This window comes from Xenorhabdus poinarii G6, assembly GCF_000968175.1.
Lineage (GTDB): Bacteria > Pseudomonadota > Gammaproteobacteria > Enterobacterales > Enterobacteriaceae > Xenorhabdus > Xenorhabdus poinarii.
Map to the genome: position 1 here is coordinate 2,825,335 of NZ_FO704551.1, position 57,671 is coordinate 2,883,005.

53 protein-coding genes and 3 pseudogenes (2 of these 56 only partly in view) are annotated in these 57,671 nt (G+C 47.5%); 10 read left to right on the plus strand and 46 right to left on the minus strand.

What is annotated here, in order from left to right; all coding sequences use genetic code 11:
* From XPG1_RS13130 to XPG1_RS13160, 7 genes and pseudogenes are all read right to left on the minus strand, one after another.
* On the minus strand, nt 1–206 hold the beginning of the coding sequence (locus XPG1_RS13130) for a TIGR03747 family integrating conjugative element membrane protein (protein WP_045959449.1). It extends 553 nt beyond the left edge of the window; 206 of the gene's 759 nt are visible here — the first part of the coding sequence; the start codon lies at nt 204–206; its stop codon lies off the left edge, out of view.
* Between the two features lie 8 nt (nt 207–214).
* Nucleotides 215–2,265: pseudogene (gene traD / locus XPG1_RS13135) on the minus strand (type IV conjugative transfer system coupling protein TraD).
* A complete protein-coding gene (locus XPG1_RS13140) occupies nt 2,262–2,801 on the minus strand; it encodes an integrating conjugative element protein (RefSeq protein WP_045959244.1) in 540 nt (179 codons plus the stop codon). Before XPG1_RS13140 ends, traD begins: the two are co-directional and overlap by 4 nt.
* Nucleotides 2,780–3,478: a TIGR03759 family integrating conjugative element protein gene (locus XPG1_RS13145; RefSeq protein WP_045959450.1), complete on the minus strand. Its 699-nt coding sequence runs from the start codon at nt 3,476–3,478 to the stop codon at nt 2,780–2,782. Before XPG1_RS13145 ends, XPG1_RS13140 begins: the two co-directional genes overlap by 22 nt.
* Entirely contained in the window at nt 3,475–4,014 is a 540-nt protein-coding gene (gene pilL2, locus XPG1_RS13150; protein ID WP_045959451.1) for a PFGI-1 class ICE element type IV pilus protein PilL2, read from the minus strand. Before pilL2 ends, XPG1_RS13145 begins: the two co-directional genes overlap by 4 nt.
* A gap of 112 nt (nt 4,015–4,126) precedes the next feature.
* Nucleotides 4,127–4,411, minus strand: coding sequence for a helix-turn-helix domain-containing protein (locus XPG1_RS13155; RefSeq protein ID WP_012989731.1), 285 nt, complete (start codon nt 4,409–4,411; stop codon nt 4,127–4,129).
* A 281-nt stretch (nt 4,412–4,692) separates the two neighbouring features.
* Nucleotides 4,693–5,562, minus strand: coding sequence for an aminoglycoside 6-adenylyltransferase (locus XPG1_RS13160; RefSeq protein ID WP_045959452.1), 870 nt, complete (start codon nt 5,560–5,562; stop codon nt 4,693–4,695).
* A gap of 327 nt (nt 5,563–5,889) precedes the next feature.
* On the opposite strand from XPG1_RS13160, the gene XPG1_RS13165 reads away from it, so the two are divergent.
* Nucleotides 5,890–6,981: an AAA family ATPase gene (locus XPG1_RS13165; RefSeq protein WP_045959453.1), complete on the plus strand. Its 1,092-nt coding sequence runs from the start codon at nt 5,890–5,892 to the stop codon at nt 6,979–6,981.
* Nucleotides 6,978–7,631: a DUF4276 family protein gene (locus XPG1_RS13170; RefSeq protein WP_045959454.1), complete on the plus strand. Its 654-nt coding sequence runs from the start codon at nt 6,978–6,980 to the stop codon at nt 7,629–7,631. The genes XPG1_RS13165 and XPG1_RS13170 overlap by 4 nt, the downstream gene beginning before the upstream one ends.
* 68 nt (nt 7,632–7,699) lie before the next feature.
* Here the strand turns inward: XPG1_RS13170 and ssb are convergent, their stop codons facing one another.
* From ssb to XPG1_RS13240, 13 genes and pseudogenes are all read right to left on the minus strand, one after another.
* Entirely contained in the window at nt 7,700–8,212 is a 513-nt protein-coding gene (gene ssb / locus XPG1_RS13175; RefSeq protein ID WP_045959455.1) for a single-stranded DNA-binding protein, read from the minus strand.
* Between the two features lie 14 nt (nt 8,213–8,226).
* Nucleotides 8,227–8,436, minus strand: coding sequence for a hypothetical protein (locus tag XPG1_RS13180; RefSeq protein WP_045959456.1), 210 nt, complete (start codon nt 8,434–8,436; stop codon nt 8,227–8,229).
* A gap of 77 nt (nt 8,437–8,513) precedes the next feature.
* Nucleotides 8,514–8,978, minus strand: coding sequence for an STY4534 family ICE replication protein (locus XPG1_RS13185; RefSeq protein WP_041979770.1), 465 nt, complete (start codon nt 8,976–8,978; stop codon nt 8,514–8,516).
* Nucleotides 8,971–9,237, minus strand: a complete 267-nt coding sequence (locus XPG1_RS18545) for a hypothetical protein (RefSeq protein WP_157879501.1) — start codon at nt 9,235–9,237, stop codon at nt 8,971–8,973. Before XPG1_RS18545 ends, XPG1_RS13185 begins: the two co-directional genes overlap by 8 nt.
* Nucleotides 9,238–9,252: 15 nt before the next feature.
* Nucleotides 9,253–11,231: pseudogene (locus XPG1_RS13195) on the minus strand (DNA topoisomerase III).
* A 1-nt stretch (nt 11,232) separates the two neighbouring features.
* Nucleotides 11,233–11,958, minus strand: a complete 726-nt coding sequence (locus tag XPG1_RS13200; RefSeq protein WP_045959458.1) for a PFL_4669 family integrating conjugative element protein — start codon at nt 11,956–11,958, stop codon at nt 11,233–11,235.
* Between the two features lie 463 nt (nt 11,959–12,421).
* On the minus strand, nt 12,422–13,642 hold the full coding sequence (locus XPG1_RS13210) for an STY4528 family pathogenicity island replication protein (protein ID WP_084717318.1): 1,221 nt from the start codon (nt 13,640–13,642) through the stop codon (nt 12,422–12,424).
* Between the two features lie 109 nt (nt 13,643–13,751).
* Nucleotides 13,752–14,009: a ParE family toxin-like protein gene (locus tag XPG1_RS13215; RefSeq protein ID WP_045959460.1), complete on the minus strand. Its 258-nt coding sequence runs from the start codon at nt 14,007–14,009 to the stop codon at nt 13,752–13,754.
* A 62-nt stretch (nt 14,010–14,071) separates the two neighbouring features.
* Complete coding sequence (locus XPG1_RS13220) at nt 14,072–14,611, minus strand: DUF2857 domain-containing protein (RefSeq protein ID WP_045959461.1); 540 nt, start codon at nt 14,609–14,611, stop codon at nt 14,072–14,074.
* Between the two features lie 80 nt (nt 14,612–14,691).
* Entirely contained in the window at nt 14,692–16,290 is a 1,599-nt protein-coding gene (locus XPG1_RS13225; protein ID WP_045959462.1) for a ParB family protein, read from the minus strand.
* A gap of 3 nt (nt 16,291–16,293) precedes the next feature.
* The gene (gene dnaB-PI, locus XPG1_RS13230) at nt 16,294–17,661 is read right to left on the minus strand and encodes an SPI-7-type island replicative DNA helicase (RefSeq protein ID WP_045959463.1); all 1,368 of its coding nucleotides are present in this window, start codon (nt 17,659–17,661) and stop codon (nt 16,294–16,296) included.
* Nucleotides 17,645–18,034, minus strand: coding sequence for a hypothetical protein (locus XPG1_RS13235; protein WP_045959464.1), 390 nt, complete (start codon nt 18,032–18,034; stop codon nt 17,645–17,647). The genes dnaB-PI and XPG1_RS13235 overlap by 17 nt, the downstream gene beginning before the upstream one ends.
* The gene (locus XPG1_RS13240) at nt 18,031–18,918 is read right to left on the minus strand and encodes a ParA family protein (protein WP_045959465.1); all 888 of its coding nucleotides are present in this window, start codon (nt 18,916–18,918) and stop codon (nt 18,031–18,033) included. The genes XPG1_RS13235 and XPG1_RS13240 overlap by 4 nt, the downstream gene beginning before the upstream one ends.
* 243 nt (nt 18,919–19,161) lie before the next feature.
* Between XPG1_RS13240 and XPG1_RS19305 the strand changes: the two genes are divergently transcribed.
* From XPG1_RS19305 to XPG1_RS19315, 3 genes are all read left to right on the plus strand, one after another.
* On the plus strand, nt 19,162–19,374 hold the full coding sequence (locus XPG1_RS19305) for a hypothetical protein (RefSeq protein ID WP_045959466.1): 213 nt from the start codon (nt 19,162–19,164) through the stop codon (nt 19,372–19,374).
* 139 nt (nt 19,375–19,513) lie between these two features.
* A complete protein-coding gene (locus XPG1_RS19310; protein ID WP_157879502.1) occupies nt 19,514–19,807 on the plus strand; it encodes a site-specific integrase in 294 nt (97 codons plus the stop codon).
* Nucleotides 19,804–19,953, plus strand: coding sequence for a site-specific integrase (locus tag XPG1_RS19315; protein WP_157879503.1), 150 nt, complete (start codon nt 19,804–19,806; stop codon nt 19,951–19,953). The genes XPG1_RS19310 and XPG1_RS19315 overlap by 4 nt, the downstream gene beginning before the upstream one ends.
* Nucleotides 19,954–20,039: 86 nt before the next feature.
* Here XPG1_RS19315 and XPG1_RS13255 read toward each other — a convergent pair whose 3' ends face one another.
* Nucleotides 20,040–21,281: an MFS transporter gene (locus XPG1_RS13255; protein ID WP_045959467.1), complete on the minus strand. Its 1,242-nt coding sequence runs from the start codon at nt 21,279–21,281 to the stop codon at nt 20,040–20,042.
* Nucleotides 21,282–21,614: 333 nt separating this feature from the next.
* On the opposite strand from XPG1_RS13255, the gene XPG1_RS13265 reads away from it, so the two are divergent.
* The gene (locus tag XPG1_RS13265; protein WP_045959469.1) at nt 21,615–22,202 is read left to right on the plus strand and encodes a TetR/AcrR family transcriptional regulator; all 588 of its coding nucleotides are present in this window, start codon (nt 21,615–21,617) and stop codon (nt 22,200–22,202) included.
* Nucleotides 22,203–22,301: 99 nt separating this feature from the next.
* Here XPG1_RS13265 and XPG1_RS17745 read toward each other — a convergent pair.
* Nucleotides 22,302–22,665 (minus strand): annotated as a pseudogene (locus XPG1_RS17745) (IS1 family transposase).
* An 88-nt stretch (nt 22,666–22,753) separates the two neighbouring features.
* The gene (locus tag XPG1_RS13270) at nt 22,754–23,917 is read right to left on the minus strand and encodes an MFS transporter (RefSeq protein ID WP_045959470.1); all 1,164 of its coding nucleotides are present in this window, start codon (nt 23,915–23,917) and stop codon (nt 22,754–22,756) included.
* Nucleotides 23,918–24,162: 245 nt separating this feature from the next.
* On the opposite strand from XPG1_RS13270, the gene XPG1_RS13275 reads away from it, so the two are divergent.
* Nucleotides 24,163–25,065: a LysR family transcriptional regulator gene (locus XPG1_RS13275; protein ID WP_045959471.1), complete on the plus strand. Its 903-nt coding sequence runs from the start codon at nt 24,163–24,165 to the stop codon at nt 25,063–25,065.
* A 251-nt stretch (nt 25,066–25,316) separates the two neighbouring features.
* On the opposite strand, the gene tilS is transcribed toward XPG1_RS13275, so the two are convergent.
* From tilS to rpsB, 19 genes are all read right to left on the minus strand, one after another.
* Complete coding sequence (tilS, locus tag XPG1_RS13280; RefSeq protein WP_045959472.1) at nt 25,317–26,663, minus strand: tRNA lysidine(34) synthetase TilS; 1,347 nt, start codon at nt 26,661–26,663, stop codon at nt 25,317–25,319.
* A 32-nt stretch (nt 26,664–26,695) separates the two neighbouring features.
* Nucleotides 26,696–27,613: a DMT family transporter gene (locus XPG1_RS13285; protein ID WP_045959473.1), complete on the minus strand. Its 918-nt coding sequence runs from the start codon at nt 27,611–27,613 to the stop codon at nt 26,696–26,698.
* 250 nt (nt 27,614–27,863) lie between these two features.
* On the minus strand, nt 27,864–28,823 hold the full coding sequence (gene accA / locus XPG1_RS13290; RefSeq protein WP_045959474.1) for an acetyl-CoA carboxylase carboxyl transferase subunit alpha: 960 nt from the start codon (nt 28,821–28,823) through the stop codon (nt 27,864–27,866).
* A 12-nt stretch (nt 28,824–28,835) separates the two neighbouring features.
* Complete coding sequence (gene dnaE / locus XPG1_RS13295) at nt 28,836–32,318, minus strand: DNA polymerase III subunit alpha (RefSeq protein WP_045959475.1); 3,483 nt, start codon at nt 32,316–32,318, stop codon at nt 28,836–28,838.
* A gap of 28 nt (nt 32,319–32,346) precedes the next feature.
* Nucleotides 32,347–32,940: a ribonuclease HII gene (gene rnhB / locus XPG1_RS13300; RefSeq protein WP_173425904.1), complete on the minus strand. Its 594-nt coding sequence runs from the start codon at nt 32,938–32,940 to the stop codon at nt 32,347–32,349.
* Entirely contained in the window at nt 32,937–34,121 is a 1,185-nt protein-coding gene (gene lpxB / locus XPG1_RS13305) for a lipid-A-disaccharide synthase (protein ID WP_045959477.1), read from the minus strand. The genes rnhB and lpxB overlap by 4 nt, the downstream gene beginning before the upstream one ends.
* A gap of 4 nt (nt 34,122–34,125) precedes the next feature.
* Entirely contained in the window at nt 34,126–34,923 is a 798-nt protein-coding gene (gene lpxA, locus XPG1_RS13310) for an acyl-ACP--UDP-N-acetylglucosamine O-acyltransferase (protein WP_045959478.1), read from the minus strand.
* 3 nt (nt 34,924–34,926) lie between these two features.
* Complete coding sequence (gene fabZ, locus XPG1_RS13315; protein ID WP_045959479.1) at nt 34,927–35,379, minus strand: 3-hydroxyacyl-ACP dehydratase FabZ; 453 nt, start codon at nt 35,377–35,379, stop codon at nt 34,927–34,929.
* Between the two features lie 166 nt (nt 35,380–35,545).
* On the minus strand, nt 35,546–36,574 hold the full coding sequence (gene lpxD, locus XPG1_RS13320; protein WP_045959480.1) for a UDP-3-O-(3-hydroxymyristoyl)glucosamine N-acyltransferase: 1,029 nt from the start codon (nt 36,572–36,574) through the stop codon (nt 35,546–35,548).
* 4 nt (nt 36,575–36,578) lie between these two features.
* A complete protein-coding gene (gene skp, locus XPG1_RS13325; RefSeq protein ID WP_045959481.1) occupies nt 36,579–37,076 on the minus strand; it encodes a molecular chaperone Skp in 498 nt (165 codons plus the stop codon).
* A gap of 151 nt (nt 37,077–37,227) precedes the next feature.
* Nucleotides 37,228–39,609 (minus strand): outer membrane protein assembly factor BamA, encoded by a 2,382-nt coding sequence (gene bamA, locus XPG1_RS13330; protein ID WP_045960764.1) that lies wholly within the window; start codon nt 39,607–39,609, stop codon nt 37,228–37,230.
* Nucleotides 39,610–39,643: 34 nt separating this feature from the next.
* On the minus strand, nt 39,644–40,996 hold the full coding sequence (gene rseP / locus XPG1_RS13335; protein WP_045959482.1) for a sigma E protease regulator RseP: 1,353 nt from the start codon (nt 40,994–40,996) through the stop codon (nt 39,644–39,646).
* Between the two features lie 9 nt (nt 40,997–41,005).
* On the minus strand, nt 41,006–41,869 hold the full coding sequence (gene cdsA, locus XPG1_RS13340) for a phosphatidate cytidylyltransferase (RefSeq protein WP_045959483.1): 864 nt from the start codon (nt 41,867–41,869) through the stop codon (nt 41,006–41,008).
* Between the two features lie 9 nt (nt 41,870–41,878).
* A complete protein-coding gene (uppS, locus tag XPG1_RS13345) occupies nt 41,879–42,574 on the minus strand; it encodes a polyprenyl diphosphate synthase (RefSeq protein WP_231853097.1) in 696 nt (231 codons plus the stop codon).
* A 324-nt stretch (nt 42,575–42,898) separates the two neighbouring features.
* Entirely contained in the window at nt 42,899–44,095 is a 1,197-nt protein-coding gene (ispC, locus tag XPG1_RS13350) for a 1-deoxy-D-xylulose-5-phosphate reductoisomerase (RefSeq protein ID WP_045959485.1), read from the minus strand.
* A gap of 184 nt (nt 44,096–44,279) precedes the next feature.
* On the minus strand, nt 44,280–44,837 hold the full coding sequence (gene frr / locus XPG1_RS13355; RefSeq protein WP_045959486.1) for a ribosome recycling factor: 558 nt from the start codon (nt 44,835–44,837) through the stop codon (nt 44,280–44,282).
* A gap of 172 nt (nt 44,838–45,009) precedes the next feature.
* Complete coding sequence (gene pyrH, locus XPG1_RS13360; protein WP_045959487.1) at nt 45,010–45,738, minus strand: UMP kinase; 729 nt, start codon at nt 45,736–45,738, stop codon at nt 45,010–45,012.
* Nucleotides 45,739–45,882: 144 nt separating this feature from the next.
* The gene (gene tsf / locus XPG1_RS13365) at nt 45,883–46,740 is read right to left on the minus strand and encodes a translation elongation factor Ts (RefSeq protein WP_045959488.1); all 858 of its coding nucleotides are present in this window, start codon (nt 46,738–46,740) and stop codon (nt 45,883–45,885) included.
* Between the two features lie 167 nt (nt 46,741–46,907).
* Nucleotides 46,908–47,633: a 30S ribosomal protein S2 gene (rpsB, locus tag XPG1_RS13370; RefSeq protein ID WP_045959489.1), complete on the minus strand. Its 726-nt coding sequence runs from the start codon at nt 47,631–47,633 to the stop codon at nt 46,908–46,910.
* Nucleotides 47,634–48,082: 449 nt separating this feature from the next.
* On the opposite strand from rpsB, the gene map reads away from it, so the two are divergent.
* The 3 genes from map to dapD all read left to right on the plus strand — a co-directional run bounded on the left by map (nt 48,083) and on the right by dapD (nt 52,569).
* The gene (gene map / locus XPG1_RS13375) at nt 48,083–48,880 is read left to right on the plus strand and encodes a type I methionyl aminopeptidase (RefSeq protein WP_045959490.1); all 798 of its coding nucleotides are present in this window, start codon (nt 48,083–48,085) and stop codon (nt 48,878–48,880) included.
* A 172-nt stretch (nt 48,881–49,052) separates the two neighbouring features.
* Nucleotides 49,053–51,707: a bifunctional uridylyltransferase/uridylyl-removing protein GlnD gene (glnD, locus tag XPG1_RS13380; protein ID WP_045959491.1), complete on the plus strand. Its 2,655-nt coding sequence runs from the start codon at nt 49,053–49,055 to the stop codon at nt 51,705–51,707.
* 37 nt (nt 51,708–51,744) lie between these two features.
* Complete coding sequence (gene dapD / locus XPG1_RS13385; protein WP_045959492.1) at nt 51,745–52,569, plus strand: 2,3,4,5-tetrahydropyridine-2,6-dicarboxylate N-succinyltransferase; 825 nt, start codon at nt 51,745–51,747, stop codon at nt 52,567–52,569.
* 97 nt (nt 52,570–52,666) lie between these two features.
* On the opposite strand, the gene XPG1_RS13390 is transcribed toward dapD, so the two are convergent.
* From XPG1_RS13390 to serB, 4 genes are all read right to left on the minus strand, one after another.
* Entirely contained in the window at nt 52,667–53,395 is a 729-nt protein-coding gene (locus tag XPG1_RS13390) for an ATP-binding cassette domain-containing protein (protein ID WP_045959493.1), read from the minus strand.
* 677 nt (nt 53,396–54,072) lie between these two features.
* Nucleotides 54,073–55,299 carry a multifunctional transcriptional regulator/nicotinamide-nucleotide adenylyltransferase/ribosylnicotinamide kinase NadR gene (nadR, locus tag XPG1_RS13395; RefSeq protein WP_045959494.1) on the minus strand — a complete coding sequence of 409 codons (1,227 nt, stop codon included), beginning with the start codon at nt 55,297–55,299 and terminating at the stop codon, nt 54,073–54,075.
* A 665-nt stretch (nt 55,300–55,964) separates the two neighbouring features.
* Entirely contained in the window at nt 55,965–57,347 is a 1,383-nt protein-coding gene (radA, locus tag XPG1_RS13400; RefSeq protein WP_045959495.1) for a DNA repair protein RadA, read from the minus strand.
* A 25-nt stretch (nt 57,348–57,372) separates the two neighbouring features.
* Nucleotides 57,373–57,671, minus strand: the end of a protein-coding gene (gene serB / locus XPG1_RS13405; RefSeq protein ID WP_045959496.1) for a phosphoserine phosphatase. 679 nt of this gene lie beyond the right edge of the window; the window shows 299 of its 978 coding nt (coding positions 680–978); its start codon lies beyond the right edge, outside the window — the gene reads right to left on this strand; its stop codon occupies nt 57,373–57,375.

Below are 57,671 nucleotides of genomic sequence, written 5' to 3' on the forward strand. Positions count from 1 at the left end.
GCTTTCATCATCGTCTGGCTATGAGAAGCCCCCTGTTCCGGCCAGAAAAAAGTCATCCCGAAATATTCCAGCGACAAACTGAATAGCCACGACATCACAATAAACCCAATGAGTTGCCACGGCCATTCCCATAGCACACGATACAGCAGGCCATGCTTGCGCGGCGGTTGGGAAGGTGGGCGGGAGTGATTTTCTGACTGTGCCATATCGGAAACTACCCCTTCTCTTCCCACCAGTTTTCACTGGTGCGGTAGTGCCGACGCATCTGTTCGGCAATGTGCTGCAAACTGGCCGGCATCAGGACATCATCGTCATCCCCCGTAGGCAAAGGCATACGGATTTTCCACAACTGCCCGCCTTCCAGCAGCGCAAACGCCTGCCCTTTCGGCAGGTTAATCATTTCGGCCGGGGTGATTAGCGGTGTTTTGACGGTGCCGACCCGGTCCTGGGTGGACGAGGTAAAATCCTGCCCCTGCTCCACATCGGCAATATCCGAATGCCCGGAGACCAGGGTCTTACTGTAGATTTCCACTTCAGGCAACTGGCTGGTGAGCAGTTCAGCCGTCCGGTTATCCCGTACCCGCAGCATCATCAGGGTATTAAAGTTGCCCATCACCTGTGCAGTTTTAGCCGGGCTGCCGATACGGGCTTCGATATCGGAGGAGGTCTGGGTATACGCCGTCACCTGCATGCCCGCCCCGCCACCTTTGTTGATCAGCGGAATAAATTCATCGCCCATCAGTTCATTGAATTCATCACAATGCAGGTTAATCGCTAGCTTACCGTCATGACGTACCGGTAATCCGGCGTTCATGCCGTATTTGTAAATCTGTCCGGCAACACTGACCAAATCCGCAAACATGCTGTTACCTACCGCCGAAGCCACATCGCTGTCAGACAGTGCATCCAGCCCGATATAAATAATGCCGTTTTTGCGGATCACCTGCTCCCAGTCAAAGATGGGCCGTAGATCCGCCATATTGAGGTAATCCGGCGATAACAGTTCGGCAATTTTGCCTGTCGTCAGTTTTTCCAGCAGCGGCAATAAGGACGCGACAATTTTATCAAAATAGGTACGGTCATAACGCACGGCAGAACGCAGACCATCCAGAATCGGGTCATAGAGTTGCTTGCCTGCGTCAGAACTCAGCGTCATTTCCATGGCCCAGAGCCGGAGGGCATCGGGCTGCCCCTGCATATTGCGCGGAATGTCTTTTTCTTTCAGTTTGCTGAGAGAGTGATTGATTTGCGCCAGCAGATCCGGCTGTCTTTCCTCCATCATTCGGGTGGCATAGCGCTGATATTATTGACGTAGCGGGTGATAAGCTGGTAATCCGGCCGGTGCCCCAGAGCCACCAAAGCACGGGCAACAATATTGACAAACCGCCAGGCAAATTCACGGAACGCGGCGCTGTTGCCTTCCCCGCTGAGCTGCCCCGCCAGACGGGAAGCCACTTCGGATACCCGACCAAACCGTCCGACGGCGTTATAACGGGCTGAAATCCCCGGCCAGCCCAGATGAAAGAGGGACAGTTCATTGCCGCGACCCGCGCGGTGTGCTTCAGCCCAGATCCGTCTTAACAGGTCAGCATCCCCTTTGGGATCAAACACAATCACCACTTCACCGCGCCGGATATCCTGTGTGATAAGCAGTTCAGCCAGCCGGGTTTTCCCCACACGGGTAGTCCCCATCACCAGCGTATGCCCGACCCGCTCGCGCAGATCCATAAACATGTCCGCCTCCTGCGGTTCAATCCCGTGGATAGCCGGATTGCCACCCACAGGCGGCAGCGGGCGTACCGGATTAAATGGCGAGTCTTTGCGTAATAGCGCAGATAATGTCGGCCAACGGTATTCAGTTCGGCGCTCCAGTGCGCGGGCAAACTGATATATCCGGGACGATTGTACGAATCGCTCGACTTCCGGTCGCCGCGTATCCTGCAAACGCTGGGTATGCTTCTGCTGCCAGCGAAATCCCCGGCCCAGAAACAATTGTCGGTGACTGACGGGAATGTGCTTTGTGCTCATCTGGTAACGCGGCAGGCGGCGCAGATTCCGGCGATAGCGGATAACCTGCATGCCCTGCCACAGGCGCAGTATCGCCAGAACGGCAAACCCGCCACCCATGACATAACTGACGGAGGGTGCCAATGCAATGGCCCAGGGTGCCCGGAAACAAACAAATGCCGCAACGGCGGAGACCAGCGCCGTATTCAGCTCGACGGCAGGACGCAGCAGGGCTTCAACCACATAACGGCGGCTCATGGTGACAACTGTTGGGAAAGTTGAGTTTCCGTGATCAACACCGGATAATGTTGCAGTTGCAATCGACGAGCCAGCTCGGTGCCGGAAGCAGGCGATAACAATAAATCCGGTGCCAATGCCCGCAGTGACTGCAAACCCGCCATTTCCCTGACATTGACGACCAGACCCACAGCTTGCAGTTTCGTCAAGGTGGCCGCATTCTGGCTTAACCACCGGCGTGAACCGGGATCATCCCCAATCAGAAACAGTGCCCCAATTCCCGGCAATTGCAGTGGTCTGCTTGACACTTTTCCCGGCATCAGCTCCGGTGTTTTGACAGGCAACATCGCCGCTTCACCTGCCATTTCGGGTGAGGAATTTTGCACCGATGACACAGGCTCATCGCGTTGCTCAGCATTAATGCTTTCATAAAAAGGCGAGGCATCTTTGCCGCCTAAATCTGCAATGATGTTCAATTCAGCATGGCAGGCACTTATCCATAACAGGCTGATAACGGGAAATACACTCAGCCGTTTCATAATGATGTGATCTGCCATCCCTGCTCTCCCTGCCGCAATAAAACCGGCATGATGCCCTGCCCAAACCGGAACCAGTACCCCGCATCATGATTCAATGTGATGTGTCGGTTGCGTACCCGTTCAACGGGGATACGGTGTTTTTTGGCCCATTGCCGTAGTGTGTCATCATTGCCCTTGCTGTCGACCAGATAAATGTCAATCGGTTGTATCAATGCCAGAACTTCTGCTAAACGTGCGTCACACGGCGGGCAATCGTTGATTTTGACAAACAACGCCAGACGCCCCTTTGCCTCACCGGATTTTTCCATATTGACCGGCAACACACTCGGAAATAATCGCTGCCAGGCCGCATCCACTTCACGCTGGAAGCGCAATTCTTTCTCAGTACGGACAAATTCCGCCTTGACCCACTGCTCAGCATAACGGCGGCGTTCGGCATCATTTTCGGCTTCAATACCCAATGCTGTCAGCGGATCGAGTCCCGGCGACTGGATACCTCTTGGCCATTCCATAATATGCTGATAACGCTGGTATTCATCCGTATTCAATCCCCATTGCTCAGCCTGTGTTTTCAGAGACTGCTTTTGGCTTTCTGCCGATGGCGTCTGCTGCGATGTTAAGGGTGACGATGTGGCTGCCCATGTTGGGCTGCTGAGCACTATCCACACTATCAGACCCATTCGATGTAATCTCATGGCTGCTTTCCTTGCCGGGATTGCGGAAGCTGATAACCCGGCCGCAAGTGGTGACAAACTACACGCTGAACCTCATCCACTTCCAGTTGCCAGGCCGGGCCTGCCATAAACTGCAACGCCGTGCGCAGCCGGACAGGGCCTGACTGAGTGTGTACCGACGGCAACGACGGCTGGCGATATAAGAGGTCATTGTTTTTTTCAGGTACACATAAACGGTAACCCGACTGACGTAATACGTAACGCAGGGCATCGGCAACAGTAGGATTCTGAGAAGCAGGAATATGCACCTCAATCAATTGAGAAAGTGGGTCACGCTGTGCTGCTGTTGGGTCGGTACTTACCAGGATATAACGACCGTAACGGACTACTTCCAGCCCTTGTTGATAAATATCGGGTGAGACGGGCTGAATATTGCGCGTGAACTGCGTTGCTGAAATGGCTTTTTCGGAAGCACATTGAGACGGCGGTTTATTTGACGGGGCATTGCAACCCGTCAGGATAGTGACCAATACACCCATTAATACGGTTATTCTCATTCCTGTTATTCCTGCCCGGCAATCAAAGCGCAAAGCGCCAATGTGCAGGAAATAACAGGATTTATTCAATCAACAACTGAAACTGCCTTTTAGGAAATAAAAACGTTATCGCTTATTGCTCTGAAGATTCTGCTGAAACCGTTTTACGCACGGTACGCTCAATCAACTGACCATATTGGTCAAAATAACGGCTCGGCCAGATTTCAGAGGGATGAACGTCGAGGTAATTTGCAATGATCCATTCCCCTTTTGGCCAGGCGCGTGACAGGGTGTTGGCGAGAGTTGAGGAGCTTAGTCCGGCTTCGCGGGAGACGGCGGCGAGTGTTGTACCACGCTTGCGTAATGCACAAATAATTTCGGCTGGGTGCCAGTCTTTCTGAGTGTGAGTCATAGTCATACCTGCTTCCCCTTCTTTTGATTATTGAATGGTGGCGATTCAAGACAGGGATCTCACAACCGGGAGTAACCTTCCGGCGAGGCCGAAGCCTCCCCTGCCTGAACCGCCATAGAAGGTGCGATAGCAGGCACACTGGCAGAAAATTCCTACCAGTGGGTTACTCTTAGCAAGGGTGAGATTCCTTGACTATCGGATTTTGCCGATAGCTTTTTTACTTTAACGAATTACGTTATCTAATTCAATAATCGAATGTGTAAGTTTAATCAGTTAATTAAATATAATCAGAATACCCAGCCCATATATTGAGACAAAACCGTCTGGTTTATTTCAGTGATGCGAGTTTCACACTCTTGTGGATAATCGAGTCCAATGTATTGAGCAACTTCCCGACCAAGGCGTCCATAAAGTTGAGTCATTGCGTTAAATGAGCGCAGAGCATCAGATGCATCAAACCGTCCAAAGGTGCTCTGTAATTCATCCCAGGTTTGTGGGGCTGTCCATTCTCTTACATGCAGGCCATTGTGCCATATATCTATTGCGCTGCTATGCCGGGCAAGTGCATGCCATTCCAGCATACACAACAATAATTCCTTCATTGTATTGTCACGGAGCTTAACCAGCCAAAGCTCGCCACGAGCTAAGTATTTAGGTATATGGAAGGCTTCAAACCAAAATTCTTCAACTGATGCTGTGAACTCGCTCTGTGAGGGAAGCATTCTTACCGGAAATTTGTAGGCTGGGGCCGGAATCCCCTGAGTAACCGATGACTTGTCGAGTAAAATTTTGTACCCACGTCCATAAAGATCATCAAGTATTCCTTCATCAGCCATGTGGCGAACACGCTCAATACCAGCCAGCGTGAAATCAACTTTTACCCCATTGCTATAAATAGCAAGGCGTGTGGCCCATTCCTGATGCTCATCAGGATCAAAACTAAGCACAGTAATTAACTCACCAAACTCATACAACCACCGCCCATCTTGCATCAATAATGCTGGGTTAGATGTAATAATTTCAATATCAATATCTGAAAGATCATCGCTGGAATTATCCTGTCGGGCCAGAGAGCCTGTTTGAATCAGAGCTTGAACATGATCTACACTTTCTGCCCATTTGATAATGCCTTTCAGGCAGTTATCCCGCAATTCCATATTATTTACCTCATTTCACTAAATATATAATTAAAACAACCGGCAAAAACCTGAAACAGCCCATATCATGTTAATCCATCGACAGCATCAGAAACGTTATTAACCAGACGCTAGAAGAGATATGTCAATCAAATATACGTGATTGCATTAAAGTTAAAAATTATTTTCGCAAGGACTATTGATATATAATTTTTTCATTCACTTATTCGCTTATGATTGGCGTCTAAACGCAGCAGAGCAAAAATTTGGCAATCAAAGCAGTACATACACAATTTTTCCCCTAATATAGGGCATATTTGAATCGCATGATGCTGAAAAGGCAAGATTATGAAACCAGTAACCAATAATGACCATTTAAGCCAGATAAAGATATCAGGCTACAAATCTATTGCTGAATGTGATTTACCAATGGGGTGTCTGAATGTCCTTATTGGGGCTAATGGTGCCGGAAAATCTAATTTCATCAGTTTCTTTCGCCTGATTGCCATCGTACTTGATCATCGTCTACAGTCTTTTGTTAGCAAAATGGGCGGCCCTGATACATTGCTACATTTTAGCCGTAAGAAAACTGAATACATGAGTTCTGAGCTTTATTTTGGCTACAATGGCTATCAATTTGAACTGGAACCCACCAATGACAATCGTATGATGTTCCGGCATGAATCACTTTTCGGGGATATCAAAGGTGACTATGATATCGGCTCAGGTCATTTTGAATCTCAGGTCAGTAAACATCATACGGGCATCAACGATGATGCATTACCTGCCATGATCCGTTGGCGGGTGTACCATTTTCATGATACGAGTGATAGCGCCAGAGTTAAACAAACCCACCGTATTAATGACAATGATTATCTGCGGGAAGACGGGGCCAATTTAGCGGCATTTCTGTATAGACTAAAAAAACATCACCCACAGCATTACACGCGCATTATCAAAACCCTTCAGATGGTTGCACCGTTTTTTGGTGATTTTTACCTGCGACCTACGCCGGATAATGCTGACTACATTCAACTCGAATGGACAGAAAAAGAACAGGATATCCCTTTTAAAGCCAGTGAATTATCTGATGGCACTTTGCGCTTTATTTTATTAACCACTGTACTGCTACAACCCGAAGAGTATATGCCCGGCTCAATTATCATTGATGAGCCTGAACTCGGTCTCCATCCATACGCCATTAACGTGTTGGCAAGCTTGATAAAAAATGCCAGTAATCAGCATCAATTGATTATATCTACCCAATCAGTTGAGCTGGTCAACCAATTTGATGTTGACGATTTGATCGTTGTTGACAAGCAACAAGGTGCTTCCACCTTTAAGCGCCTGAATAACGAAATGCTTTCTGAGTGGCTTGAAGACTATAGCCTCGGGGAATTATGGAAGAAAAACTTACTCGGCGGGAGGCCACAGCGATGATCCGCATCAATGTTTTTGTCGAAGGGCAGACTGAAGAAACCTTCGTACGGGATGTATTGGCCCCTTATTTTTTTGCACAACAGATCTATCTGACACCCATACTGGCTCAGACCAGTTCCAGCCAGAAAGGCGGAATCACAAGCTATGGTAAAGTCAAACACCAGATTACCCGCTTATGTCGACAAGATCCCGGTGCATTCGTCACCACACTCATAGACTATTATGGATTACCGACTGATTTCCCCGATTATAACGAACAACGAGATAGTGCTGCCAGCGAACGGGTAGTAAAGCTGGAGCAGGCTTTTGCTGATAATATCGGACAGGTAAATTTTATTCCCCATCTGTTATTACATGAATTTGAAGCTCTTCTATTTTGCCAACCCGAAAAATTTACAGACTGGCTTGATGACCATGCACCTATTGCCGCACTACAGGCTATCAAAGAAGAGTTTGATACTCCTGAAGATATAAATAACAGCCCGCAAACGGCCCCATCGAAGCGTATTTTAGCTCTCATCCCCAATTATCATAAAACCTTACATGGCCCACTGATTGTTGGTGATATTGGCTTAGATACCATTCGTTCTCAATGCCCACACTTTAATCAATGGTTAGACATGTTGGCTGGCTTGGCAGTGCGTAATTAAATTTATCCCGAAAAAATAGAAACAGGCCCTGTTTGAACAGGGCTATGTGTTAATGATGAAAACCCCACTCAAAACGGGATCTCCGAATCCCAGTCGGTTTCATCCTCTTCCGGTAAAACTGAAACCTGTACCAGCTGCGTGTTTTTTCTTTCCTGATTAGCGGGTTTAGGCGGTGGCTGCTTTTGTGCTGGTTTATGCCCTGCTTGTTGAGGCGCCATACTCTTTGAATCATTACGACTTCCCAGCATCTGCATCAAACCATTCACATTCACCACCACTTCTGTTGAGTAGCGATCCTGGCCCTGGTTATCCTGCCATTTTCGCGTTTTAAGCTGACCTTCAATATACACCTTAGCCCCTTTCTGCAAATATTCCTCGGCAATGTCGGCTAACTTGCCGAAGATGACGACCCGGTGCCACTCCGTTTTCTCCCGGACTTCACCGGTTTGTTTATCCCGCCAGTTATCTGAGGTGGCCAGTGAAAGCGTTGCCACGGTACCCCCAGCGGGCAGGTAACGGATCTCCGGATCCTGCCCCAGATATCCCAGTAAAATGACTTTGTTCACACCGCGTGAAGACATCTTGTTTTCTCCTGTTATCGGGGGTGACGTTGTGTCCATTGCCCCTGTTTCAGGGCAAACTCCGCCTGTTCATGTCGGGCAAAATACTCCACGGATTCACGAGAGCAGGGGGTGCCTTCATCTATCGTGCCGATATAAAACCCCGCACGGCGGCGTAAAACGATTAACGGTAATTGTTTATGGCAATATTGCAGGGCCAGAACCCCAATCGGTGCAACATTCATAACGGTATCCTGTTGTCTTTGCTCATAAAGGACTGCCCTGAACGTTCAGGGCAGGTCAGCGGAATAACAAAGGAATATCAGAAAGAGTTCTCTGCATATTCTTTTTGCGTGATGCCGTTCTGAGGCGGCATCGAGTCGGATTGTTCAGCCTGATACACTTTCTCCTGACCGATTTTGATCCAGTCAACCTTAATCAAACGGGCTTTCAGGCTGACGCGCTGTTCACCAGCATGGTCACCGCGTTTCAGGGTAAAGATATCAGTCGAGGGATTGCTTAGCGTGAAGCCCAGCAACACTTTTTTATCCTCATCTACCGCCTTCTGGCAACGGCCGACCAGACTGGTCGCTTCCTTGCCAACCACGGTGATATCAAAACGCACATAAACCGGGTTATCACCCGGTCCGTTCAGGGCATTGATCACACAGCTCAGGAACGTCCCGCTGGCGGTGCTGACGTGGCGGATATTATTCAGATAACCCAGTCCTTTAATATTCAGGTTGAAATAGTCGTTTTTGGTTAAGGCTGTGGTGTTCTCAGACATGCGATGTTCTCCATGTAGGTAAAAATAAGCGATGACGGAGAAAATCCGCTTCCCTGACGGGAATGATTTTTCCCGCCGGGCGCCAGATGACGACGTTTGACGTACTGATAAAGAATAAAAAAACCTTCACTGCCACTGGACTGACAATATCTGCTTTCAAAGGTGGGCAGATGTACCGCAAACAGGCGCTCCCTTTCAGGCTACGGGAGTTTTCGGTGAATAACGGCATGATTGTTAAAGCATCCGCCCGAGCGTTCAATCCCTAATCCTATTTTCAGGCGGGTGAATTTTCCCGGCGGGTTTTTCGCGAACCCATCACCATGCTGGCATTCAGCATCCCTTTGCATACCGGATAGCGGGTGCAGCCCCAGAACGGGGTTGTTTTTCCCGCCCGTTTTTGCATCGGGCCGCCACAGCGCGGGCACACCGGGGTTTTCGGCAGGGTAAACCGGATCGGCTGTGTTTTGCCCTTTTCCACTAAATGCACCAGCCATTGCGCCTGTTTCTGCATAAAGCCATCCAGTGTGGCCCGGCCCCGGGCAATGTCGTCCAGAGACTGTTCCCAGAGTGCCGTCATGCCCGGATGGGTCAGGACATCCGGCAGCCCGGTAATCAGCTCCTGCGCCAGCTGCGTTGCATGCAGGTTTTTCTTTTTTCGCACCAGTAACTGGCGTTGATACCTGCCCGGGTGGCCTCCGTGCCCAGCCCGGCACTTTCCCGCAGCACTTTTTTAAGCTGCGGATCGTGGATAAACGCGGCGGCATTTTTCATGGCGGCAATCAGCGTACCTTCGGTAAAAGGCGCAGGCGGCCGGGTTTGCCGGGGCTGTATTTCTGCACGGAGTACCGGGCAGATTTCCTCTTTTTTCAGTGCAGGCAGCGCGGTATTGTCTTCCTGCTCCTGCGCCTGTTTTTCATCGGCAAACAGTGCCTTCCAGCCCGTGACCACACTGACCCGCCCTTTCGCCTGAAATACCTGCCCGCCGATAGTGAATGTCACCTCGGTCACATCCGTTTCCTGCGCAGGCAGAAACTGCGCCAGATAATACTGGCGGATCAACTGATAGACTTTTAATTCGTCCGCCGTCAGTTTTGTTATATCAAAGGCGTGGCGGGTCGGAATAATGGCATGGTGCGCCGTGATTTGGCTGTCATTCCAGACTCGGGAGAGAGTGCTGGCATCCAGCTGGCTGATAATGGCATTCATTGCAGGATCGGTACGGGTCAGCGCAGTGAACACGGCCGGAATGCCCTCCCGCATTGAAACAGGCAGATAACCGCAATCCGTGCGCGGATAAGTGGTCGCTTTATGAGTTTCATACAACGACTGGGCAATCGTCAGCACCTGACCGGCTCCCATTCCCCACTGACGGGAAGCCACCTGCTGAAGTGTCCCCAAATCAAAACAGAGTGGCGGCGGGGTTTTCTCCCGTTTCTGCGTGAGTTCAGTCACCACAGCATCTTGTGCCTGCTGACAACGCTGAACCACACTCTGCGCGACATCCTCCCGGATACAGCGTTTTTCTTCATCGCCATCGTCGGGCGCAGGCAGCCATTTAGCCCGAAAGCTAATGTCATCTTTTTGCAATGCGGCCATCACCTGCCAGTAGGGTTTTGGCTCAAACCGGGCAATATCGTTGTCGCGATTAACGACCAGTGCCAGTGTCGGCGTCTGTACCCGCCCGATGGACAGCACCTCACCAAATCCCTGTGCCTGAGCTTTCAGGGTATACAGGCGGGTCAGATTGATCCCCATCAGCCAGTCAGCCCGTGCCCGTGCCAGCCCGGCCTGCCAGAGCGGCGCGGTTTTCTCCCCCGGTAATATTGCGGCCAGTGCCTGCCGGATACTGGTTTCATCCAGTGCAGACAGCCACAGCCGCCTGACGGGACCGGTGAAACGGCAGAATTCCAGCAGTTCACGGGCGATCACTTCCCCTTCACGGTCGGCATCGGTGGCGATAATCACTTCGTTGGCCTGTTTCAGTAACTGTCTGATCACCGCAAACTGATCAGCAGTCTCTTTCTTCACTGTCCATTGCCACTGTACAGGCAGTACCGGCAGGGGTTCCATGCGCCACGGCGGGCCGAATTGTTCGCCATAGTGTTCGGGTGCAGCCATTTCCAGCAAATGCCCGATAGCCCAGGTGACAGTAATACTGTCGCCAAAGAGATAGCCCTGCCCGCGCTGCTTCATACCCAGCACCCGGGCGATATCTCTGGCCTGAGAGGGCTTTTCACATAAATACAGTGGTATATCACCCCCTTTCTTCATTCGGAATAACAGTGCGCAGGGGCGGTGAAAAATCAGAACGCAGCCGGCCCGACAGAATATCGGGTTCCGGCTCGCCCAGCCATTTAATGGCTTCAAGACCTGCCGGCGTTTTTTCCTCAATATCTGCGCGGGTCACCTTCAGGGGACGATAAGAGCGCACCAGACCATAAATCTGGCGGATCACCCGGCTGCCGTTATGCAGCAACGCATCCCGCTCTGAACGGGAAATAAAACCGTAATGAAAGGCCTGAAAGGTTTTCATTGCCAGCTGGTCATAGCCGACCAGCAGCCAGACACAGCGGTAACCCAGCGGAGAATGACTGTAGACGCCGATATTCAGCGGTTCGACGGAGGAAACCGCAGATAACGTAACGTGTTCCGGCAAAGCATTCAGCGTCTCCTGCAAGGTGGCAATACGCTGCTGAAGACTGGCCGATGCTGTTGCTAATGACTGTTCCAGTTTAATCAGCCAGCTGTCGGCATACGGGTTATCGGCAGCCGCATCCACACTGATGGTGCCCGCCCGTTTCATCACCTGTGGCATGCCGATAATGTCCGGGTATTGACGACGGCCGGTGATGTCTTCTTTTTTACGTCCTTCCCAGAGGCGGATGGCATAGTGGGTATGGAGTTCAATGGTTAACGCGGATTTCAGTGCACCGGCACGACGGGGTGTTGGCGGTGCGGTTTTTTCGTCAGGTTCAGACATAAAGAGCAACTCCTGTTTAGGCAGTTTATGTCTGTAGAACTATCAAAGGAAAAGCGGGGTTCACTCAACCCATAACCAGTTATGGGAAAAAGGAAAAATAATCCATGTCATTCATTGTCAGAAAAGCGGTTTTCAGGCGGTGTTGACAACAAAGATTTGTTTGTTTTTTGAACTTTGTTGGCACTGCCAACAAAGTCTGTTTTTTATACAACATTGGCCTTAGTGAACCTCCCCAGACCCAATGAGCGACCAATGCCTCTCCCCGGCTATTCATATCAATCTGAAAAGCAGGCACCCGCCTCACTTCCCGAACCCGAGGGTTAGGGTTAAGGTTATTTCCTGATGTCGATGAAGAAAGCGTTAACGTTTTTACTGTTGCACCACATCGTTATTCCGTATCAAGGGATCAATGCTGTGTGTTTTTTAAACTTTGTTGGCACTGCCAACAAAGTCTGTTTTTTAATCAATCTGGATTTTGTTGATACTTCGCCAGCGTCAGTCGCTGACGGATATCTTTCACGACATTGCGCACATGGGCTTGGGAGGAAGGTGAAACCGGGCATTCTGTTTCCCGGATGAACACCACCTGCGTTTTAGCAGAGCCGGGCGTCGCAATAGTCGATTCAGCCTGGGCATACAGTTTTCCCTCCCGTGCCCGTTTCATCATGGTCAGCAGCCAGCCGACTGGATTGCCGATTTTGCCTGCACGCAGCGCTCTGTCCAGACAATCCAAGACAATTTGAGCCTGTTCAGCGGGCAGTGACTGTAATTGACTGGTCAGCATGGTGACATCTTCCGGCTCCAGTTGTCGGCAAAGTCCTTCTGGCAGAAAAATAACGGGCTGGGGATCTACGTATGTTTTTTTATTCACACTCTGTGTGAAAGAACGTACATAACGGTTCGGTTTAGTGAAACTACTACAATCCAATGATTTTACACTGAGTTCGGAAACCGAATTCCGCTTATTGGATGCCTCTTTTGGTCTCAGTTCGGTTTCCGAATCCGGTGCCATTTCCCTGAGTTCGGTGTGCTGTTTTGCTTGTTGAAGTGCCTGCCTCATAACCCTTTGCTGTGGTGTCTGTACCGCATTCAACCGCGCTTCCAGTAAGCAAATATAGCTATGCCGATGACGCATCATTTGATCCTCCTTAATGTCAGTCAGTACCGACCAGGCCGTCTGGCTGATCGTGCGGTTTTTACTGCGACAGGCTTCTGCCACGGTATCCAACCAGTGAGGATCAAGCATTTCGGCATCGCGACAGGTCAGCGGCTCATCATGCTGGGCATAGATATTCCCCCGCACCCGTCCGTGTTCATCCCGAATGCGCTTGCATAAACTCAGCCAACCGGTTATTCGCAACATCAGCAGTACCCGGCTGACGGTTTCACGCGAGGCCTTGCCTTTATAGGGCGAGGCCAGCAGCACCTGCAATTCATCGTAGCTGGGAAAAACCGCCCCTTCATTTTGTTGTGCATACAAACGGATCATCATCCAGCCCGTTTTATCCAGCGGTGACAGGCGATCATCCAACAGCAGGCCGCGGGGATAGGCATCCTGAAGGTTCCCCATAAACAGCAAACCACTGCGCAGCTGCGAAACGTCATCGTCGCTGCGTTGTTTCAGACGCTTTTTCATCTTGGCCATGGTGTGTGCAATTAGGCTGTCTGCTGACAGGTTTATCATGATCCCTTTTCTCCGGCTGGTGTCTTTCACTATCATCAGCAAAAAATAATGTCAGGGCTGCACCCTGTGGCGTTGCACAAGGCGCAGAATGACACGACTTCCGTGACTGTTACGATTTACGAATTTCCTTGTTGTAGCGTTCGTGGTGCATCAGTTCCCACGATTGCCCGCTATCACGGCTTAACAACCGCCAAAACACGCCCACATTGATTTTCAGATACCCGGTGCCTTTTTCCTTCAGCCGGACGTAATTACGCTGACCCCGCCGATAACACAGCACCTGATATTGCGCCTTACGCCGAAAGGACAGCGGTGCCGTCAGCGGCGCATGCAGGCCGGGCATGATTTCCGTTAATTTTCCTGACATCGTTTCCTGTATGATCCGTTTTAGGCCTGTTTTTTCACGGTGCCCGAACCGGGGGCACCTTGTTACTGCCACTCTTTGACGGCATTCCAGACGGAAGTCAGCGAAATATCATGATGCTCCGCCACATCCATCATGATATCCAGTCCCTCGGCACTGTCCGCATCCCTTATCTTTGCCGCCTGCCAGCGCTGCCACAGGTCACTGTTTTCCGCTTCCGTCAGTACCGACACCCGCCCTGACTTCACAGCAATACCGGCAATACGCCGGCGCGCCGCCACTTCCAGACTGGACAGGCCAAAAAAATAGTGCATCAGATCAATCGAACCACTGAGTTCCAGTGCCCGGTCAATGCGCTGCATCCGCTGCTGCTCGATACGCGCCTGATGTAAAATGCGGGCCAGATTGGCGTGATGAATTTGCACACTCAGCACCGATACCGGGCTGTTGCCCAGATAATGTAAATCCTCAATCGTCAGGCTCTGTAACATCAGCATCTCCGAGGGTGCCAGCCCCAGTGCTTCGCAACGGCGGATATAGCCGTTCTTCAAATCCATCACCAACTGCAACAACAGGCTGTTGGTCGCTTGCGATAAATGATTCATACACTTCCTCCATTATCAGGCCAGTCAAAACACAATGAATGAGCAACACACTGAAAAGCAGGCACCCCGGACCGGTATCGCTACATCGCCAACATCTCCGGCACCATTTCACGCTGAAGTTCACGCAGGCGGCGGATAATCCGCAGCAGCCGCAAAAACTTCACGGTCTGACTGTCATCCAGCAAGGGCATTGCCTCCCTTTCGGCAGTCCCGAGCAGAACGGCAGTCAGCGTCAATGCATAACGGTCAGTAGAAATCTCCCCGGTCAGGGAGTGCAATAAACAGGAAAAAGGATGAATATCCTGCCCCTCAATCAGGCAAAATCCCGCCGACCGTTCATCCGATACCGGCAGCAAATCACGGTCACAGCCCATCACTTCGGCCAGTTCAAACGCCAGGCGAAACGCCATATTTTGCAGATGTTCGATATCGTCCTGCATCGGGGAGATGTGCCAGACGGAACTGACCGGCTCCAGCCCGGCCCGGGCAAAATGAAGATTGTCAGCTTCAGATGCAGACAGTTCCGGTTCAGGTGAACTCTCCGGCTGATAAGGCGGGATCACCGGATTGTTTCGGGAAGATGAGGCAGGTGCGATAGCCTTATCAACCGGAGCGCATGTTGTCTTTGATGCCGGTACCACATCCGTGGCGGGTTGAGCAAGGATGCCTGGATTCGATCCCCTGTCTGACGCTCGGTTCTGATCCCCTTGATTCATCTCAGGCGCTGCCGTTTCGGGCTGTTCCGGTACAGGGTCAGGATCAAACGTGGCGGCCTGTTCACCAAAAAGCTGGCGACGGTTATTTTCCTTCGGATCGAGTTCCAGTATCCAGCGGTCATAATTCAGCTGCGGATGCGGCAGAGCCTGCAATAAATCCCCAATCAGTTCATCAAGGAACATCTCCGGTGCCCAGTCTTCCTGTGCATCAAACTTGCGGCAACAGGTTCCAAAGACGTCATCAAAGGTGACGGCAGGTTCCGGGTTTATACTGAAGATATATTGCTGCCAGACAGCCTCGGCATTCTGACGCAGCATCAATAAAGGGCGTATCTGAGGCGTTCCCAGCCCGGACGCCAGCAGATTCGGCATCCACGGATACAGGTATCGCACCGTATCCTCCATCCGGCTGATATGGCTGGCACTGACGGGAAAACCGGCAGCATTCAGCTGCGCAGACAATTCACGCAATGTGATCCTTTTTTGCTTTTGCTCTTCGTAAATGGCTCTGGCCTTGCTGATCCCTAACGCTTTTTCAATAAAACTCAGGTCGCCCCGCAGTTCATTTTCCGCCAGATGGCCAATCACGCACTGCAACCGCCCCGGCCACGGTTTAAACAGACAGTGAATACGGTAAAACCGCTCCTCCCCGGTTTCCTGCCACAGTTCAGACAAAATCTGATAGCGGGTATTACCGCCATCGCTGAAAATATATGCCGCCTCGCCTTGCGGATCGCGGGTGACTTTCGGCACCGTATCCAGCCCACGGGCTTTGATGGAGGCTTTGATATCGTCAAAGCGCGGATTACGGCTAGTGCGGGGGTTATCCGGGTTGGGGCGGAGTTGATCGAGCGTCAGTACCATCGGCATTTCCGACGCTGGGAGCGCTTCATGACCTGTCGCAGCAGCCTGACGCCCTTGCTGTAACAGAGCATGACCTAAATTGTGGTGTTTACCTGTCATCGCTTACCGCCCCTCCCCGCCAGATATATCCTGAAAACGGGTGTACTGACCGTTAAATTGCACACGCACCGTGCCCGTGGGTCCCTGACGCTGTTTACCGATGATGATTTCGGCAATACCTGCATCCGAGGAATCCGGGTGATAAACTTCATCGCGATAGAGGTGCAATATCAGGTCGGCATCCTGCTCCAGCGAGCCGGAATCCCGTAAGTCACCGTTATTGGGACGTTTATCGGGACGATTTTCGACTTGTCGATTAAGCTGGGACAGCGCCAGCACCGGGCAGTCCAGCTCTTTGCCCAACGCTTTCAGGCTGCGGGAAATCTCGGCAATCTCCTGTGTCCGGTTTTCCTGGCCGGGCGCATTCATCAACTGGAGATAATCCACCATAATCAGGGCGGGTTTACCGTATTTGCGGGTATAGCGGCGTGCGCGGGCACGCAGTAACGCGGGCGTCTGATGACTGCAATCATCGATAACCAGCCGCTGATCCCAGCGGGAAAACTGATCCAGGCTCTGGCTGATGCGTCCCCACTGCTCATCATCCAGTATCCCGCTACGCAGAGCACTCAGGGAAACCCCGCCTTCCATGGCGGTGAGACGCAACATCAGTTGTGCCATCGGCATTTCCAGACTGAAAATCTGCACCACCGCATTTTCCTGATGACGCAGGGCACCGAGGCAACAGGCCAGCCCCAGAGCGGTTTTGCCCATTGATGGACGGGCGGCCAGCAAAATGAGATCACCGGCCTGCAAGCCGCACGTTTTTTCATCCAGCAGCTGAAATCCGGTGGGGGTGCCGGTTATTCCGTTACTGCCCTGTATGCGTTCCAGATGGGTGATCAGACTGTCAGCCCCCTGCAACAGGGTCATTTCCTGCTGCTGCCGGGCTGCCCCCTTTTCCGCCAGATTAAACAGCTGGCTTTCCGCCTGCGCAATCAGCGTCTCTGACTGGATAGTCGGCTGAAAGACGTCCGCGCTGAGGGATTTTCCCAGCGCCAGTAACTGACGTAACCGGCTTTTTTCTGCCACAATACGGGCATACTCTTCAATATTGGCAGCACTCGGCGTGTTTTTACACACTTCGGCCACATAGGCAAAACCGCCAGCCTGCTCGATTTGCCCGCGTTGGGTCAGCCTGTCGGTCAGGGTGATCAGGTCAAACGGGCTGTTTTTTTCGCTCAGTTCAGCGATGGCCTGGAACAGTATCCGGTGTGCCGGGAAGTAAAAGTCGTCGGCAACCAGTAACAATACCACCGTATCCCAGCGATCATTTTCCAGCACCAGACCACCCAGTACCCCGACTTCGGCATACGCATAGCTGGGTGCCTCTTCGCTGATGACCTTCAATTGTTCATGCGTCATTCCCATCGGCGGCCTCCTGACTGACCGCATTCAGGGCGGCGATTAAACGTTGTTGCAGATGAGGCGCAGAAACCCAGAACAACACCTCTTTTCCGGTCAGATATTGCGGCTGGCCATTTTCCCAGCCACATTCCAGCAAGGCTAAATCCGGAAATGCCTCAGGGCGCATGGCCTGCCTGCGCAGCTCCGCTTCATGACGGGGATAATAGTGCTCTACTTCATTCGGAGACACATCGAGAATAACGGGTAACAGCAGCTGAAGTTTCGCCTGTGCGGTTTCACGATCCGGCGCATCCACAAAAACAAACCATTCATCATCACTGAACAATAATTCAACCGTCTCATAACGAAAGCAGACGGCACGCCAGATAACATTCATTGCGCCTCTCCCGTCGGTTGCTCAATCAGTACCGCATCGAATTTTTCTGCCCATAAGGGCACTAACTCGCAGGCAAGGCGATGCATGGTGATCGCCGCCGCCGGGCTTTTACGGGGGGTTTTGTATTCCAGCCGATGCACGGGCTGGGCACGGACATGCCCCAGTTTGTAGATATCCAGCAGGTCTATCCGGGTGTCCAGCAGTTGGTAAACCTGCCTGCCGCCCAGTGCGGAAGTGTCATAGCGCTGATTACGGATAATATCGGTCAGTTCACTCAGCGTATCCCGATCAAGGTTCGTTCCTTCTACCCCGTTGACCAGTATCTGAATAGTCGGCAAACGGACACCGTAGTTTTCAAAAGGCCGGAGCCGGATCAGCATCCGCAGGGTGCCACGCAGAAATTCACGGACGTCGGGTAAAATGGGCTTGATAACGCCCAGCACGCCCTGCGTAGCCGCCAGTACAACCAGTTCGCTCATTACGCCGGTCGCCCCTTTGGAATCAATGAAAATAATATCGTACTGACTGAAGAGAGGGTGTTGCAGGACATTGCGCAGGCGTAAACGGCCGTCGGGTGCATGCAGCATCGCGGTTGGCAGGAGTTCATCCGGATCGTTGGAGATCAGGATATCCAGATTGTTGATGGTCGAACGGGAAATGATCTGCTCAGGCTGATTCAGATCCACCGTCTGCATCAGTAATTCATACAGCCCGGCGGGGGCTTCGTAGTCCAGAGGAAAAATACTGCTGGCTGTGGGTTGCGAATAATCCGCATCAATCAGAAGAACACGAAAACCGGCATCAGCAAAAAAGCCGGCCAGATTAGCTGCGTGGGTCGATTTACCTTCGCCCCCTTTGGGGGAAATTATGGGAAGAATTATCATTTTGCGCACCAGAATCGGTACACAAAGTAATAAGAATTACACTATTAACATTTTTTCAACTTAGGAGGGGATTGAAAATCCCCGTGTCGGTGGTTCGATTCCGCCTCCGGCACCACTTCAACTTCCAGTGAAGTCCAGCCCAGTCAAACAATTCGCATCAAATCCAGAAAAATCAACCTTCTTACCTATCTCAACGTCCAGTTTCGTCTGTTGCAACCAAGATGCAGTGAAAGGCATAATTCGGTGCACCTACCCTTCGATTATAAAATGCCCCTGAAAATGAAACTCAACGCACGACAAATCGAAACCGCCAAACCCAAAGAAAGAACCTACAAACTCGCCGATGCCCGCGCTAAACGCGATAAAGCCAAGAAGCGGATGGCACAAAGTCTCGATCCCAAAGCCAAGAAAAAATACGGCATCGCCATCGAAAGTCACACACCTTTGAATACATGATCCGAGAATGGCTCGTCAGTAACAAACGCTGGTGTGACCACCACCGTCAAGACCATTGATAAACAGGGCAAACCCGATTCGCCCAGCGACTGCGCTAGCGTATCACTGCCATCATGCGCTACGCCCTCCAGAATGATATTTGGAGTCTAACCCAGCCAATGATATGACTGGCGCACTTACCACCGCAAAATCCCGTCATCACCCCGCCCTGCCCCATGAATGTTTACCTGATTTCCTGAACCGATTGTCTGCTTATCGCGGGCGCTTGCTGACCAAGATCGCGGTAGAACTGGCACTGCTGAAGTTTGTCTACTCCAGTGTGTTGAGATTCGCTCGCTGGCAGGCAATTGACTTCGAAAACGCCGTCTGGAAAATTTCCACCACAAGGCAACCCATAAAAGAGTTCGCTTTTCTGGACGTGGCAGGAAAATGAAAACCGATCACACTGTCCCGCTAAGCCACCAGGCTGTTTTGCTTATCAACGCGTTGCAGGAACTAAGCAGCAACGGTGAAGTGAAGTTTCTCAACGATCATCATTCCGCAAAAGTGATGAGTGAAAGTACCGTTAACAAGGCCTGACGGGCAATGAGTTACGACACCCAAACCGATGTCTGCGGGCATGGCTTCCGCGCAATGGCACGTGGTGCAACTGAGCGTAGCGAGTTCTATGATTTTTTCAAAGATGATGTCAGTAATGCACAACCAACAACACAAAAGGCAGCCAAAATAAGGATTAGAGCAGCCCCAACTAGCAATGTGGTAAAGCTGGTTATCCCTGTCGCAATCAGTGGACCGATGCTTGCACCAATGAATAAAATGAATCCATTAAGAGCCATCCCTGCACCACGATTGGATGCAGCTATAGAACCAAACTGAGTGATCATCGCTGGAACGGCAATAGCTACACCAGTGACAAAAATCAAACTACTGGCAGCGATGCCAATAAGGGATTGCGATAATATAGCTTCCAGTGCTAGACCTGCCGCTGCGATTACATAGCCAATAACTGCGACAATCGGCATGCTAAATCGCGAAGAAAGTGGTCCAACCAACAACGCTGCAAACATGCCTGGTAAACCAACTAAGCGTAATAAAATGACTTTATCTGGGGCAATGTTTAGCAGCCACAAATGAGAGCCCAAAGCCGTATACATGGCAACAAATGACAGGAGTAGAGTGATATGAGCACATGACAGAAGTAATACTGCGGGTTGTATGATAATTCTACCTAATGCAATAAAACGATGCCCCAAATGCCCATTAACAACAGCACGCTGTGGTTCCTTAATCATTGCTGCGAATAGTGGGATAGCGACGACTAGACATCCTCCCGTTATTATAAATACCCAAGACCAACTCAATTCTAACACTATCCAAGCGGCTAATACCTGCCCAAAGATGCCAGCTATCAGGAATGATGTAGACATCATACCAATAGCAGTAGCGCGGTGTCGCATTGGTACGGTTTCGGTAAGATAGGCTAGTGCTATCGGAGCAAAACTAGATGCGGCTAGACCTTGCAATATGCGCAGTCCTGCCAGCCAGGATAGTGATGTGCTGAAAGAGCATGCAAATGTCGCAATTGATAGGACAAACAATCCGACCAGCATCACTGGGCGACGGCCATATTGATCTGATACGGGTCCCCAAATAAGGAAACCACAAGCATAAGCCAAGCTAAAACTTGTTGCGAGAGCAAACGTGACACTCTCAGTGTTTGCTGAACTGAAATCCCGACCAACATACGTAATCAAAGGAATTGCCAGGTAAAGCTGTGTCAGAACGAACAAAGCGATAGTCGCTAGTAAAAAAATAACACTGCGGTTTGCTGTGTGAGTTTGATCAAATGGTACCGACTTACTTCCTGTATCATTAAGTTTTTCTATGTGACTTATTTGGTTATTCATTAACTACTATCTCCGATACTGGTATTGTTGAACCAAAAATGACGGCATGAGTTTGGCGTGTTATATACATATTCCAGAATTGTTCTGCGACATCTGCTGGTGCGATAGTCTTAAAAATGTCGATTGCAGGATCGTCTAGTGCCACGGATATCGGAACTTTTGACTCGGTGTCCAACCTTACCAAAACGGCTAGCAACCGCATGAGAGATTCCGGGACCGGAACCATAAATTAATATAGTAGGCTTCATCATTAAATTTCCAACCAAAAAGTTGGATTTTATTATAGTATTATTTTAGTGACGACAACAACAAATATATAAGAAAATGTAAACTATGGCTTGGAATACAGAAGGAACAAAGCGTAAAATTTTGGAAGCTGCTGTAGCAGAGTTCGCTAAACTTGGTCCTGATGGGACAACAGTCGAAAAGATAGCTAAGTCAGCAGGAGTAAATAAAGAACGCATTTATAATTATTTTGGTAACAAGCGAGCATTGTTTTCGGCCGTGCTACGTAGAGAATTAGCTAAGGTTGCAAAAGCAGTACCGATTATCTCTTTCGCACTTGAGGATATAGGGGAATATGCTGGTAGAGTTTACGATTATCACTGTGAACATCCTGAACTTAGCCGCCTTATGCGTTGGGAAGGATTAATTTTTGAGGGCGAGGTTCCAGATGAAGAGCTACGACGTGAATATTATGGCTACAAAATTCGAGCAGTCGTTGATGGTCAACAGCAAGGTACCGTTACACGAACTCTAGAACCCGATCATCTGATATTTTTGGTCCTGTCCCTGGCTGGCTGGTGGTCTGCTGTGCCTCAAGTAGCACGTATGCTAACTGGCTCAGATACCCAGTGTGAGCAAGCTAAGCGCAGAATATCCATCGTTGAGGCTGCTCGTCGTTTGGCATCATCACCATAACATATAAAGATAGAATATTTATATATATCAAAGCATTAAAAAATACCTTAACGAAATAATAAACTTTAGAAACTAGGGATATCAGGTCATGATACCAATTTATTGATAGTGATGAATGTTTAAATAATACCCTATGACCCTGTCATGTATTTCTATGGATGTTGAAAAAGACAACGTTTTGCGCGTCAGTCTTGCTAAATGTTGACAAAGATTCAGATTATGTCTCTCTATACAGACCAATCCCCATCACACGCGCTGTCGCCCAGCATCCCATCCCATTCATGGCCATATCGACGATTTGCTTATGTGTACCGGGACGACAAGCGGCATAAGTGAATTCCCGTTACCCGGAATGACGGCAGGACTGGCAAAGATAACGTTGATGACCAGAGCGAGAGCGCCCATTACGGTGGAGCCCTTTAACTGCCCAACAAGATGGGCTGGTCACATCAATCTTTGCCATCTGAATGTTCTCCAAATAGACATCCTATACAGGATTCAATAAATTGATGTCATGACCTGGCGACGTTATCCTGAGTTAGCGGAAACTCTTATTCCGGAACATGGCTGACTTTCATTCCACTGTTTAAGCTACCGAGGATGACTACAGCTAGTGCAATCAGACTCAGCGCTACCCCTACCCATAGCGGGGAGACAAAGCCATAACCTTTTTCCAAAGCCATGCCGCCAAGGTAGGCGCCAAGAGCGTTACCAATATTAAAGGCGGCAATATTGGTACCGGAAGCTACGGTAGGAGCATCGCTGGCGTATTTCATCATACGCAACTGCAGGCCCGGCGCGGTGGCAAGTCCAACAGTCCCCATCAGTAACAACAAAATCACCGTCATTATCTGGCTTTGTGCGGATAGAGCGAAAGCGGCCATCACCAAGGTCAGCATGAGTAAGATGGTACCAAGTGATTTATTCAGCGATTTATCGGCGGCTTTTCCGCCATAAATATTGCCAACGAAGGTGCCAACACCGAACAATACCAGCAGCCAGGGTACCGTCTTTGTGTCAAAGCCAGAAACCTGAGTCAGGGTGAAAGCAATATAAGTAAATCCACCGATCACACCACTAAAGGAAAGTACGCTAAGTAAGGCGGACACCCACACCTGTAGACGTTTGAAGACAGAAAATTCACGCCCCAGATTGGTAAGACGATTAGCAGGAATAACCGGAATCATTGTTCTGATCCCCACCATAGTTATCAGACCGATAACAGACAGTGCCCAGAAAGTAGTGCGCCATCCTAATTCCAGCCCAATGAAAGTTCCCAGCGGTACGCCAACTATATTAGAGACCGTCAGTCCGGCAAACATCAGCGAGATAGCCGCCCCTTTTTTATTGGCTGCAACCATATCGGAGGCTACCACTGCACCGATGCTGAAAAATGCGCCATGACAAAGTGCGGCAACGATACGGCCAAACAGTAAGGATTCGTAGCTGACTGACATCGCAGAAATAAGATTACCAATGATAAACAATGCAGTCAGCAGTAATAACGTCAGGCGTCTTTCCATGCGAATCATAATGGAAGTCAGTAAAATGGCACCGATCGCCACGCTAATTGCATAGCCGGAAACCAAATAACCTGCTACTTGTTCACTGATATTAAACTCCGCAACAATTTGCGGCAACAACCCAACAATACCAAATTCTGTCAGACCGATCCCAAACGCACCAAGCGCTAAGGCAAAAAGACCTGTTGGCATTTTCATCTCCAGTATTCAGATTAGTTCGTTATTATTCAGAAATTGAATAATGACAATGAAATTGATTAGTCATTCTTTCTATAAACAATAAATACGTGGGGTATAAATCTATTCCCATCATGAAAACTGATGGTAGAACCCTTCTGGATCACGCGCTATCTGTCTTCCCTCCCTCATTTCGGTAATGAATGTTAAAGTTCTGTCAGGTATAGTAGAAATGATTTTCGTTGATACAAGGTATTACGATGGATAATCTCAGAAAACTGGACCTGAACCTGTTGCTGACGCTTGATGCATTGCTAAAAGATCCTAATGTGACTCGTACCGCCCGGACGCTTAATCTTTCGCAATCAACCGTTAGCGTACAGCTTGGAAAACTGCGTAAGAGCCTGGACGATCCACTCTTTTTACCTGGCCCACGCGGGATGCGCCCTACCGCCCGAGCCGAGTTGCTCCGCACCTCACTCCGTCAGGCGCTGGCGCTGTTAGACAAAGCTGTCTCTTCCCCTGGTCCCTTTATTCCTGCCGAGTCGACTCATATCTGGAAGATAATTGCAGCAGATTACTGTGAAACCACAGTATTGCTACCGGTGTTGACGAATTTACGCCGTGAAGCTCCCGGTACCCGGCTGGCGGTAATGGAAAACGCCAACTCGCAGATTGCGCAAGCGGTGGGACAGGATAAGATTGATTTGTTCTTTCATATTCGTGAAGAAGCACCGCAGGGTCTACGATGCCGCAAACTATTCAGCGAACAATATGTGCTGGTCAGTCGAATCGGTCATCCATTACTGAAATCTGCACCAACACTCAAGCTTTTTCTCGAGCTGGATTATGTCATGATTTCCCCGGATGGCGGAGGTTTTTGGGGCAGTACCGATAAGGCCCTGTCGGAGATGGGGTTAAGCAGAAAAGTAGTGCTGTCAGTGCAACATTTTATGTTTGCCGTATTTACCATTGCCACCACCGATCTGGTAGGCATGCTGCCACTACGGTTAGTGAAAGACAATCCGCAGCTCCAGTATTTTATGCCACCAGTGGATATTCCGGGTTTTGAAATGAATATGCTTTGGCACGAACATCTGCATCTTGAACCCGCACACAAGTGGCTACGGGATCTGATCATGCAATCGCTGGAAGAACATTAAGGTCAAAGATAGCTTACCTCTATGACTGGATACAAGCTCAGTAAATAAGGCGATTTCTGGGCATCAACCTGACTATGATCCCGTTATAAGCAGGAATAACCTACTTCAGTATGGCTGTATATTCAGGCAACCGGCAGATTTTTCAGCGAATTCTGGCGGAGTCATTCAGCCCGGCGCAGAATGGGGCAATCAGGGTTACAGATTATCCACTAAGCCTGCATTTCGCACCGGGAAGGTTAAGTATAATGGCATTACATATGAAGATTCCCCTTCTGCCACTGAACTGAAATCCCTTCATCATCAGACAAACACTGCCCTTCTTGAGTAATGAAAGTACCCAGTGCCGCAATCAGCTTTTCATTGTAATAGAGCAAAGGTATCCTCTCCCTGAGCCAAGGCGCAACGCCCAATTCTTGCCACAATTTTTTACTGTGGCGAGAATGTTGTCGTCCTACGATACGGATATTGCCCTGAACACCAAAACGAATGGTGACTTGCTCATTATCGTTTGGCATCCTCACCCTGATCCCCCCTTTTTTAGAAGGGGACAATTTTCCTAATCCATCTGGCAGCATCAATACCTGTTGTATATTCCATTCCAGAATAATGCCAGCCAGATTCTGATATTGAGGGACTAACCAAAGTTGCTGCCGATAACGACGAATATCCTCTTGTCCCAACCTAAAACGCGGTTCGGCATCTTGCCTGGCCAGTGCCACTTCTGACCAAATACGTTGAAGCTGTTCCCGCGTCGGCATTTTTATGCCACTCCGGTTAAGCCAGCGTCGCAACAACGCATTTCGTTTTGCTTCAGAGCTGTTCACCAAAGGGGGAATCGATATTGAACCTTCTGTTGTAATCAATACATCCAAAGAGGCTTGTAATAACTCATCCAGCAATTGTTCTTGTTCTGCACACAGACTCGCGCTACGAGAAACAGCGTGGGGAAAATGTGGCCAGCGCTGGTGAAGTAACGGCATGATATTCAAGCGCAGGAAGTTACGGTCATAACGATCATCTTGATTACTGTCATCTTCTACCCATTGCAGCCTTTGAGCCTGAGCATACGCTTCCAATTCCACACGACTGACATTGAGCAATGGACGAATTAATGTTGTCCCCGCAAATGACATGCGGGACGGCATCGCAGATAATCCAGCCGGCCCGCTACCCCGTTTTAAGGCTAATAAAAACGTTTCGGCCTGATCATCAAGATGTTGCGCTGTGATTAAAATTTCATCTTGCTGTAGTTCATGTTGAAAAGCGCGATAACGCGCATGTCGGGCGGCGGCTTCAACCCCATTCTGGCGAATATCAAGCTTAACTTTTTCCGTTCGGAACTCAACCTGCCAGTCAGTACAAACCTGACGACAGTGTTCAACCCATAAATCTGCGTTTGAATTTAAACCGTGATGAATATGAATTGCCCTTAACGCGATTTGCCTATCATGTAACGGAGGAGATTGCGCGCGTAAGCGAACGAGCAGATGTAATAAAACGGTGGAATCCAATCCACCGCTAAATCCGAGCAACACCTTTTGATGCTGACCAAGGTGTTCTGCCAACGTCGTCAGCAGAAAATCATGTGTACTTGCCATTATGGAGCCAAACCTTTCTTCATTCTTGCCAGTCAATCCTCAATCAGCTCATCCATCAATTGACTTTGCTTAGCTGTTTTTTTCCTGGCACTGATGCAAAGCAAGCCAGAAATAATCACCAACCCCAGCCCAATCACATAAGCAGGAACAAAAGCATCACCAAAAAACAGGATAATCCACATCATCGACAAGACGGGGGATAAGAATAAGATTGAGGCAATTTTATGGGAATCGGGGCTACTCATCGCCTTAAACCAAATGATATAAGAGATACCATTCAATATGATACCGTTTAGCAATGTGGGTATCAGTGAATCACCGACCGGTAAGTTGATCCTGCTAAACGCAAACATAAATAAGGCGGAGACCAGTGTCGAGCACATAAATACCCAGAATGTACTGATATAAGGATCAATCGCGAATTGCTTCGATAAGACCGACATTAAGGCAAAGCAAAACGCGCCACTAAAGACCAGTAATAACGCCTGAGGATGTTCCACCGCAATCTCGGTAATATTACCTTTTGTAAAGGTAATCACCACCGCCATAAAACCCATTGCCAGACCAATCATCTGCCTGATAGTCAGTTTTTCTTTGAACAGGAAAAATGACAATCCAATAATCATTAATGGCCAGCTATATTGAATGACTAAAACAGCTACACCATTTTCAATGGAATAACCATAGTAAAGCAGCAAATAGAAGAAACAATCCAGAGCGCCTAAGATCAACACTTTAAACATAACGGGAAAAGGAATAAATAACAGTTTCTTCCAACTTCGACCCATCATAAGCGCAACGACAAATACCGCTAAAACGGATAAAACATTTGACCAGAATAAATATTGGAAGTGATCCATCTCTTTCTGACCAATACGCGATATAGCAGGAATAAAACTCCAGATAAACACACAAGAAAATGCATAAATAATATATTTATATTTGGCCATAGAAAACTCAACTTTTTATTTTTAAAGCCTCGCCCACAAGGCACCCATTCCAACCCAATGTCAGCAGAAATGATAATCCTTAATTCATCAATACCAGGGTGATTTCACACTTATTAACAACAAAACAGGCGGAAATACCAAGGAATTATCACTCCTCAGTATCTTCCACCTGCTATTAGCGATATAAAAATAACGCCGTATTATATGGACGTGATGATCGAGAATAACGTCCTGAATTTACCCGCCGCGCTTAGCAGTAACCGTATTGCATCAAACGCTCATAACGGCGGTCGACTAATTCTTCACTGTCCAGCTCGCTCAACTCAGAAAGATCAGACAACAATTGACTTTTCAATGTCTCGGCCATTTTTTCGTAGTCACGGTGCGCTCCGCCCAGTGGTTCTGAAATCACGGTATCAATCAGGTTTAATTCTTTCAGACGTGGCGCGGTGTTCCCCATCGCTTCTGCCGCTAAGGGGGCTTTTTCAGCGCTTTTCCACAAAATGGACGCACAGCCTTCTGGAGAAATGGTCGCAAAGGTACTGTATTGCAGCATGTTTACTTTATCACCAACACTCAGAGCTAACGCACCACCGGAGCCGCCTTCACCAATCACCGTACAGATGATGGGGACGGAAAGATGCGACATTTCACGCAAGTTACGGGCAATCGCTTCTGCCTGACCACGTTCTTCGGCACCCACCCCAGGATAGGCGCCCGGAGTATCAATGAACGTGATGATTGGCAATTTAAAACGTTCAGCCATTTCCATTAATCTCAACGCCTTGCGATACCCCTCAGGCGATGGCATACCAAAATTACGGCGGATTTTCTCTTTTGTCTCACGCCCTTTCTGGTGACCTATGACCATAACCGGGCGACCATCAATACGCGCCAAGCCGCCGACAATCGCTTTATCATCAGCGTAAGCGCGATCACCCGCCAATTCTTCAAAGTCAGTAAAGATATGTCGAATATAATCCAGTGTATAAGGGCGCAGTGGATGACGTGATAACTGAGAAATTTGCCATGCCCCTAAATCAGCAAAAATCTTGCGAGTCAGCTCCAGGCTTTTTTCCCGCAGACGCTGGACTTCTTCATCCAGATTGATATCTAGCTTTTCATCCTGGCGACTCACTGCGGTGAGCGAATCAATTTTCGCTTCCAGCTCGGCAATCGGCTGCTCAAAATCCAGAAAATTCAGACTCATAACGTTCCTATTCTAGTCAAATTCTAATTCTACCTGCTCATTACCCAGCAGAGTTCGCAAATCTGTCAAAAGGGTGTCTGTTGGCGTTACCCGCCATGTTGCACCAAATCGTAAACGGGCGCGGGCATCGACCCGTTGGTAATAAAGATGAACCGGTATCGTACCTGAACGATGTGGCGCTAATGCATCACGAAGACGGTTCAATAATTGCTCATCAATTTGCCTGTCTGATAATGAGATCGCAAGCCCACGTGCAAATTTTTCACGCGCCTCGCTGATATCCATTAGTTCACGAACGGTCATTTTAAGCCCACCGCTGAAGTCATCAAAGCTGACTTGTCCGGTAGCAATCAAAATTTTGTCCTGTTCTAATAAATGCTGATACCTTTCCAACGCATCAGAAAATAGCATAATCTCCAGGCGTCCTGAACGATCATCCAATGTACTGATACCAATCCGGTTTCCCCGTTTGGTTGTCACTATTTTGGACGCTAACACCAAACCGACCACAGTCGCTACTTGTCCTCGAGGCGTCGGATTGACATCTTTTAGACGCAATCCATTCGTATAACGTTCAATTTCTTTTAAATAGCCTGTGATCGGATGTCCGGTTAAATACAAACCCAGCGTTTCTCGCTCACCATCCAAAACCACTTGATCTGGCCATTTCGGTGTACTGGCATAGGAGCGTTCAACCTGTTCCGGCTCCTCCGTCAACACGCCAAACATATCCGCTTGACCGATCGCTTCGGCTTTAGCATGTTGATCCGCGGCTTTCAATGCATCTTCCAGAGAGGACATCAGCGCTGCACGGTGCGGTCCCAATCGGTCAAAAGCACCGGACATGATCAGTTTTTCCATCACCCGGCGGTTTATTTTTTTGATATCAACGCGTGCGCACAGGTCAAACAGTTCCTTAAAGTGTCCCCCTTTCTGCCGGGCTTCAATTATCGCTTCAATCGGCCCTTCACCGACACCTTTAATCGCCCCGATACCATAAACAATCTCGCCATCATCATTGACATGAAAATGATACAAGCCGCTATTAATATCGGGGGGCAACACTTTAAGCCCCATGCGCCAGCATTCATCCACCAGGCCAACGACTTTTTCCGTATTGTCCATATCCGCCGTCATCACAGCCGCCATAAATTCTGCCGGATAGTGCGCTTTCAGCCATAAGGTCTGATAAGAAACCAGGGCATAAGCGGCGGAGTGCGATTTATTGAAGCCATAACCCGCGAATTTCTCCACTAAATCGAAGATTTTCATCGCGAGTTCGCCATCAACACCCTGTTTTATCGCCCCCTCTTCAAATACGGATCGCTGTTTCGCCATCTCCTCTGGCTTTTTCTTTCCCATTGCCCGGCGGAGCATATCTGCACCACCCAGCGTATACCCCGCCAGAACTTGTGCAATCTGCATCACTTGTTCCTGATACAAGATGATGCCGTAAGTCGGTTCCAACACGGGTTTTAAGGATTCATGCTGCCATTCAACATCCGGGTAGGAAATTTCTTCCCGTCCATGTTTACGGTCAATAAAGTTATCTACCATGCCGGATTGCAGTGGCCCAGGGCGAAATAGTGCCACCAATGCGATCATGTCTTCAAAACAGTCAGGGCGCAGGCGTTTGATCAAATCCTTCATCCCGCGGGATTCAAGCTGGAAGACAGCCGTCGTTTCAGAACGTTGCAGCATATCAAAACTTTTCTGATCATCCAGCGGAATAGCCGCGATATCAATCGGCGCCTGTTTTTTGCTGGCACGACGGGCATTCACCATCTCCAGCGCCCAGTTGATGATGGTCAGGGTTCTCAGACCTAGGAAGTCAAACTTCACCAGCCCCGCATATTCCACATCATTCTTATCAAACTGAGTAACCGGGTTTTGCCCTTCTGGATCACAGTAGATCGGTGCAAAGTCAGTAATTTTGGTTGGCGCGATCACCACCCCACCCGCATGTTTACCCGCGTTACGCGTGACCCCCTCCAGTTTGCGCGCCATATCAATCAGCGCCTTCACTTCTTCGTCTGCTTCGTAAATTTCAGGCAGTTGTGGCTCAGCAACAAACGCTTTTTCCAGCGTCATGCCGGGATCAGGAGGCACCAGTTTTGATATGCGATCAACAAACCCATATGGATGCCCGAGCACACGCCCGACGTCGCGGATAACGGCTTTCGCTGCCATCGTACCAAACGTGATAATCTGCGATACCGCATCTCTTCCGTACATGTCTGCCACGTGATCGATAACCAGATCGCGTTTTTCCATACAGAAATCGACATCAAAGTCGGGCATCGAAACACGTTCAGGGTTAAGGAAACGTTCAAACAGCAGATCGAATTCCAGCGGATCGAGATCCGTGATATTCAACGCGTAAGCCACAAGCGAACCGGCACCCGATCCACGTCCCGGGCCGACAGGAACACCGTTGTCTTTCGACCACTGGATAAACTCCATCACAATCAGGAAGTAGCCAGGGAATCCCATCTGGTTGATAACGTTCAATTCAATATCGAGACGCTCATCATATTCCTGACGTTTTTGTGCCCTAATTTCCGGATCGGGATACAGGAACGCCAGGCGCGCTTCCAACCCTTGCCTGGATTTTTCAATGAGGAAATCTTCCGTACTCATATCGCCTGTCGGAAACTGCGGCAGAAAATATTCACCAAGACGGATCGTGACGTTACAGCGTTTAGCAATTTCTACGCTATTTTGTAGTGCCTCAGGAATGTCTGAAAAAAGCTCGCACATTTCCTGTTCACTGCGTAGATATTGCTGAGGGCTGTAATTTTTAGGGCGTTTAGGATCAACCAGTGTATACCCATCATGGATAGCAACCCGAATCTCATGGGCGTCAAAATCATCGCTTTCCAGAAAACAGACATCATTGGTGGCAACAACGGGCAGATTGTTATCTATGGCCAGTGCTACGGCTGCATGAAGGTAAGTTTCTTCGTCCGGGCGTCCGGTACGAATCAATTCAAGGTAATAACTGTCTGGAAAATGTTCCTGATAAAAATGGAGACATTGCTCCGCCATTGCACGATTGCCACGCAACAGGAATTTGCCCACATCACCCATACGCCCGCCTGACAGCAGGAGCAATCCGGCTTTGTGTTTTACCAGCCATTCCCGTTTAATGGTCGGGCCAACCGCACCATAGCCGTTTTGGTAAGCCTCAGAGATGAGCAAGGTCAGGTTTTGATAGCCTTCGTTATTACGGGCAAGGATCGTCAGATGGGCATATTCATCGCCCAATAATTCATTTTCCACATAAAAATCAGCCCCAATAATGGGCTTGATACCGGCATTATGGGCACTGCCATAGAATTTCACCAATCCACACAAATTGGTAAAATCCGTAATCGCAAAAGCGGGCATACCCAATTTAGCGATTTTTTTTACCAACGAGCCTGTCTTCGCCAGGCCATCGATCATTGAATAATCACTGTGAACACGTAAGTGCACAAAACGTGGTTCTGTCATAATCTGTCCAAATACTTATCCCAGATTTTTATCCAAGACCCAGCGCCCGTTTAACTGGCGCAAAACTTTTACGATGATGCTCAGTAGCGCCCAACGCAGCCAATTTTTCCAGATGCAGGGCGGTAGGATAGCCTTTGTGTTTCGCAAAACCATAGCCAGGGAACTGTTTATCCAGCGCGGCCATTTCTCTGTCACGCGTGACTTTGGCAAGAATAGAGGCTGCACTGATTTCCGCAACCAAACTATCCCCCTTGACCACGGCTTGAGCCGGCATTGCTAACGCCGGACAACGATTTCCATCAATCAGGACATAATCAGGCGTAAGCGCCAATCCTTCGACCGCTCTTTGCATAGCAAGCATGGTGGCGTGGAGAATATTGAATTGATCAATCTCTTCTGGCTCTGCACGACCAAGACTCCAACACAACGCGTTTTCTTTTATTGCTAAGTACAACGCTTCACGACGTTTTTCCGTGAGTTTTTTCGAATCGGTTAACCCCATGATGGGCTTAGCCGGATTCAGGATCACTGCCGCAGTGACGACAGCCCCGACTAATGGACCACGCCCCACTTCATCAACACCGGCAATCAAATTCGCCTGAGGATAAACAAAATCCATTATCTTCTCACTAAGTCCAGAACGGCTTGCGCAGCCTGTTCATCGGCATCACAACGAATGCTTTCGTGCAAATGCAAAAACGTTTGTTTCAACGCATCGACATCTGCGCCACCGAGCAAAAGGGGCAATAATGCCTCTGACAGCGTTGGTGGTGTACATTCGTCCTGTAGTAATTCTTTAACTAACTCTTTGCCTGCTAATAGGTTAGGCAAAGAAACATACGGTGTTTTCACCAATCGTTTAGCCAGCCAGAATGTAAACGGTTTCATTCTATAACCCACGACCATTGGGCATTTGGCCAGCATACACTCCAAAGCGGCTGTACCGGATGCCAGTAAGGTGGCATCACTGGCAATCATGGCTTCACGCGCTTTACCCTCCAATATATGGAGCTGTAAATCTGGTGCAACCTCGTCTTTAATGCGCTGAAACTGTTCACGGCGTTTGGCATTAACCATCGGAACCAAAACGTGCAGGTCAGGCATTTTTTCCCGCAATAATTGAGCGGTTTTTAAGAAATCCGCACTCAGCATCTCGACTTCCGCATGGCGGCTACCCGGCAATATCGCCAGACAGTGAGCGGCCAATGGAATATCCAGACATTTCCGGGCAGCGGCTTTATCCGTTTGCAGAGGTATCGCATCTGCCATCATGTGCCCGATAAACCGACATGGCACGTTAAATCGATCATAGAAGGCTTTTTCAAACGGTAAAAAGGCTAATACCAAATTCGTTGCCCGACCGATTTTAAACACGCGCTTCTGACGCCATGCCCATACCGAGGGGCTGACATAGTGGATCGTTTTAATACCCTGCTGTTTAAGCCGACCCTCTAAAGTAATATTGAAGTCAGGCGCATCAATACCAACAAAGACATCCGGTTTCAAGGCGGTAAAACGTGCTGTTAAGTCTTTGCGTATCTTCAATAAACGGGGTAAACGCCCCAGGACTTCGACGATCCCCATGACAGCCAGCTCTTCCATCTCATACCAGGCTTCACATCCTTCTGCCTGCATAAGAGGGCCAGCAACACCCACAAAACGGGCATGGGGGAATTTTGCTTTCAATGCACGAATCAGCCCGGCGCCAAGGATGTCACCGGATGTCTCTCCGGCGACCAAACCAATTGTCAGCGGACGCTGAGTATCAATAGAAGAAAAGGTAGTCAAAGGGGTATCCTTCATCTACTTAACGAATGATGCCACGGCTGGATTTTGCAGAACTTTCCAGAAAATCACTGAATGCTTTCACATGCGGATTGTTTTCTGCCTGAAGCGCAATTTCGTGTCTGGCGTCTTCCAACGTTTTTCCGCTGCGATAAAGCGTCTTATAGGAATGACGAATAGCATGCAGTGATTCTTTGTCAAATCCGCGGCGCTTCAGACCTTCAATATTCAGTCCAAACGGTGTTGCATGGTTTCCCTGAGCAATAACATAAGGCGGAATATCCTGCGCAACGCCTGAACAGCCACCGACCATAACATGAGCACCAATCTGGCAAAACTGATGCACTGCCGTCATGCCACCAATAATGACGTAATCGCCCAGAATAACATGCCCACCCAATGTACCATTGTTCGCAATGATACAACGATCACCGATGATGCAGTCGTGCGCGATATGGGCGTTGATCATCAGCAAGTTGTCACTGCCAATTTTCGTGATCCCGCCTCCTTGAACCGTGCCTCGGTGGATAGACACACTTTCACGAATACGATTACGATCACCAATTTCAACGCGGGTCGGTTCACCCTGATATTTGAGATCCTGGTTGACCTCACCAATAGAGGAAAATTGATAAATTTGATTATCACGCCCAATTTTGGTGATCCCATTAATCACAATATGGGATTTCAACTCCGTCCCTTCGCCAATCTCAACTTGAGCACCGATATAACAAAATGGGCCAATGCGAACATTGGCACCAATGACGGCCCCCGCTTCAATAATGGAAGAGGGATGGATAATAGCGCTTTGATCAATCATGGGTTAAGCCTCACGACGGCGGGCACACATCATTTCTGCTTCGCAAGCCACTTCTCCATCGACTTTCGCTACGCCTCTAAAACGCGCAACTCCGCGACGTTCTTTAATAAATTCGACTTCCATGATCATTTGATCACCTGGCAGCACCGGACGCTTGAAGCGAGCGCCATCAATCGCGGCAAAGTAATACAATTCACCGGGTTCCAGCGATCCAACACTTTTGAACGCCAGAATACCGGTCGCCTGCGCCATGGCTTCCAGGATCAACACCCCAGGGAAGATAGGCTTACCCGGGAAATGCCCCTGAAAGAATGGTTCATTAAATGATACATTCTTGACTGCGCGTAAAAACTTACCTGCCTCAAAGTCCAAAACACGATCTACCAGCAAAAATGGGTAGCGGTGAGGCAGTAAATCTAAAATCTCTTCAATTTGCAGAGTATGATTATCACTCATCTAAATACTCTTCCTGTCATATAAGAATCATAATATTAACGACACGGCCTGCGTTAACCCCAAAAGCAGAGTTATCAGGCAGGCCGCAAAAATCAAAAGCACAACCAAAAATGCTCGTTAAAAACGTTTAATCAAAAAATGTCTATCCGGGGAGCGAGTATGATGATTACTCGTTTTCACCTGCCAGTTGACGTTCAACTGATTTTAATCGCTTGTTCATTTCATTGATGTTCATAACCAAAGCGGCAGTCTTACGCCAAGCCTTGTTCGGTTGTGATGGAAGACCCGACGAGTATATGCCAGGCTCTGTGATTGAACGTATCACCATGCTCATACCGGTCACAACCGCCTTATCACAGATTTCGATATGCCCATTAATGACACTGGCTCCACCAATCATACAGTAACGGCCAATTTTTAAACTGCCCGCCATAATGACCCCCCCCGCCACTGCGGTGTTGTCTCCGATTGTCACGTTGTGGGCAATCTGGCACTGATTGTCTATGATAACACCATTACCAATAACTGTGTTACCCAACGCACCCCGATCGATGGTTGTGCAAGCACCGATTTCAACCTGATCGCCAATGATGACCGTACCTAACTGTGGGATTTTAACCCAATTGCCACGTTCATTCGCATAACCAAAACCATCAGAACCGATAACCGAGCCTGATTGGATCAAACACGATTTACCCATCTCAACATTATGGTATATCGACACATTGGCCCAAAGACGGGTTCCAGCGCCAATACGCGCATTCTTGCCAATAAAGCAACCCGCCCCCACGATCACATCATCACCAAGCTCTACGCCGGATTCGATAACCACGTTGGCACCAATCGCCACATTTTTGCCCAGAACCACCTCAGCGGAGATCACCGCTGATGGGTGGATATCCTGCGCAGGTTTTGGTGTCGTATCCATAATTTGTGCCATGCGTGCATAAGCAAGATAAGGATCATCAACAACCAAGGCGGCAATCTTGCAGTGAGGCAAGTCGGCTTCACGAAGCACAACGGCCGCAGCCTGACACGCAGAAAGCTTGTCAGTATAACGACTGTCGGATAAAAATGTAATTTGCTCGTTATTTGCTGAATACATCGGGGCAATGCCAGTGATGACAATATCGCCATCACCTTGCAATTGCGCATTCAACTGCTGAGCGAGATCAGCCAATCGAATTGAAACCATCTACTTATTTAACCTGTTTCAGTACTTCTGTCGTAATATCTTTACCCGGTGCTGAATACACCGCTAAATTCGTATCCAGAACCAGGGTATAACCTTCTTTGCCTGCAACGACTTTCACGGCATCCTGAACGCGGCTCACCAGTTTATTGTGTTCTTCCATCCGACGACGACGGTTGTCATTCTCAAAACTCTCTGCCTTCTGAGTAAATTCATCGCGTTTTGCCAATACGTCTTTTTCCAGTTTTTCGCGTTCACTCGCTTTCATGGTTGAACCGTCACGCTGTAATTTCTGGATTTGATTCTTTAGATCAGATTCCATGCGCTGCAATTCGGTTGCACGACCTTTAAACTCGTTATCCAACTGTTTGGCAACAGCCTCACGAGCCGGTAATTTTTGTAAAACTTCGGCGACGTTCACTAAAGCAATGTTATCTGCTGCCTGAACACCGGCAGAAAATGCTAATGCCATACCCAAGCCTGCTGCACACAATATTTTTTTCACTATAAACTCCTTTAACCTACGCTATTTTACACATTGGAAGGCTTAGAGACTCTCCCATTGAGCTATGCACTTTGCCTTTTTGCATTGGGGAACCGCCCTCAATATCGCCCTATCTAATAATAGGGCGAGTTTTACCAAACATGATTAATAATTACCAAACTCCGCCAATACTGAACTGGAATTGCTCCGATCTATCACCTGCGTATTCTTTGATTGGCTTCGCATAAGAGAAACTCAATGGCCCTAAGGGTGACAGCCATTGCAGAGCAACACCGGCCGAAACACGGATATTATTGGGTTTACTGTAATCTGGCACTCCAGCGTAAGCCTTATCCCAGTTGGTATCCCATACCGTCCCTGCATCCACAAACAGAGAAGTTCGCAGAGAGTTCGCATACTTATCATCCAGGAATGGGGTTGGCGTAATCAATTCGAAACTGGCAACCGCTGTCGCGTTCCCCCCAACGGCATCACGGGATGGGCTATTTTTAACTGCTGAGCCATCCTTCTCTAAATATACCGCTTTCGGGCCAATATTATTCGACCGGAAGCCGCGCACACTGCTGGAACCACCCGCATAGAAGTTTTCATAGAATGGCATTTCTTTGCCACCCAAACCACCGCCGTATCCCAAACGGGTACGTCCCATTAAGACCCATGAACGCGCCTCGTTTAACGGGTAGTAACCTGTCGAATTCAACGTGACTTTATAGAACTGGTTATCTGACCCCGGGATCGTGACTTTCGCATCCAGGGATGATTTCAGACCGGATGTCGGGAAGAAACCGCGGTCAAGATTGTTGTAAATCCATCCCAGCGTCATCGAGATATCACTGGAGTCAAATCTCGCTTTGTCATCATAGGTGGTTTTTTTGCCCATTTTGTCCAAATAACGCCACATCGCAACCTGTGGTCGCATATTAGACAGCGAGTTATGGATATACCCCAGTCTCAACGATATGCCGTTATTTTCATTTAATGGGAAACCGAGCGAGCCCTCAGTACCGTATGCTTTATTAGTATAATTCGAAAGATCCGCATCATTGGCCCGGAAGTCATTATAGAACACCCGTCCACCCAAACTGACACCGTCAACCGTGAAATAAGGGTTAGTGATAGATATATCGGTCGATGTTGAATAATCATTCTTACTGGCATTGATCCCCACAGAGTTACCGCTTCCTAGCCAGTTAGACTGCTGCACACCGACCTGGAAACTCATCCCGCTTTCTGTGCCGAAACCAACCCCAAAGTTCATAGAACCCGTATTGCGTTCTTTCACTTTGTAAACTACATCAACCTGATCTGGGCTGCCCGGTACTCGTTCAGTTTCCACATTAACGGTATCAAAATATCCCAATCGATTCAGACGCTCTTTGCCCTGCTCAACCAAATCACTGCCCAACCATGAGCCTTCCATCTGGCGCATTTCACGGCGCAGTACGGCGTCTTTACTCACGTCATTGCCGGAAAAACGGATTTTACGCACATAGAAGCGATTGCCGGCATCCACATTCACCTGCAATTTAACCGTCTTATCGGCATCGTTGATTTCAGGTTGTGTCATAACTCGGGGATAAGCATAACCGTGGCGACCCAGCAGGTTTTTGATCGCGTTTTCCATCTTGGTGACTTCTGCACCATTATACAGTGAACCCGGCTCTATTTTTGTCAACTCAGCGATTTGAGACTGATAACCCGCCAGATTCCCATTTAAGTCAACGCCAACGATTTTATATTGATCGCCTTCGGTGATATTAACAGTAATATAAATGCCTTTTTTATCGGGCGTCAGATTAACCTGAGTTGAAGCAATGTTAAAACGGGCATAGCCTCGATCAAGATAGAAACTGCGCAAGGTTTCAAGGTCACCCGCTAATTTCTGCTTCTGATATTTCTGATCTGCCGTCAAGTTCCACCAGGGAACATCGTCCCTAAGCTGGAAATGGTTAAGCAACTCATTTGTTGAAAAAGCCTTATTACCCACAATATTAATTTGTTGGATTTTGGCAGACATCCCTTCAGTAAAAACAAGCTTCAAATCAACACGGTTGCGGGGCAGTGGCGTGACAACCGCTTTTACTGTCGCGTTATATTTACCAACGCTGTAATAGAAATCTTCCAGCCCTTTTTCAATATTGGACAGCATAGTACGGTCAAGAGCTTCACCAACACGAACACGCGAGGCCTCAAGGTTCTGCTTGAGCATGTCATCTTTCACCGATTTGTTACCGGAGAAAGTAATGCTGGCGATGGTTGGCCGTTCTTTTACTTGAACGACAAGTGAATTGCCATCACGTAAGACACGAACATCTTCAAAGTTTCCAGTTGAGAACAGTGAATGAATCATGCGGCTAATGTCTTCATCACTAACCGTATCACCGACTCGAACGGGCATGTTCAGTAATGCTGCACCAACGGTGACACGTTGAAGACCCTCAAAATGAATGTCCTGAACTACGAATCCGTCTGAACCGTATGCAGTGGCGCTGCCGAACAGCAGCGACGCTATGAGCAACTTTTTCATCGCCATCGTTGTTATGCGTTTTCCTAACCAGTCCCCCACCTTAAAAGCGGGAGAAATCATTGAAAAGTGCAAGCCCCATTAATAACACCAGTAACATAGCACCAATGCGATAACTGAAGTCTTGTACACGCTCGGAGACCGGTCTTCCCTTGATTTTTTCGATAGCAAGGAAAAACAGGTGTCCACCATCTAGAACGGGTAATGGGAACAAATTAATGATCCCAAGATTGACGCTGATGAGCGCCAAAAACATTAAATAATATACCAAGCCAGAGTCAGCCGATACGCCGGCGCCTTTGGCAATAGAAATCGGACCACTCAGGTTGTTAAGTTTTAAATCGCCCACAATCAATTTGCCGATCATTTTGACCGTCAGCTTCATCAATTGCCAAGTCTTGTCTCCTGCCTCATAAACGGCAGAAAAAGGCCCATATTGCTGAATAATTTTGTCGTTATCCGCTAATGGAATGACTTTCAATTCGACGCCAGCAACGCCCTCTTCACGACCATCGGATAACTTTCTGACTTCGGGAGTCAGCGACAGGGAAACCATCCCATCAGCCCTTGCAACGTCCAATTTTAGAGGAATATTCGGATTCTTCCTGACGAAAGAAGAAAAAGTGTGCCATACATCGACATCTTGACCATTGACTTTAACGATCCTATCCCCACTTTGTAAACCCGCTTTTTCCGCGGCTGAAGCAGGATAAACTTTTTCTACTTGCGAATCTGGGCGCGGAACGACAGGCATTATGCCCAAAGACAGTAAAATATCCTGTTTGGACGGATCGAAATTCCAATCATGCAAATCCAGTGTCTTTTGAACACGATGAGACGAATCCGCAGGTAAGACATCAATCGCTACCGATGCCGTACCAACGCGCTCTATCATGGCAAGGCGTACCGCATTCCAATCAGAAGTTTCGATACCATTAACCGCTTTTAGTTCCATGCCAGGCAAAATATTTGCCTGTGCCGCGATAGAATGCGGTTTCACATCCAACACGACTGAGCGCACGGATGGCACACCAATCACAAAGACCAGCCAATAAGCGATGACGGCCAGAATGAAGTTGGCGATTGGCCCTGCACTGATAACGGCTGCCCGCTGGCCAATCGTTTTATTATTGAATGCCATATGACGACGTTCGGGAGGCACTTCCCCTGCCCGCTCGTCGAGCATTTTGACATATCCGCCAAGGGGAATCAGTGCGATAACGTATTCGGTTCCCTGTTTATCTGTGCGACGCCAAAGCACTTTACCAAACCCGATGGAAAAGCGTTCAACGTAGATACCACATCGTCTGGCCACCCAAAAGTGACCAAATTCATGCATTGTGATGAGAATACCCAAAGCAACAATAAATGCAGCCAGATTCCAGAGAATATCCATTACGTACCTTCAGAGAGTAAGTCCAGAGGAGAATAACATCATCAGCCCGGCAAACACCGGAATCGCCGCTGTCAGGCTATCAATCCTATCCATGACACCACCGTGTCCCGGAATTAATTGACTACTGTCTTTGATCCCGGATTCCCGCTTGAACATACTTTCAGTCAAATCACCAAAGACTGAAGCAATCACCACTACCGTAGAAATCAGTAATAAGTGTTCTGGCATTGCAGGGACAGGCGCAAATTTTCCGAACAACCACGAAATCAACGCTGCCGTTAATAATCCACCGACAAGCCCTTCAAGGGTTTTACCGGGTGATACTTTAGGTGCCATCTTATGCTTACCCATTGTGCGGCCAAAAAGATAAGCACCAGAATCCGCCGCCCATACCAACAACATGACGTACAATAACCACCATGCACCATCATAAGGATGATTTTCATAGCCCTGGGCACGTAGTACCATCATTCCACAATAAAATGGCACGATAGTCAGAACCCCAAACAGCAGACGTAAAGCAACCGATGATTTCCAGATGGCAGCAGAGGCAGGGTAAGTCACCACCAATAAAATGGCGGCGATCCACCAAAGCATCCCCGCCCATAATGGATATACAATTTGTGGTTTTTCAATGAGAGAAGAAAAGTCCGACAAAGAGTATTGCAAGGCAAATAAGCCAACGGCACATAATACGGCCAACATAATACGTTTAGTTGGCGTAAAGAGACCGGCAAATTGCCCCCATTCCCATGCGGCAAGTGCTGATACCGCGATAACAACCAGCCCAAACCCAGAAGGGGGAAGAAAAAACAGCGCTACAATAACCAGTGGAATCAATATCAACGTAGTTAAAAGACGGTACTTCAGCAAGTTATCCTCCTATGATCCCACTTCGGCATCGTCTGGTCTTGTTCCGCCAAATCGGCGTTCTCGTTTAGCAAAGGCATGAATTGCACCTTCAAAAACAGTTTCATCAAAATCAGGCCAAAGTATATCGGTAAAATACAATTCTGCATAAGCGATCTGCCATAACAGGAAGTTACTGATACGATGTTCTCCTCCGGTTCTAATAACCAGATCAACGTCGGACTGCTGATTTAAACTGACGAAGTGACCCACTGTCGCTTCGGTAATATCGTCTGGCGTCAACACATTGGCTTTAATTTTTTCAGCAACTTGCTTAACGCTTTGAACCAGATCCCACCGGCCACCATAGTTAGCCGCAATATTCAGTTGCAATCCGGTATTACCCGCTGTCAAAGCCACTGAACGGCAGATACGCTCCTGTAACCGTGAGCTAAAACGACTCATATCACCAATAACAGATAATTTCACATTATGCTTATGCAGGTTTTTAACTTCATTATCGAGCGCGAAAACAAACAACTCCATCAATGAACTGACTTCCTGCTGTGGGCGATTCCAGTTTTCGCTACTAAAAGCATATAGCGTCAGCGATTCAATGTTATGTTTCACTGAAAAACTCACGGCACTGCGTACTGCTTTAATTCCCGCACGGTGGCCAAAAACTCTTAATTTGCCACGTTTTTTGGCCCAACGACCATTACCATCCATAATGATGGCAACATGTCTGGGTAACGTTGGCAATGAGTCACTATCACAGGGAGATATCACTCAAAATAATCCTTAAATAACTAAGCTGATTTTGAATAAATTCAATCAGTTATAAACATAAAAGCCGTGTTACGAGTTAACAATGACCCTGGCTATTTTTGGCACGCTCTGCCTAACAGCCTTTGTTTCTGTGAATCTTTCACACGTTTATCGTGATCCTGATACCGGAAACAGGCAATTGAATTGGCTATTATAGCAACTATCACGTACCCGCGAACTATATCATTTGCCAAAATTCACACATATATTTATTAGAAAAACTTGCTATTTGATAAAGGTGCGTATTATTTCCCTCGCAGAAGCCCTCGTTATCTTGTCGATTGCTAAGACTTCTTCGATACTTTGAGGTTCAGGTAAATTGATTTTTTCCACGACACATCGATTGATGGTCGCGATATCGGTAAAACGAATTCCTCCCTTCAAAAAAGCGTCAACCGTTTCTTCATTGGCTGCATTCAATGCCGTTGTTGCTGCCTGTCCCTGATGGCAAGCTTCAATCGCCAGTTGCAAACAAGGATAACGCTGATAATCCAGCGGCTCAAAAGTGAGCATACTCAGTGTCGTAAAATCCAGAGGCTTCACGCCGGATGGAATACGATGCGGATAAGCCATCGCATAAGCAATGGGTGTACACATATCCTGTGTTCCCAGTTGTGCGATGATGCTACCATCCTGATAACGAACCATTGAGTGGATGACGGATTGGGGATGCAATAGCACTTCCATTTCATCGGTAGACGCATTGAACAGGCAACACGCTTCGATATATTCCAGCCCCTTGTTCATCATCGTGGCAGAATCAACCGAGATTTTACGTCCCATTGACCAAATAGGATGAGCACACGCTTCATCCGGCGTCATATTAGGTAAGTTTGCTAAAGGCGTCTTGCGGAACGGCCCACCTGAACCAGTTAAGATAATGCTGGAGATACCGTGTTCTTTTAAATTGATATTGCCCAGGTTGTGTTGAACTTCCGCCGGCAAACTTTGGAAAATAGCATTATGTTCGCTATCAATTGGCAGCAATTGCGCTTTATATTGCACCACGGCGTTCATAAACAGGCGACCACTGGTTATCAGCGATTCTTTGTTCGCCAGCAGAACTTGTTTGCCTTTACGGATCGCCGCCAACGTCGGCAATAACCCAGCCACACCCACAATGGCCGACATGACTTGATCGACATCATCCAATGCCGCTAAATCACAAATGGCGTCTTTACCAGACAATACTTCAGTTTGGCTTCCCTGCTCCTGCAATAACTGCCCCAACGCTTTTGCCGACGATGCATCTGCCATTGCTGCATATTGTGGCCGGAATTCCAGACATTGCTGTGCCATAACGTCAATATTTTTCCCGGCAACCAGTGCGACGACACTGAATTTTTCCGGGTTATTTCGGACAACAGAAAGGGTACTTTTCCCAATCGAACCCGTTGAGCCAAGAATAGTTAACCGTTTCATTTTAATACTCTAACTATGCTGCTGATATAAAATCGCAATGGAATATTGCGATAGTCAATCACAATAGTTTGAGCGGTACAGATCGCTATGTCCATCGCTTGAGAAAGAAATGTGATACGAAGTGTAATATCAAGGATAAGGACAACGCCGCGAGGATCGCGGCGTTGTCTATATGAAATGGCAATTAGAAATCCATCAACTCAGTTTCTTTATTTGCCAGTGCTTCATCAACTTTCTTAATGAAGCTGTCAGTCAGTTTCTGAATTTCGTCCTGTGAACGACGATCTTCATCTTCACTGATCTCTTTCTCTTTCAGCAAAGCCTTGACCTTATCGTTCGCATCACGACGAATGTTACGGATGGAGACACGTCCCTGCTCTGCTTCGCCACGAACAACCTTAATAAGATCCTTACGGCGCTCTTCCGTCAGTGGTGGCAACGGAACACGAATAATGGTTCCGGCAGAAGAAGGGTTCAACCCCAGATCGGAAGCCATAATGGCTTTTTCGACAGCCGCAGCCATAGAGCGATCAAAGACGGTGATCGCTAAAGTGCGCGCATCTTCTGCAACGACGTTTGCAATCTGACGCAGTGGAGTCGCAGCGCCATAATATTCAACGCTGATGCCATCCAACAGGCTAGGAGAAGCACGGCCAGTGCGAATCTTACTAATTTGGTTTTTCAGTGCTTCGACGCTTTTTTCCATGCGGTCTTGTGCGTCTTTCTTGATTTCATTAATCACGTTACAAACCCTTGGGAGATGGTTATTTTTTAGGCCATCCATACCTCATTCACAAATAAGTGAATCAAATACGCTAAGAAATATATGGCCCGGTGTCATTAAATTTGGCGCATCAGGACGCTGATCATACCGTCAAATGTCATCGGTGTCTCTCAGCCTGCATTGTGAAAAATCAGTCGTGAGAAATCAGCGTACCTTCACTTTCCCCCATCACAACACGACGAAGTGCGCCTGGTTTATTCATATTAAAGACACGAATTGGCAAGTTATGGTCACGAGCCAGCGTAAAGGCCGCCAGATCCATCACTTTCAATTCACGTTCTAACACGTCCTGGTAAGTGAGTTTATTGTAAAGAACGGCTTCAGGATCTTTTGTCGGATCAGCGGAATAAACGCCATCAACTTTAGTTGCTTTTAACACAACATCCGCTTCGATTTCAATGCCACGCAGACAGGCAGCAGAATCTGTTGTAAAGAATGGGTTGCCAGTACCCGCAGAGAAAATAACAACGCGACCGTGACGCAGTAAGCTTATCGCCTCAGCCCAGCTATAGTTATCACATACGCCATTCAATGGAATAGCCGACATCAAACGCGCGTTCACATAGGCGCGATGCAAAGCATCACGCATTGCCAGGCCATTCATCACCGTCGCCAACATGCCCATGTGATCACCGACGACACGGTTCATGCCTGCTTCTGCCAAACCGGCGCCACGAAACAGGTTGCCTCCTCCAATAACGACACCGACCTGAATACCCAGCTCAACCAGTTCTTTGATTTCCTGAGCCATGCGGTCTAAGACGCTGGCGTCGATACCAAAACCTTCTGCGCCTTGCAGGGCTTCTCCACTGAGCTTAAGCAGGATTCTCTGATATACGGGTTTTGCATTGGTTGCCATGGTGTTCAGTCCTAAGCAGATAAGGATATTGGGGGTTTTATTACGGTTTACTCAACAACGACACATCCACGCTATGCAGCCCGGATGTCAAAATTCATCATGAGATAAAACAGAACCGCCAATCGGCGGCCCCGTTTAAGAAAATTAAGACTGCTTACTCATTGCAGCAACTTCTGCTGCGAAATCAGCTTCAACTTTCTCGATACCTTCACCCACTTCGAAACGGATGAAGTTGATTACTTTAGCATTGTTTTCTTTCAACAGATCGCCAACAGATTTGCTTGGATCCATCACAAAGTTTTGACCCGTCAGAGAGATTTCGCCGGTGAATTTGTTCATACGGCCAGAAACCATTTTCTCTGCGATTTCACGAGGCTTACCAGATTGCATTGCGATGTCTAACTGGATCTGGTGCTCACGCTCAACGACGTCAGCAGGCACGTCAGTTGGATTCACGTATTCTGGTTTGCTTGCAGCAACGTGCATTGCGATGTGCTTGATCAGTTCTTCGCTTGCGCCTTCAGCTGCAACCAGGACACCGATACGAGCGCCGTGCAGGTAAGAACCTACGGCTTCGCCTTCCAGGATAGCAACGCGACGAATGTTGATGTTTTCACCAATTTTCGCCACCAGCGTCGTACGCTGTTCTTCGAATTTCGCTTTCAGCGCGTCGATGTCAGCGTTCTTGTCTGCCATCACAGCCGTGATAACTTCTTTACCAAACGCCAGGAAGCCAGCATCTTTAGCAACGAAGTCAGTTTCACAGTTCAGTTCAACGATAGCGGCAAATTTAGCATCCGTTGCAACTTCAACCAGGATAACGCCTTCAGCAGCAACACGGCCTGCTTTCTTAGCCGCTTTTGCCTGACCTGATTTACGCATGTTATCGATAGCCAGCTCGATATCACCATTTGCTTCAACCAGTGCTTTTTTACATTCCATCATGCCTGCGCCAGTACGCTCACGCAGTTCTTTTACCAGAGCAGCGGTAATGTCAGCCATTTGTTTTATTCCTCGATGTGTCTCGCGGGAAGATAGTACTCCGCGTGGAAAGTTCTATATCAGATAATAGTTCTATATCAGATAGGTAAAAGGGGCCGTAACAGGCCCCCTAACCAATATATTTCAATACCTGGTCAATAAGGGCTCAAAATAATGAGCATGCCTTATTATTCTGCGTCTACAGACTCTTCTTCAGCCTGAACAGCCAGATCCTGAGAACGACCTTCACGAACAGCAGTAGCTACGGCGCTCAGGTACAGTTTAACTGCGCGGATTGCGTCGTCGTTACCAGGGATGATGAAATCAACGCCGTCTGGATCAGAGTTGGTATCAACGATAGCAAATACTGGGATACCCAGGTTGTTTGCTTCTTTGATCGCGATGTGCTCGTGTTCTGCATCGATAACAAACAGAGCATCAGGCAGGCCGCCCATATCTTTGATACCGCCCAGGCTGTTTTCCAGTTTGCCAAGCTCACGAGAACGCATCAGCGCTTCTTTTTTGGTCAGCTTGTCAAAAGTACCGTCCTGAGACTGAACTTCCAGATCTTTCAAACGTTTGATTGACTGACGAACAGTTTTCCAGTTAGTCAGCATACCACCTAACCAACGATGGTTAACGAAGTATTGATCACAGCCCAGCGCTGCTTCTTTAATTGCTTCGCTTGCAGCACGCTTGGTGCCAACAAACAGAATTTTACCTTTACGGGAAGCGATTTTGTTCAGCTCTGCCAGGGCATCGTTGAACATTGGAACAGTTTTTTCCAGGTTGATGATATGAACTTTGTTACGAGCGCCAAAGATGAAAGGTTTCATTTTTGGGTTCCAGTAACGAGTCTGGTGACCGAAGTGAACGCCCGCTTGCAGCATATCGCGCATGGAAACAGTTGCCATTTTAGACCTCTATAAAGTTAGTTGGGGTTATGCCTCCACAGATCCCATAACACCGACTCTTTGACTGCGGATCATTTATACCAATCATGATTGATGTAAATGGGTTAACCACATGAGAGCACCCCGGTGTATGTGCCGATCCGTGTGTGTTATTTACACATAATGAGTTTTATTTAGCATCGCTGAAATTGCCTCATATCAGAAACAATTACACAGAATACCGGCGCGCTTTATACCATAAACCGCCATCAGACTCCAACATTTGTTACTCACACACCGCCGATAAACGGTTGTTCAACGGGATTTACCCACTATCAATCTCAAACTATGATGGGAAAGGCTCGGGTTATATTGGCATATATTCGATGGGCTGATACCATTACCGGCAATACCTTTCTTAATTTACTATCAGTTAGTCAATAATTTTCCGACTTAAATGGATCCATGTCATGGCTATTTCTATCAAAACAGAAGAAGACATTCAGAAAATGCGGGTTGCCGGACGTCTGGCAGCCGAAGTGCTGGAAATGATTAAGCCTTATGTCAAGGCCGGGGTCACCACCGGTGAACTTGATCGTATCTGCCACAAGCACATCACTGAAAAACAACAGGCGATCTCAGCTTGCCTGGGCTACCACGGCTTCCCTAAATCCGTGTGCATCTCCGTCAATGACGTGATTTGTCACGGTATTCCAAGTGATGACAAGGTGTTGAAAGAGGGGGATATCGTCAATATCGATGTGACTGTCATCAAAGAGGAGTTCCACGGTGATACATCAAAAATGTTTATTGTGGGCAAGCCAACAATTCAAGGTGAGCGCCTGTGCCGCATCACACAAGAAAGCCTGTACCTTGCTCTGAAAATGGTCAAACCCGGCATTCGCCTGCGTAGCATTGGTAAGGCCATTCAGCAATTTGTGGAAAGTCACGATTATTCTGTTGTCCGCGAATACTGCGGCCACGGTATCGGCAAAGGCTTCCATGAAGAACCTCACGTTCTGCATTATGATGCTGATGATGGTGGTGTCGTTTTGCAAAAAGGGATGGCATTCACCATTGAACCAATGGTCAATGCGGGTGATTTCCGCATTCGCTCGATGAAAGATGGCTGGACAGTGAAAACCAAAGATCGCAGTTGGTCTGCACAGTACGAGCACACCATTGTCGTCACTGACAATGGCTGTGAAATAATGACCTGGCGCAAAGAGGAAGAAGCGCAGATCTCAGCCGTATTAGTGAACGCATAACGTTCTGCGATCCCCACTGACGATTAAAACAAATTTGCCCAAAAGCTCTCTGCCAAAAACTCACGGGGAGCTTTAATCTCTGCCATTAATCCTGTTCATCCCGCGATTTTCTCAGTAATCTGGTCATCATGGTCTGTTTACTCATGAGTTTTCTCGTAATAGGTCTCTGTATATGCCAGTCGATATCCCCTTAACACAAGCGCCTGTCCCTCCTCTGTCTCCTGCGGCGTTTTCCGATGATGACTTACAAGTCAGCCATCTTAAACAACATATTGATGACTTCCAGCTATGGCTTGAACAGGCATTCAAGGCTGGCATTTCACCCGATGCACTGATTCACTCCCGCAGTGACTATATTGATCAGCTTTTAAAGCGATTATGGCAGGAACAAGGACTTGAGCAGATCGATTCTCTGGCGCTGATTGCGGTCGGAGGCTACGGCCGCCGTAAATTGCATCCACTTTCTGACATTGATCTGTTGATTTTGAGTGAATCGCCACTCACGGAGGAACAATCTACCCGTATCGGGCAGCTTATTGCTTTACTTTGGGATATTCGCCTTGAAGTCGGCCACAGCGTCAGAACATTTGCGGAATGTCAGCAAAAAGGGCTTTCCGATCTCACTATCGCGACCAATCTCATTGAATCCCGCTTAATTTTTGGCAACTTACCGCTATTCCTACAATTGCAGAAATATATTTTTAGTGATGATTTCTGGCCTTCGGCTCAATTTTTCGCGGCCAAAATCATGGAACAGCAAGAGCGCCACCAACGCTATCACAGCACCAGTTATAACCTGGAACCTGATATCAAAAGCAGCCCTGGCGGGCTTCGTGATATTCACTCATTACTTTGGGTCGCACACCGCCATTTTGGTGCCACCTCTTTAGATGAAATGGTCAATTTTGGGTTTCTGACCTCGGAAGAACGCAACGAATTGAATATATGCCAAAACTTTCTCTGGCGCATTCGATTTGCACTGCATTTAGTGGTGACCCGCTATGATAATCGGCTACTGTTTGAACGCCAGTTCAGTGTCGCCCGGCTACTAGGTTATGAAGGGGAAAGAAATCAGCCCGTCGAGCGGATGATGAAAGATTTCTATCGCACGACTCGCCGTGTCAGTGAACTGAATAATATGCTGCTGCAACTGTTTGATGAAGCCATTCTGGCTTTGCAGCCCAATGAAAAACCCCGTCCTCTGAACGCCGAGTTTCAATTACGCGGTAATCTGATTGATCTGAGCGATGAAACGTTGTTTAGCCGTGACCCCACTTCTATCTTAAAAATGTTCTATTACATGGCTGAACATCGTGAAATCAAGGGGATCTATTCCACAACATTGCGTCAACTTCGTTATGCCCGCAGAAACCTGAAAAGTCCTTTGTGCGAACTGCCCGAAGCACGGCGCATTTTCATGGATATTCTGCGTCATCCTCATGCGGTAACAGGCGCCTTACTGCCGATGCACCTTCATAGCGTGTTAGGGGCTTATATGCCCGTTTGGAGCAATATTGTCGGTCAAATGCAATTTGATCTTTTTCATGCTTATACCGTTGATGAACATACCCTCCGTGTCCTGCAAAAACTGGAAAGTTTCGCCAATGAAAACAACCGGCTCATCCATCCTCTGTGTGTAGAGCTTTATCCACGTCTTCCTCAACCCGAACTCTTGCGGCTGGCCGCTTTTTTCCATGATATTGCTAAGGGACGCAGTGGCGATCATTCTGATCTTGGTGCCAAAGATGCCTTTGCATTCGCTCAACAACATGGCCTGACAAACCACGAAGCAGAATTAGTCGAATGGCTGGTGCGTGATCACTTATTAATGTCAGTGACTGCCCAACGACGGGATATTCAAGATCCTGAGGTCATCCAGCAGTTTGCCCATCGAGTCAAAAACCGAAACCGGCTTAATTACTTAGTCTGTCTAACGGTGGCAGATATTTGTGCCACCAATGCCAAACTCTGGAATAGCTGGAAACAGAGCCTGTTACGTGAACTCTATTTCACCACTGAAATCCAATTGCGCCAGGGGATTCAAAATACCCCTGATTCACAGGAACGCATTCGTAATAACCGCTTGCAAGCATTAGCGCTTCTACGACAAGAAAATATCGACGAACAGCGTTTAAATCACATTTGGAGCCGTTGTCATGCTGATTATTTCCTGCGCCATACCCCCGATCAATTAGCCTGGCATGCCAACCAATTAGTCCACCACAACTTCCCCGAACCGATGGTGTTGATCAGCACCGCATTTTCTCATGGTGGCACCGAAATTTTTATTTGGTGTCCAGACAGACCCTCACTGTTTGCTGCCGTTGTCGGCGAGCTAGATAAACGTAATTTAAGTGTCCACGATGCCCAAATCTTCACCAACCGTGATGACATGGCCATGGACACTTTTGTCGTTTTGGAACCTAACGGCCATCCTCTGGCGCTTGATCGTCACGAACCTGTCCGTCATGCTTTACTGAAAGTGGTGAACGATCCTCACCTTAAAACCCCCAAAGCACGCAATCTGCCGACCAAACTGCGCCATTTTCATGTCCCGACCAGCGTCAATTTTTTACCCACCAAAAATACGCGCCGTACTTACATGGAATTGATTGCACTGGATCAACCCGGATTACTGGCACGGGTAGGCAACATTTTCGCGGAATTGGGCATTTCCTTGCATGGTGCCCGCATCACAACGATTGGTGAACGTGTCGAAGACTTTTTTGTCTTGGCAGATAAAGATCAAAATGCATTACACAAAAAAATAAGGGATGAATTATCAGAAAGGTTGACAGAAGCCCTCAACACACGGGATAAACTATAACAAGATTCCCTTAACAGAGATTAGGAACCGCATACTTATGCTGCAATTACAAACCACGATCGAAAATGCATTCGAAAACCGCGCCAACATCACCCCCACAACGGTGGATGACGCAACCCGCGATGCCATTAATCAGGTTATCCAAATGCTGGACAGCGGTAAACTGCGTGTCGCCGAAAAAATTGACGGACAATGGGTAATGCATCAATGGCTGAAAAAAGCGGTACTGCTTTCCTTCCGTATTAATGACAATCAAGTGATAGACGGTGCTGAAAGTCGCTATTTCGACAAAGTCCCGATGAAATTTGCTGATTATGATCAGGCTCGTTTCGAAAAAGAAGGATTCCGTGTCGTACCGCCAGCGGCAGTCCGCCAAGGGGCATTTATCGCTCGCAATACCGTCTTGATGCCCTCTTACGTCAATCTCGGTGCTTACGTGGATGAAGGCACGATGGTAGATACTTGGGCAACAGTCGGTTCCTGTGCTCAAATCGGTAAAAATGTTCATTTATCCGGTGGTGTTGGCATCGGTGGGGTTCTGGAGCCATTACAGGCCAACCCAACCATCATTGAAGACAACTGTTTTATCGGCGCCCGTTCTGAAATTGTAGAAGGTGTTATCGTAGAAGAAGGCGCTGTGATCTCCATGGGCGTTTACATCGGCCAGAGCACCAAAATCTATGATCGTGAAACAGGCGAAATCCATTATGGCCGTGTCCCTGCGGGTTCTGTCGTAGTATCCGGTAATCTTCCCTCAAAAGATGGCCGTTACAGTCTGTACTGCGCGGTTATTGTGAAAAAAGTTGATGCCAAGACCCGTGGTAAAGTGGGTATTAATGAACTCTTGAGAAATATCGACTAAATTTTAAAATAGCAAAAGCCACCCAATTTGGGTGGCTTATTTCATCACATGACCAACTATCCATCATGCTAAGCACGATAACGGGATTAGTACTTCATTACTGCACTAAAACGCGTTGTTCCATCACGGATTCATACGTTTTAACGGCTTTTCCCCTTGCCAACGTGATAACACTATCTGCATGTTTTATCAGACGATTATCCTGAGAGGCAATGACAACCGTGCCTTTTTGTTCGTGGGCAATAAATTTAAAAATATTCATGCATGTCTGAAATGCCTGATGATCTAAATGGCGGGTTGGATCATCTGCAAATAAATATTCAGGTCTCCTGACGATCGCTTTTGCCATCGCAGCCAGTTGTTTCTCATTTCCAGACAGTTCCCCTGGATAATAGCGACTTTTATCGCCTAATTTCACAATATCCAACGATTTTTGGGCGATTTTTTCTGCTTGCTCACGAGAAAGTAATAAGCCATAAGACGTTGATAATAACAAGTTATCTAATAGTGTCAGTTCATCAAACAAGTTGAAATCCTGGAAAATAAACCCACTGTTTTCATTGTGAAACCTGCCTAATTCTACCTCATTCATTAGTTTTAACTTGTTATTATTAATGAAGACATCTCCTTGATCTGGTTGTAACATCCCCGATGCAATCGACAGTATTGTACGGTTAGTCAATTCCTCCGGCCCTGTTATCAAAGTAATTTCACCTGGTATAATAGAAAATGTGATATCTGAAATCATTTCATGATTAACTGTAGCACCAGTTAAACCATATGAAATATTGATAACTTCAATCGATTTAAATTGATTTAAGTTCATATTCTCAACACAATTAGGTTAAAAGATGAAAGTTTTTTCCTTAACATATGCTGTCTAAGTTCATTCGTAATAACACTGATATCCATGTGATATTGTACGAAAATAAATAGTCTATATGTGAAACATCTTCATCGGGATAGACTCATCTTATGGCAATTATTATTTACAATGACTATCTGATAAATGAGATGCTTCTTAAGTTTAGAATAAAAAAACCAAGAATATTAATTAATTATTCTTAATATAACGATTAAACAAAATAAAAATAGCATAAATAACTCTATTTTTATTCCACTTTAATAATAAGGAAAAAAGTTATTTATATTTCGTTAATGTTTTAATGTTACTTTTCATTCCCTCCATGATTGACAAATACACCTTGAATTCTTATGGGATTGTGAATAGCCCATCAATTTTATATAAATAAATCAATAGGCCAGTTCATTAAATGACTTATTCCCCTGCAATTCAAGTCAAAACAGTAAAATTAAAGTATCAAAAAATATTATTATCACAATTTATTTTATTACTTCTGTAAAAATAACGCCAGTTAACATTTAACTCAATGTTAAAGCGAGATAAATACAAAATGATAAAGGTTACAGTGAACAATAAATCACCAGCAATTAATCGTGATAATAATATAAGTGTAATCTATTTTTATAGATAAAAATTAATCATGCCATTAACATTTGTTGAACCAGTTCCACACAGTGGAGGAAGCGTTGATCGTAATCGGGTGAGTTGACACACACATAAGCAATATTATTTTTATTCAGCATACTTTCAAGTAAGTGTTGAAATTCTTTACGATCCTGTTCACTGCCTAAACTTCTTAAACCATCGGCAATCCACGGCGTGTTGTTGTCTAAAAGAATCACTAAATCAAAGTGATACTCATCAATCATGGCTTGAACGAAAGGATGTTCTTTCCCTTCGTAACGTTTGCAAAATGCCTGTGTTGTGACGAAATCAGTATCAATAAATGCAACTTTATTCGCGTATTTAACTGAAAAATCAATATATTGAGCATGACCTAATGCGATCTTATCGTAATCGGAATATTGCAGCGCCATTTCATTGCCCCCCAGATGGGAGAATACGTACTCACGTCCATATTCCCATGCGCTGGTTGTATTGAACATGTTGGCTAATTTGTTGACTAATGTCGATTTTCCGCTTGATTCACCGCCAAGAATAGCCACGGTACGCACAAAAAATGGCTTTACTTCTGTCGGGATATATTCCCAATAACGGAAAGGCGCCTGGCGGATTTGGCTGCCACTAATATTCATAAATGAGCGCTGCGGGTCGATAAGCACGGTTTCGATACCGAAATGTTCTTTATAACGAGACACATCCTGCGATTCGCTGGAGTAGATAGATTGAGGATGAATGTTTTTTGCTGCCAGAAACGACTTAACGCTTTGACTCCAGGCCTGCCAGCCATTCGGGTAGGGTTCCATGCCTTGTTCATCGAATGCATGAATTTGTATATTTTTCTGATACTTAAATGTTTGCAGCAACCATCTCAGGCGGTCACTGACCGTAGGTTGCTGGCACATCGAGCTGTTAATGAATAACTCATGATCACGCACTTCATCATAACAAAGAATAACATGTAGCTCATCAACCTGACTGGATGCCCGTTGAATTAAATAAATATGTCCAGTATGTAAGGGGTAAAATTTACCAAACACGACGCCGATTGTTTTCTTTGTCATGGGATAGGCCAATCCCAGATACTGATGAAGCGCAGACAGTTTCTGTGCACTCGGACTTTTTATTTTGTTGTTAATCAGTTGACTTAAATAACCTTTGGTCATTCCGCTGGCATCAGCAACTTGCTGTAACGTGTAACTTGCCTGTTTGATTGCCTCTTTCAAATAGCCAAATTGTCCCATAACCTCCCCCTGTTGTTTAATATATTAAACAAAATAGCATGCTTGTTGTGAAAGGTAAAAATAAATTTCACGTTTTATGATGCGTTTAGATCAAATGCTGTTATTTTAACGACCCAGCGGTTTTGCATGACATCATGAAAGAAATGCACAAAATAAAAAATAACGACCAACCCCGTCGCCAGATATTAAAACTCACAATAGCGGATCTGGTTAAGTAAATTGATTTACTTTATATGTTATATAAATAGTTAAATAACTATTTTTCTTTAAAATTCGCCATAATGGATATTCAATCCATACCCGAGTACCCTCCTCATAAAATCCACTTTTAAAATAGAATATGGAGGGGTTGATTCGTTTTTTATTTAAGCAAAATGAATGAACACATAGCCAAAAATTGCATTATTCGCATTAATTAGGAAAATTCTGATTTATTTTTTTAGACATTATATAACTAACATTTAACCAGATAAAAAGAGGGCTAATTTAGTGATGCTCCCTCATTTGATCAATGATAACAGCCGAAAAATAGTATTGTGAAAAGTAGTGTTGTGAAAAAATAGTATTGTGAATAAGAAAAATACCTAACTTGCGTGCTAATAAGTTTCAAGCGTGACCTTGAAACTTATTGAGCATCGATATCTAAAAAAATAAAAAATTATTTCTTAATCCAAATCATCCAGAACAGATAAAGCGTCGGCCAATTTTTTGACGCCAAATACCTTCATATCGGGCAGTGATTTTTTCGGCATGTTAGCATGAGGAACAATTGCCCGTTTAAAACCGTGTTTGGCGGCTTCCGAAATACGTTCTTGTCCACTGGGAACAGGCCGGATTTCACCAGCTAATCCCACTTCACCAAAGACCACCAAATCACGGGGCAAAGGCCGATCGCGGAAACTGGACACTAACGAGAGTAATAACGCCAGATCAGCACTTGTTTCTGTGACTTTTACCCCACCGACAACATTGACAAAAACATCCTGGTCAGCCATCTGCAAACCGCCATGTCGGTGCAGAACGGCAAGCAGGATAGCCAGCCGATTTTGTTCAAGCCCCACGGCGACGCGACGTGGGTTTGACATCATGGAGTGATCGACCAATGCCTGGATTTCAACCAGTAACGGACGAGTCCCTTCCCAGACAATCATGACTGAACTGCCTGAGGTAATTTCATCACCACGACTCAGAAAAATAGCGGAAGGGTTATTTACCTCTCTTAATCCCTGTTCGGTCATGGCAAATACGCCTAACTCATTAACCGCCCCGAAGCGGTTTTTATGACTGCGCAAAGTACGGAAACGGGAATCCGCTTCGCCATCAAGCATAACGGAACAGTCTATACAGTGTTCAAGCACTTTCGGGCCAGCCAGAGAGCCATCTTTTGTCACATGACCCACCATGATAATGGCAACGCCACGGGTTTTGGCAAACCGAGTCAGATAGGCGGCGGTCTCTCTTACCTGAGCAACACTGCCTGGTGACGATTGGATATCAGCCATATGCATGACCTGAATTGAATCAATCACCATCAGCTTAGGCTGCTCTTGTTCTGCAATCAGACAAATTTGTTCAATGCTGGTTTCCGACAGCATGTTCAACTGATCTGTCGGTAAACCCAGTCGATGTGCCCGCATCGCCACTTGTTGCAAGGATTCTTCCCCGGTCACATACAGGGTTTTCATCTGAGCGGATAATTGACACATGGTTTGTAAAAGCAGGGTACTTTTCCCTGCTCCAGGGTTACCGCCAATCAGAATCGCACTGCCGGGAACCACTCCACCGCCGAGAACACGGTCAAACTCTTTGAACCCGGTGGAAAAACGTGGCAGCTCTTCCAGGCTGATATCAGCGAGTTTCTGTACTTTGCTGATCCCCGTCTCCCCGGCATAACCACTGAAACGATCATGACGGGTTGATGAAGCGGCGGCCAAACGCACTTCTGTGATGGTATTCCATGCGTGACATGCAGTACATTGCCCCTGCCAACGGGGGTAATCCGCGCCACACTCGTTACAGACAAACGCCCGTTTTGCTGCTTTTGCCACTGTGTTCTCCCTCATTCTGCTGGCATTAACGTTCTTCGTGTTTCAATCCACCACTCAGTACACATAACACGCCCATCAAATCTGCATGGCGGATAGCGACTTTGGCCTGAGCATACACTTTGGGTTTGGCATGGTAGGCGATCCCCAATCCTGCCTTGCGGATCATTTTCAAATCATTAGCACCGTCGCCAATGGCAACCGTCTGACTCAGCGGAATATCCAGGGCTTTTGCCAACCTGATTAACGTAGTGGCCTTATATTTTGCATCGACGATCGGCCCCTTCACCTTACCCGTCAGCTTGCCGTCTTTTACCTCCAATTGGT

What these genes read in the sequence shown, in the direction of transcription:
- XPG1_RS13140 (WP_045959244.1), bottom strand. Translation starts at nt 2,801, where the DNA reads ATGGCAGATCACATCATTATGAAACGGCTGAGTGTATTTCCCGTTATC.
- XPG1_RS13145 (WP_045959450.1), bottom strand. Translation starts at nt 3,478, where the DNA reads ATGAGATTACATCGAATGGGTCTGATAGTGTGGATAGTGCTCAGCAGC.
- pilL2 (WP_045959451.1), bottom strand. Translation starts at nt 4,014, where the DNA reads ATGAGAATAACCGTATTAATGGGTGTATTGGTCACTATCCTGACGGGT.
- XPG1_RS13155 (WP_012989731.1), bottom strand. Translation starts at nt 4,411, where the DNA reads ATGACTATGACTCACACTCAGAAAGACTGGCACCCAGCCGAAATTATT.
- XPG1_RS13160 (WP_045959452.1), bottom strand. Translation starts at nt 5,562, where the DNA reads ATGGAATTGCGGGATAACTGCCTGAAAGGCATTATCAAATGGGCAGAA.
- XPG1_RS13165 (WP_045959453.1), top strand. Translation starts at nt 5,890, where the DNA reads ATGAAACCAGTAACCAATAATGACCATTTAAGCCAGATAAAGATATCA.
- XPG1_RS13170 (WP_045959454.1), top strand. Translation starts at nt 6,978, where the DNA reads ATGATCCGCATCAATGTTTTTGTCGAAGGGCAGACTGAAGAAACCTTC.
- ssb (WP_045959455.1), bottom strand. Translation starts at nt 8,212, where the DNA reads ATGTCTTCACGCGGTGTGAACAAAGTCATTTTACTGGGATATCTGGGG.
- XPG1_RS13180 (WP_045959456.1), bottom strand. Translation starts at nt 8,436, where the DNA reads ATGAATGTTGCACCGATTGGGGTTCTGGCCCTGCAATATTGCCATAAA.
- XPG1_RS13185 (WP_041979770.1), bottom strand. Translation starts at nt 8,978, where the DNA reads ATGTCTGAGAACACCACAGCCTTAACCAAAAACGACTATTTCAACCTG.
- XPG1_RS13200 (WP_045959458.1), bottom strand. Translation starts at nt 11,958, where the DNA reads ATGTCTGAACCTGACGAAAAAACCGCACCGCCAACACCCCGTCGTGCC.
- XPG1_RS13210 (WP_084717318.1), bottom strand. Translation starts at nt 13,642, where the DNA reads ATGATAAACCTGTCAGCAGACAGCCTAATTGCACACACCATGGCCAAG.
- XPG1_RS13215 (WP_045959460.1), bottom strand. Translation starts at nt 14,009, where the DNA reads ATGTCAGGAAAATTAACGGAAATCATGCCCGGCCTGCATGCGCCGCTG.
- XPG1_RS13220 (WP_045959461.1), bottom strand. Translation starts at nt 14,611, where the DNA reads ATGAATCATTTATCGCAAGCGACCAACAGCCTGTTGTTGCAGTTGGTG.
- XPG1_RS13225 (WP_045959462.1), bottom strand. Translation starts at nt 16,290, where the DNA reads ATGACAGGTAAACACCACAATTTAGGTCATGCTCTGTTACAGCAAGGG.
- dnaB-PI (WP_045959463.1), bottom strand. Translation starts at nt 17,661, where the DNA reads ATGGGAATGACGCATGAACAATTGAAGGTCATCAGCGAAGAGGCACCC.
- XPG1_RS13235 (WP_045959464.1), bottom strand. Translation starts at nt 18,034, where the DNA reads ATGAATGTTATCTGGCGTGCCGTCTGCTTTCGTTATGAGACGGTTGAA.
- XPG1_RS13240 (WP_045959465.1), bottom strand. Translation starts at nt 18,918, where the DNA reads ATGATAATTCTTCCCATAATTTCCCCCAAAGGGGGCGAAGGTAAATCG.
- XPG1_RS19315 (WP_157879503.1), top strand. Translation starts at nt 19,804, where the DNA reads ATGAAAACCGATCACACTGTCCCGCTAAGCCACCAGGCTGTTTTGCTT.
- XPG1_RS13255 (WP_045959467.1), bottom strand. Translation starts at nt 21,281, where the DNA reads ATGAATAACCAAATAAGTCACATAGAAAAACTTAATGATACAGGAAGT.
- XPG1_RS13265 (WP_045959469.1), top strand. Translation starts at nt 21,615, where the DNA reads ATGGCTTGGAATACAGAAGGAACAAAGCGTAAAATTTTGGAAGCTGCT.
- XPG1_RS13270 (WP_045959470.1), bottom strand. Translation starts at nt 23,917, where the DNA reads ATGCCAACAGGTCTTTTTGCCTTAGCGCTTGGTGCGTTTGGGATCGGT.
- XPG1_RS13275 (WP_045959471.1), top strand. Translation starts at nt 24,163, where the DNA reads ATGGATAATCTCAGAAAACTGGACCTGAACCTGTTGCTGACGCTTGAT.
- tilS (WP_045959472.1), bottom strand. Translation starts at nt 26,663, where the DNA reads ATGGCAAGTACACATGATTTTCTGCTGACGACGTTGGCAGAACACCTT.
- XPG1_RS13285 (WP_045959473.1), bottom strand. Translation starts at nt 27,613, where the DNA reads ATGGCCAAATATAAATATATTATTTATGCATTTTCTTGTGTGTTTATC.
- accA (WP_045959474.1), bottom strand. Translation starts at nt 28,823, where the DNA reads ATGAGTCTGAATTTTCTGGATTTTGAGCAGCCGATTGCCGAGCTGGAA.
- dnaE (WP_045959475.1), bottom strand. Translation starts at nt 32,318, where the DNA reads ATGACAGAACCACGTTTTGTGCACTTACGTGTTCACAGTGATTATTCA.
- lpxB (WP_045959477.1), bottom strand. Translation starts at nt 34,121, where the DNA reads ATGAAGGATACCCCTTTGACTACCTTTTCTTCTATTGATACTCAGCGT.
- lpxA (WP_045959478.1), bottom strand. Translation starts at nt 34,923, where the DNA reads ATGATTGATCAAAGCGCTATTATCCATCCCTCTTCCATTATTGAAGCG.
- fabZ (WP_045959479.1), bottom strand. Translation starts at nt 35,379, where the DNA reads ATGAGTGATAATCATACTCTGCAAATTGAAGAGATTTTAGATTTACTG.
- lpxD (WP_045959480.1), bottom strand. Translation starts at nt 36,574, where the DNA reads ATGGTTTCAATTCGATTGGCTGATCTCGCTCAGCAGTTGAATGCGCAA.
- bamA (WP_045960764.1), bottom strand. Translation starts at nt 39,609, where the DNA reads ATGGCGATGAAAAAGTTGCTCATAGCGTCGCTGCTGTTCGGCAGCGCC.
- rseP (WP_045959482.1), bottom strand. Translation starts at nt 40,996, where the DNA reads ATGGATATTCTCTGGAATCTGGCTGCATTTATTGTTGCTTTGGGTATT.
- uppS (WP_231853097.1), bottom strand. Translation starts at nt 42,574, where the DNA reads ATGGATGGTAATGGTCGTTGGGCCAAAAAACGTGGCAAATTAAGAGTT.
- ispC (WP_045959485.1), bottom strand. Translation starts at nt 44,095, where the DNA reads ATGAAACGGTTAACTATTCTTGGCTCAACGGGTTCGATTGGGAAAAGT.
- pyrH (WP_045959487.1), bottom strand. Translation starts at nt 45,738, where the DNA reads ATGGCAACCAATGCAAAACCCGTATATCAGAGAATCCTGCTTAAGCTC.
- tsf (WP_045959488.1), bottom strand. Translation starts at nt 46,740, where the DNA reads ATGGCTGACATTACCGCTGCTCTGGTAAAAGAACTGCGTGAGCGTACT.
- rpsB (WP_045959489.1), bottom strand. Translation starts at nt 47,633, where the DNA reads ATGGCAACTGTTTCCATGCGCGATATGCTGCAAGCGGGCGTTCACTTC.
- map (WP_045959490.1), top strand. Translation starts at nt 48,083, where the DNA reads ATGGCTATTTCTATCAAAACAGAAGAAGACATTCAGAAAATGCGGGTT.
- glnD (WP_045959491.1), top strand. Translation starts at nt 49,053, where the DNA reads ATGCCAGTCGATATCCCCTTAACACAAGCGCCTGTCCCTCCTCTGTCT.
- dapD (WP_045959492.1), top strand. Translation starts at nt 51,745, where the DNA reads ATGCTGCAATTACAAACCACGATCGAAAATGCATTCGAAAACCGCGCC.
- XPG1_RS13390 (WP_045959493.1), bottom strand. Translation starts at nt 53,395, where the DNA reads ATGAACTTAAATCAATTTAAATCGATTGAAGTTATCAATATTTCATAT.
- nadR (WP_045959494.1), bottom strand. Translation starts at nt 55,299, where the DNA reads ATGGGACAATTTGGCTATTTGAAAGAGGCAATCAAACAGGCAAGTTAC.